The 56,015-nt window shown below is 72.1% G+C and carries 47 protein-coding genes and 1 pseudogene (1 of these 48 only partly in view); 29 read left to right on the top strand and 19 right to left on the bottom strand.

The window, feature by feature from the left end; translation table 11 throughout:
• The first annotated feature begins 293 nt into the window (after window positions 1–293).
• Together AB0F88_RS35795 and AB0F88_RS35790 are read left to right on the top strand one after the other, a co-directional pair.
• A complete protein-coding gene (locus tag AB0F88_RS35795; protein WP_362694771.1) occupies window positions 294–1,523 on the top strand; it encodes a M20 family metallopeptidase in 1,230 nt (409 codons plus the stop codon).
• A gap of 37 nt (window positions 1,524–1,560) precedes the next feature.
• Window positions 1,561–2,352, top strand: coding sequence for a GNAT family N-acetyltransferase (locus AB0F88_RS35790; RefSeq protein ID WP_362694768.1), 792 nt, complete (start codon window positions 1,561–1,563; stop codon window positions 2,350–2,352).
• Between the two features lie 877 nt (window positions 2,353–3,229).
• Here the strand turns inward: AB0F88_RS35790 and AB0F88_RS35785 are convergent.
• Window positions 3,230–3,412: pseudogene (locus AB0F88_RS35785) on the bottom strand (LysR family transcriptional regulator); the annotation flags it as partial.
• 311 nt (window positions 3,413–3,723) lie between these two features.
• Between AB0F88_RS35785 and AB0F88_RS35780 the strand changes: the two are divergent.
• The 3 genes from AB0F88_RS35780 to AB0F88_RS35770 all read left to right on the top strand — a co-directional run bounded on the left by AB0F88_RS35780 (window position 3,724) and on the right by AB0F88_RS35770 (window position 7,087).
• A complete protein-coding gene (locus AB0F88_RS35780; protein WP_362694765.1) occupies window positions 3,724–4,446 on the top strand; it encodes a HAMP domain-containing sensor histidine kinase in 723 nt (240 codons plus the stop codon).
• 94 nt (window positions 4,447–4,540) lie between these two features.
• Window positions 4,541–5,824, top strand: coding sequence for a YbfB/YjiJ family MFS transporter (locus AB0F88_RS35775; RefSeq protein ID WP_362694762.1), 1,284 nt, complete (start codon window positions 4,541–4,543; stop codon window positions 5,822–5,824).
• Between the two features lie 174 nt (window positions 5,825–5,998).
• A complete protein-coding gene (locus AB0F88_RS35770; protein WP_362694759.1) occupies window positions 5,999–7,087 on the top strand; it encodes a cellulose binding domain-containing protein in 1,089 nt (362 codons plus the stop codon).
• Between the two features lie 36 nt (window positions 7,088–7,123).
• Here the strand turns inward: AB0F88_RS35770 and AB0F88_RS35765 are convergent, their stop codons facing one another.
• A complete protein-coding gene (locus tag AB0F88_RS35765; RefSeq protein WP_362694756.1) occupies window positions 7,124–7,690 on the bottom strand; it encodes a ferritin-like domain-containing protein in 567 nt (188 codons plus the stop codon).
• A gap of 137 nt (window positions 7,691–7,827) precedes the next feature.
• Here AB0F88_RS35765 and AB0F88_RS35760 point away from each other — a divergent pair, with 137 nt between their 5' ends.
• Window positions 7,828–8,874 carry a YihY/virulence factor BrkB family protein gene (locus AB0F88_RS35760; RefSeq protein ID WP_362694753.1) on the top strand — a complete coding sequence of 349 codons (1,047 nt, stop codon included), beginning with the start codon at window positions 7,828–7,830 and terminating at the stop codon, window positions 8,872–8,874.
• A 445-nt stretch (window positions 8,875–9,319) separates the two neighbouring features.
• Window positions 9,320–11,419: a tetratricopeptide repeat protein gene (locus AB0F88_RS35755; protein ID WP_362694750.1), complete on the top strand. Its 2,100-nt coding sequence runs from the start codon at window positions 9,320–9,322 to the stop codon at window positions 11,417–11,419.
• A 103-nt stretch (window positions 11,420–11,522) separates the two neighbouring features.
• On the opposite strand, the gene AB0F88_RS35750 is transcribed toward AB0F88_RS35755, so the two are convergent.
• The 6 genes from AB0F88_RS35750 to AB0F88_RS35725 form a co-directional block, all read right to left on the bottom strand.
• Window positions 11,523–12,329, bottom strand: coding sequence for a hypothetical protein (locus tag AB0F88_RS35750; protein WP_362694747.1), 807 nt, complete (start codon window positions 12,327–12,329; stop codon window positions 11,523–11,525).
• Window positions 12,330–12,552: 223 nt separating this feature from the next.
• A complete protein-coding gene (locus AB0F88_RS35745; protein ID WP_362694744.1) occupies window positions 12,553–13,434 on the bottom strand; it encodes a Gfo/Idh/MocA family oxidoreductase in 882 nt (293 codons plus the stop codon).
• Window positions 13,431–14,657: an ROK family transcriptional regulator gene (locus AB0F88_RS35740; RefSeq protein ID WP_362694741.1), complete on the bottom strand. Its 1,227-nt coding sequence runs from the start codon at window positions 14,655–14,657 to the stop codon at window positions 13,431–13,433. Before AB0F88_RS35740 ends, AB0F88_RS35745 begins: the two co-directional genes overlap by 4 nt.
• 21 nt (window positions 14,658–14,678) lie before the next feature.
• Window positions 14,679–15,545, bottom strand: coding sequence for a carbohydrate ABC transporter permease (locus AB0F88_RS35735; protein WP_362694738.1), 867 nt, complete (start codon window positions 15,543–15,545; stop codon window positions 14,679–14,681).
• Window positions 15,542–16,555: a sugar ABC transporter permease gene (locus AB0F88_RS35730; RefSeq protein WP_362694735.1), complete on the bottom strand. Its 1,014-nt coding sequence runs from the start codon at window positions 16,553–16,555 to the stop codon at window positions 15,542–15,544. The genes AB0F88_RS35735 and AB0F88_RS35730 overlap by 4 nt, the downstream gene beginning before the upstream one ends.
• A gap of 37 nt (window positions 16,556–16,592) precedes the next feature.
• Complete coding sequence (locus tag AB0F88_RS35725; protein ID WP_362694732.1) at window positions 16,593–18,002, bottom strand: extracellular solute-binding protein; 1,410 nt, start codon at window positions 18,000–18,002, stop codon at window positions 16,593–16,595.
• Between the two features lie 147 nt (window positions 18,003–18,149).
• Between AB0F88_RS35725 and AB0F88_RS35720 the strand changes: the two genes are divergently transcribed.
• The 6 genes from AB0F88_RS35720 (at window position 18,150) to AB0F88_RS35695 (ending at window position 25,750) form a co-directional block, all read left to right on the top strand.
• Entirely contained in the window at window positions 18,150–19,196 is a 1,047-nt protein-coding gene (locus tag AB0F88_RS35720; RefSeq protein ID WP_362694729.1) for a zinc-binding alcohol dehydrogenase, read from the top strand.
• A gap of 14 nt (window positions 19,197–19,210) precedes the next feature.
• Window positions 19,211–20,029: a sugar phosphate isomerase/epimerase family protein gene (locus AB0F88_RS35715; RefSeq protein WP_362694726.1), complete on the top strand. Its 819-nt coding sequence runs from the start codon at window positions 19,211–19,213 to the stop codon at window positions 20,027–20,029.
• Complete coding sequence (locus AB0F88_RS35710) at window positions 20,026–21,438, top strand: hypothetical protein (RefSeq protein WP_362694724.1); 1,413 nt, start codon at window positions 20,026–20,028, stop codon at window positions 21,436–21,438. The genes AB0F88_RS35715 and AB0F88_RS35710 overlap by 4 nt, the downstream gene beginning before the upstream one ends.
• Window positions 21,435–23,444, top strand: a complete 2,010-nt coding sequence (locus AB0F88_RS35705) for a glycogen debranching N-terminal domain-containing protein (RefSeq protein WP_362694721.1) — start codon at window positions 21,435–21,437, stop codon at window positions 23,442–23,444. Before AB0F88_RS35710 ends, AB0F88_RS35705 begins: the two co-directional genes overlap by 4 nt.
• Window positions 23,445–23,720: 276 nt before the next feature.
• Window positions 23,721–24,734 (top strand): LacI family DNA-binding transcriptional regulator, encoded by a 1,014-nt coding sequence (locus AB0F88_RS35700; protein ID WP_362694718.1) that lies wholly within the window; start codon window positions 23,721–23,723, stop codon window positions 24,732–24,734.
• A 317-nt stretch (window positions 24,735–25,051) separates the two neighbouring features.
• Window positions 25,052–25,750, top strand: a complete 699-nt coding sequence (locus tag AB0F88_RS35695) for a neutral zinc metallopeptidase (RefSeq protein WP_362694715.1) — start codon at window positions 25,052–25,054, stop codon at window positions 25,748–25,750.
• A gap of 325 nt (window positions 25,751–26,075) precedes the next feature.
• On the opposite strand, the gene AB0F88_RS35690 is transcribed toward AB0F88_RS35695, so the two are convergent.
• From AB0F88_RS35690 to AB0F88_RS35660, 7 genes are all read right to left on the bottom strand, one after another.
• A complete protein-coding gene (locus tag AB0F88_RS35690) occupies window positions 26,076–27,134 on the bottom strand; it encodes a tetratricopeptide repeat protein (RefSeq protein ID WP_362694712.1) in 1,059 nt (352 codons plus the stop codon).
• A gap of 246 nt (window positions 27,135–27,380) precedes the next feature.
• Complete coding sequence (locus AB0F88_RS35685; RefSeq protein ID WP_362694709.1) at window positions 27,381–28,796, bottom strand: hypothetical protein; 1,416 nt, start codon at window positions 28,794–28,796, stop codon at window positions 27,381–27,383.
• A gap of 322 nt (window positions 28,797–29,118) precedes the next feature.
• Window positions 29,119–29,259: a hypothetical protein gene (locus AB0F88_RS35680; RefSeq protein ID WP_329082214.1), complete on the bottom strand. Its 141-nt coding sequence runs from the start codon at window positions 29,257–29,259 to the stop codon at window positions 29,119–29,121.
• A 199-nt stretch (window positions 29,260–29,458) separates the two neighbouring features.
• On the bottom strand, window positions 29,459–32,218 hold the full coding sequence (locus AB0F88_RS35675) for an AAA family ATPase (protein WP_362694705.1): 2,760 nt from the start codon (window positions 32,216–32,218) through the stop codon (window positions 29,459–29,461).
• Window positions 32,219–33,368: 1,150 nt separating this feature from the next.
• The gene (locus AB0F88_RS35670; protein WP_362694702.1) at window positions 33,369–34,190 is read right to left on the bottom strand and encodes an alpha/beta hydrolase; all 822 of its coding nucleotides are present in this window, start codon (window positions 34,188–34,190) and stop codon (window positions 33,369–33,371) included.
• A 19-nt stretch (window positions 34,191–34,209) separates the two neighbouring features.
• Window positions 34,210–34,779 (bottom strand): DJ-1/PfpI family protein, encoded by a 570-nt coding sequence (locus tag AB0F88_RS35665; protein ID WP_155340583.1) that lies wholly within the window; start codon window positions 34,777–34,779, stop codon window positions 34,210–34,212.
• 92 nt (window positions 34,780–34,871) lie between these two features.
• Entirely contained in the window at window positions 34,872–35,615 is a 744-nt protein-coding gene (locus AB0F88_RS35660) for a GntR family transcriptional regulator (RefSeq protein WP_362694698.1), read from the bottom strand.
• A 395-nt stretch (window positions 35,616–36,010) separates the two neighbouring features.
• Between AB0F88_RS35660 and AB0F88_RS35655 the strand changes: the two genes are divergently transcribed.
• From AB0F88_RS35655 to AB0F88_RS35605, 11 genes are all read left to right on the top strand, one after another.
• Complete coding sequence (locus AB0F88_RS35655) at window positions 36,011–37,435, top strand: extracellular solute-binding protein (RefSeq protein WP_362694695.1); 1,425 nt, start codon at window positions 36,011–36,013, stop codon at window positions 37,433–37,435.
• Window positions 37,436–37,515: 80 nt separating this feature from the next.
• The gene (locus AB0F88_RS35650) at window positions 37,516–38,382 is read left to right on the top strand and encodes a sugar ABC transporter permease (RefSeq protein ID WP_362694692.1); all 867 of its coding nucleotides are present in this window, start codon (window positions 37,516–37,518) and stop codon (window positions 38,380–38,382) included.
• Window positions 38,382–39,293 (top strand): carbohydrate ABC transporter permease, encoded by a 912-nt coding sequence (locus AB0F88_RS35645; RefSeq protein WP_362694689.1) that lies wholly within the window; start codon window positions 38,382–38,384, stop codon window positions 39,291–39,293. The genes AB0F88_RS35650 and AB0F88_RS35645 overlap by 1 nt, the downstream gene beginning before the upstream one ends.
• Window positions 39,293–40,360: an ATP-binding cassette domain-containing protein gene (locus tag AB0F88_RS35640; RefSeq protein WP_362694686.1), complete on the top strand. Its 1,068-nt coding sequence runs from the start codon at window positions 39,293–39,295 to the stop codon at window positions 40,358–40,360. The genes AB0F88_RS35645 and AB0F88_RS35640 overlap by 1 nt, the downstream gene beginning before the upstream one ends.
• The gene (locus AB0F88_RS35635) at window positions 40,360–41,436 is read left to right on the top strand and encodes an ABC transporter ATP-binding protein (RefSeq protein WP_362694683.1); all 1,077 of its coding nucleotides are present in this window, start codon (window positions 40,360–40,362) and stop codon (window positions 41,434–41,436) included. The genes AB0F88_RS35640 and AB0F88_RS35635 overlap by 1 nt, the downstream gene beginning before the upstream one ends.
• A gap of 35 nt (window positions 41,437–41,471) precedes the next feature.
• Window positions 41,472–41,657, top strand: a complete 186-nt coding sequence (locus AB0F88_RS35630) for a hypothetical protein (RefSeq protein WP_362694680.1) — start codon at window positions 41,472–41,474, stop codon at window positions 41,655–41,657.
• Window positions 41,658–41,733: 76 nt separating this feature from the next.
• Window positions 41,734–43,194, top strand: a complete 1,461-nt coding sequence (locus AB0F88_RS35625; protein WP_362694677.1) for an NAD-dependent succinate-semialdehyde dehydrogenase — start codon at window positions 41,734–41,736, stop codon at window positions 43,192–43,194.
• A gap of 211 nt (window positions 43,195–43,405) precedes the next feature.
• Window positions 43,406–44,641 carry an iron-containing alcohol dehydrogenase gene (locus AB0F88_RS35620; RefSeq protein WP_362694674.1) on the top strand — a complete coding sequence of 412 codons (1,236 nt, stop codon included), beginning with the start codon at window positions 43,406–43,408 and terminating at the stop codon, window positions 44,639–44,641.
• 304 nt (window positions 44,642–44,945) lie between these two features.
• The gene (locus AB0F88_RS35615; RefSeq protein WP_362694671.1) at window positions 44,946–45,962 is read left to right on the top strand and encodes a carboxymuconolactone decarboxylase family protein; all 1,017 of its coding nucleotides are present in this window, start codon (window positions 44,946–44,948) and stop codon (window positions 45,960–45,962) included.
• A gap of 110 nt (window positions 45,963–46,072) precedes the next feature.
• Window positions 46,073–46,633 (top strand): sigma-70 family RNA polymerase sigma factor, encoded by a 561-nt coding sequence (locus AB0F88_RS35610; protein ID WP_362694668.1) that lies wholly within the window; start codon window positions 46,073–46,075, stop codon window positions 46,631–46,633.
• The gene (locus tag AB0F88_RS35605; RefSeq protein ID WP_362694665.1) at window positions 46,630–47,586 is read left to right on the top strand and encodes a hypothetical protein; all 957 of its coding nucleotides are present in this window, start codon (window positions 46,630–46,632) and stop codon (window positions 47,584–47,586) included. The genes AB0F88_RS35610 and AB0F88_RS35605 overlap by 4 nt, the downstream gene beginning before the upstream one ends.
• A gap of 170 nt (window positions 47,587–47,756) precedes the next feature.
• Here AB0F88_RS35605 and AB0F88_RS35600 read toward each other — a convergent pair whose 3' ends face one another.
• From AB0F88_RS35600 to AB0F88_RS35590, 3 genes are all read right to left on the bottom strand, one after another.
• On the bottom strand, window positions 47,757–48,983 hold the full coding sequence (locus AB0F88_RS35600) for an acetyl-CoA acetyltransferase (protein ID WP_362694662.1): 1,227 nt from the start codon (window positions 48,981–48,983) through the stop codon (window positions 47,757–47,759).
• A gap of 218 nt (window positions 48,984–49,201) precedes the next feature.
• The gene (locus AB0F88_RS35595) at window positions 49,202–50,554 is read right to left on the bottom strand and encodes a histidinol-phosphate transaminase (RefSeq protein ID WP_362694659.1); all 1,353 of its coding nucleotides are present in this window, start codon (window positions 50,552–50,554) and stop codon (window positions 49,202–49,204) included.
• A gap of 76 nt (window positions 50,555–50,630) precedes the next feature.
• Window positions 50,631–51,533: an AraC family transcriptional regulator gene (locus AB0F88_RS35590; RefSeq protein ID WP_362694656.1), complete on the bottom strand. Its 903-nt coding sequence runs from the start codon at window positions 51,531–51,533 to the stop codon at window positions 50,631–50,633.
• A gap of 157 nt (window positions 51,534–51,690) precedes the next feature.
• On the opposite strand from AB0F88_RS35590, the gene AB0F88_RS35585 reads away from it, so the two are divergent.
• The 3 genes from AB0F88_RS35585 (at window position 51,691) to AB0F88_RS35575 (ending at window position 53,927) form a co-directional block, all read left to right on the top strand.
• Window positions 51,691–51,996, top strand: coding sequence for an antibiotic biosynthesis monooxygenase (locus AB0F88_RS35585; RefSeq protein ID WP_362694653.1), 306 nt, complete (start codon window positions 51,691–51,693; stop codon window positions 51,994–51,996).
• A 64-nt stretch (window positions 51,997–52,060) separates the two neighbouring features.
• Window positions 52,061–53,023, top strand: coding sequence for an alpha/beta hydrolase (locus tag AB0F88_RS35580; RefSeq protein ID WP_362694650.1), 963 nt, complete (start codon window positions 52,061–52,063; stop codon window positions 53,021–53,023).
• 145 nt (window positions 53,024–53,168) lie between these two features.
• Window positions 53,169–53,927 carry an SDR family oxidoreductase gene (locus AB0F88_RS35575; RefSeq protein ID WP_362694647.1) on the top strand — a complete coding sequence of 253 codons (759 nt, stop codon included), beginning with the start codon at window positions 53,169–53,171 and terminating at the stop codon, window positions 53,925–53,927.
• 47 nt (window positions 53,928–53,974) lie between these two features.
• On the opposite strand, the gene AB0F88_RS35570 is transcribed toward AB0F88_RS35575, so the two are convergent.
• Complete coding sequence (locus AB0F88_RS35570) at window positions 53,975–54,145, bottom strand: hypothetical protein (RefSeq protein WP_362694644.1); 171 nt, start codon at window positions 54,143–54,145, stop codon at window positions 53,975–53,977.
• 349 nt (window positions 54,146–54,494) lie between these two features.
• On the opposite strand from AB0F88_RS35570, the gene AB0F88_RS35565 reads away from it, so the two are divergent.
• A complete protein-coding gene (locus tag AB0F88_RS35565) occupies window positions 54,495–55,295 on the top strand; it encodes a cellulose binding domain-containing protein (RefSeq protein WP_362694641.1) in 801 nt (266 codons plus the stop codon).
• Window positions 55,296–55,537: 242 nt separating this feature from the next.
• Window positions 55,538–56,015, top strand: the 5' portion of a protein-coding gene (locus AB0F88_RS35560) for a TetR/AcrR family transcriptional regulator (protein ID WP_362695031.1). It continues 107 nt past the right edge of the window; only the first 478 of its 585 coding nucleotides appear in the window; it begins with the start codon at window positions 55,538–55,540; its stop codon lies off the right edge, out of view.

The following is a 56,015-nucleotide window of genomic DNA, read 5'->3' as shown; positions in this document are numbered from 1 at the left end:
GGATGGGAGGCGGAGTGGACGATCTCGGCCGGGCGGGCGCGGGACGGGATGGGAGGCGGAGTGGACGATCTCGGCCGGGCGGGCGCGGGACGGGATGGGAGGCGGAGTGGACGATCTCGGCCGGGCGGGCGCGGGACGGGATGGAGGGCACGGGACGGGAGGCGTCCTTGGCCGGATGCGCGAAGAACCTGACCGATCTTCGGGAAACCAGGCGGATCCCGGCGTCCCGGCCTGTCATACGGTCGCGGTAACAACGGATCGGCGGAGAGGCGACCACGGTGAACCTGGATGTCATGCTTGAGGACCTGCGAGAGCTCGTCGTGTGCGAGTCGTTCTCCGCCGACCACCGGGCGGTGGCCCGCAGCGCGCGGGTGGTCGCCGACCAGGGGCACCGCGGGCTCGGCGCCAGGGCCGAGACGATCGTGATCGGCGGGGTCACCCACCTGCGGTGGACCTTCGGCACTCCCAGGGTGCTGCTGCTCGGCCACCACGACACCGTCTGGCCGATCGGCTCGCTCCCGGCCCGCCCCTGGTCGGTCACCGACGGGATCGCCCGGGGCCCCGGGGTGTTCGACATGAAGGCCGGGCTGGTCCAGATGTTCCACGCGCTGGCCGCGCTGCCGTCACCGGACGGGGTGTGCGTGCTGGTCACCGGGGACGAGGAGGTCGGCTCCCCGACCTCTCGCGCGCTGGTCGAGGAGTCGGCGCGCGGCTGCGCGGCCGCGTTCGTCCTGGAGGCGAGCGCCGAGGGCGGCGCACTCAAGATCGCGCGCAAGGGCACGTCGATGTACGAGGTCGTGGTGCGCGGCCGTGGCGCGCACGCGGGGCTCGACCCCGGCAGGGGCGCGAACGCCGGGGTCGAGCTGGCCCACCAGATCCTCGCCGTCACCGGCATCGCCGAGCGGGTGAACGACGGCCGGGCCGACGGCGACCGCACGGGCGACGGCCAGACGGGCGACGACCTGACGGGCGGCGGCCAGACGGACGGCCGGAGCCACGGCCACCGGACCGGCGACCGGGCGGACGACCGGACGGGGGACGGCGACCGGGAAACGCGGGGGTCCCTCGGACCGGCCACCGTCACGCCGACCGTGCTGTCGGCCGGGACCACGGCCAACACCGTGCCCGCGTTGGCCCGCCTGTCGGTGGACGTCCGCGTGCCCACCCTCGCCGCGCAGAGGCGGGTGGACGAGCTGATGCGGGCGCTCTCCCCCCGGATCGCCGGGACCCGGCTGGAGATCACCGGAGGCCCGAACCGCCCTCCCATGGAGCACGCCTCGTCGGCCGGGCTGTTCGCCCTCGCCCAGAAGGTCGCCGCCGATCTGGGGCTCGCCCCCCTCACCGGTGTCGGCGTGGGCGGGGCCTCCGACGGCAACTTCACCGCCGGGGCGGGCTGCCCCACCCTCGACGGGCTCGGCGCGGTGGGCGGCGGCGCCCACGCCGACGACGAGCACGTCGTCGTGGCCGAGATGCCCGGCCGCGCGGCACTGCTGGCGGGCCTGATCGGGGCGGTGCTCGCGTGAGCGGCGTGGCGTCACCGGCGAACCGGGGGACGCCCGGGTGAACGGCGTGGTGTTGCGCGAGTTGCGCTCCATCGAGGAGTTCGAGGACGTCTTCCGCCTGTTCGACGGCATCTGGCGCCCCGCCCCCGGCGGCGCGCCCGTCACGGTGGAGCTGATGCGGGCGCTGTCGCACGCGGGCAACTACGTGGCCGGAGCGTACGAGGGCGGCAGGCTGGTGGGCGCGTCGGTCGGGTTCCTGGGCGCTCCGGCCGGACAGGTGCTGCACTCGCATGTCACCGGCGTCCTGGCCGGGCGCGGGATCGGGTTCGCGCTGAAGCTGCACCAGCGGGCGTGGGCCCTGGAGCGCGGCCTGGAGCGGATCACCTGGACCTACGATCCGCTGGTGCGGCGCAACGCGCATTTCAACCTGGCCAAGCTGGGGGCCCGCCCTGAGGAGTACCTGCCGTCCTTCTACGGCGCGATGGGCGACGCGATCAACGCCGGGGACGAGTCCGACCGGGTGCTGGCCGTCTGGCGGCTGACCGAGCCGCACGTCCTGGCCGCCGTCCGGGGGGAACCGCACCGCCCGGTGATCCCGCCGGACGCGGTGAGCGCGCTGATCGAGGGAGACGACGGCGGCCCGGTGCGGGGACCGTCCGAGGCGGCCGGGGCGGGAACGGTGCTGGTCGCCGTGCCCCGGGACGTCGAGGCGCTGCGCCGCGCCGATCCACGGGCCGCCGGGGCGTGGCGGCCGGCCGTACGCGAGGTGCTGGGCGGCCTCCTGCGGGACGGCGCCCGCGTCACCGGCTTCCACGACAGGTCCCGCTACGTCGTGGAACGGCCTGCGTGACGTGCCCTCGGAACCGGGCCGCGAGCGCGGGGGCGCCGTGAGCGCACGCCCGGGCCGCGGACCGTCGTGAAGATCACCGGTGTCGGGTCGCGGCGGGTGCCTCTTTCTCCGCCGGGGACGGCCGGGGCCCCGGACCCGCCGGCCCCGCGGCGCGGAACGGGTCGCCGGCCGGCAGCCACGCCGCGTCGTCGTCCAGGCCGGGGCCGCCGACGTCGCGGGTCAGTGTTTCGACGGTGGCCCGCACGGCCTCGCGGGTCTCGTCGCGCCGGGAGACGAGGGCCCACGTCCAGTACGGTGCCGGGTCGACCACCGTGCGCCGGTGGAGGTCCGGCGGCACCGATGCGTTCAGGCCCTTCACCGAGTTGATGACGGGGCGGCGAAGCCGGCGTACGTGATCGAAGAAGGCCCGGCCGGCGATGCCCCCGTCGTCGACGTGCACGACGCGGGCGCCGGTGTCGCGGCCGAACGCCTCGGCGTAGCGGTTCCACGAGCCCCAGGTGGCGGTGTCGCTGTCCACCAGCACCACGGTGTCCCCGGCCTTGACGGCGGACGTCTCGGCGCCGGCGGAGACCGCGAAGAGCCGGTCCGCGCCGATCGGCCGGGCCTCGAGGCCGCGGCCGTCCAGGCCGTCGGTCTGCACCCAGCAGACGGCCAGGTCGATGCTGCCGTCGGCGACCCGGCCGGCCTGGATGTGCGACGGCATGACCCACGCGTCGACGTGCAGTTGCGCGACGCCGGACGCGCGGGCGGCCAGGTCGGGCGGCAGCCAGCTGACGTAACCGAGCTGGACCGGCTCGGTGGCGGACAGACCGGTCGCGGAACGGCGCAGCTCGTCGGCCTGTTCGAGCACCGCCCGGGCCTGGGCGAGCAGGGCCTGCCCGGAGGGGGTCATCGCGACCGAGCGGCGGTCCCGGTCGAACAGGCGCACGCCCAGATCCCGCTCCAGCCCCTTGATCTGCTGGGAGAGCGACGGGCCGGCGATGCGCAACCTGGCCGCGGCGCGGCCGAAGTGCAACTCCTCGGCCACCGCGACGAAGTAGCGCAGCTGGCGCAGCTCCATCCACGCATCATAACCCTGTGAGAGGTTTTACCTAACAGCAGGGAGCGAATCGGTCGTGGCGGGATGGCACCGGGTGGCCCACGATGGGTGCACGAAATACGGGGAAAGTCGCGATGTCAGCACGTCTGACCGGCATACCGGCCGCGCCGCCGGAGGCCGGTACGCCACTGCCGCCGGCTGAGCCGCCGCTCGACGCGCCGAGGCTCGGCGTACGGCGATCCGGCTTCCGCGAACCCTCCGAGGTGTCCGGGTCCCGCCCTGTTCGAACGAGCCGGTGATGCCAACGGCCGAAACCTGCCGAAAGAGTGAACATGAACGCAACCCAGGCGGCCCTGACCACCGAAAGGGATCGGATTCACCGCCGGTTCGCCGCCGCCGCCGCCCACGAGCTCCGCACTCCCCTCACCGGCCTCAGGGCCGAGCTCGAGGAGGCCCGGTTGCACCCCGGCCAGACCGATCTGCCCCGGCTCCTCGACGCGGCGCTTCGCGGCGTCGAGCGGCTCGAAGCGATCACCGATGACCTCCTGCTGCTCACGCGGGTCGCGGAGGCGACATACGGACGGCAGCAGCCCGTCGACCTTTCCGCCGTGGCCCGCGCCCACGTGGCCGAGACGGCCAAGACGGCCAAGACGGCCGAGGGCCCGGACATCCGGTTGCGGGCCGCGGCCCCGGTCGTCGTCGACGCGGTGCCCGCGCTCCTGGACAGGCTGGTGGCCAACCTGCTCGACAACGCCCGCCGGTGCGCCCGGCACTCGATACAGCTCCAGGTACGCCGGCACGAGAGCACGGCCGAGCTCGTCGTCGCCGACGACGGGCCCGGGATCCCCGTCTCGGACCGCGAACGCGTCTTCGAGTGCTTCTCCCGGCTCGACAGCGCCCGCTGCCGGCAACGCGGCGGTACCGGCCTCGGCCTGGCCATCGCTCGCGACATCGCCCACGCCCACAGCGGCACCCTGGACGTCGAGGACGCCGACGCCGGAGCGCGCTTCGTGCTCCGCCTCCCCCTCGCCCGGCACGCCGCCGGCCGGCCATGACCGTTCTCACGAGCCCTCATCCGCCTTCCCGCACCCCGGGAGAGGATTCCCGCCCCCCGGAAGGTTCCCGCCCCCCGGAAGGAAGGAGAGGCGCATGAACGCACCGGAGGTCACCGTGATCACCGGGACTCCCCGCCGGCCGGCCGAAAGGCGTACGCCGAGCCTCCCGCGAGAGCGCGGCACGGATGCCGGCGAGACGGTACGGGCGGACCGGCCCTGGCGGATCGTCGGGCAGGGCGCGGCGGCCCTCGCCGCGGGCATGGGCGTCGGCCGTTTCGCCTACACCCCGATCCTGCCCCTGATGCACGCCCAGGCCGGGCTGCCGGCGCGGCTGGGCGCGGAACTGGCCACCGCGAACTACATCGGATACCTTCTCGGGGCGATCGCCGCGATCGTCGCTCCCTCGCTCTTCGTCTCCCGCCGGGCGCTGCGGCTGTCGCTGACGATCCTGGTCGTCACGCCGGCCCTCATGCCGATCACCCACCTCGGCACCGTCTGGGCGCTGCTCCGGATCGTCGCCGGGGTCGCCAGCGCGCTGATCTTCGTCATCGCCGCCGACGCCGTGCTCACCGGACTGCGCGGCCACGCGCACCACCTCGCCGGATGGGCCTTCGGCGGCATCGGGGCGGGGATCGCCCTGTCGGGGATCCTGGTGGCGATCCTGCGGACCACCGGCACCTGGCAGCAGGCCTGGTGGACCACGGCCGCGCTGACGGGCGTGTTCGCCGCCCTGGCCTGGCGGCTCGAGGCCGGGCCCGCCTTGCCTCGCAGGTCGCCTGCCCCGCCCCGCTCCCGGGACGCGCCCGGACCGCGCTGGTTCGTCGCGTTGCTCGCCTCCTACACCTTCGAAGGGACCGGGTACATCATCGCCGGCACGTTCCTCGTCGCCGCGATCGACCAGACCGCGCCCGGCTGGGTCGGCAGCGGCGCCTGGATCCTGGCCGGGATCGCCGCACTGCCCTCGACGGCCCTGTGGGCATGGCTCAGCCGCATCTGGTCCCGGCCGGCGCTGCTCCTCGTCGCGCTCGTGGTGCAGGCCGTCGGCATCGCGCTGCCGGCCCTGACCGGCGGGATCGTGGCCGCGCTGGTGGCGGCGACCCTCTTCGGCGCCACGTTCCTCGGCGTCGCCACCCTCACCCTGGCCGCCGGCGCCCATCTGCGGGTCCCGCGCGCGGTCGCGATCCTCACCACCGGCTACAGCGTCGGGCAGATCCTCGGCCCCGTGATCGTGACCCCGCTTCTGCGTCACGGCTACCATTCGGCGCTGCTCGTCGGCGCCGCCCTCGTCGCGCTGGCCGCCGCCGCGGCCGGGGCGTTGCGCCACCGCTTCCCGCACCACCTCGGCCCGCTGCCCCGCCGCGTCGGCGCCGCTCGGTGACGCCCGGCGGACGGCCGGCGGACGGCCGGCGGCAACCGCGAGATCGGGGGCGGGTTGAAAGTTACACCCCCGCCGGGGGCGGTCGCGCAGGTCAGGCCCTCCCGGGTGGGCGGGTGGCTTCCGGCCTCCGCCCGGGGCGCCTAGCATCGGCCCCCACCGAGGCGGGAGCGCAAGATGCGAAGGACGGCACGCGGAGGCGGCACGATTCCGACGGTTCTGGCGGCCGCCGTGACCGCGGTCGCGACCCTGGGGCTCCTCCTGGCGGGCACCGCGGCCCCCGCTCGGGCGGCGGCCACCAGGGTCATGGCGCTCGGCGACTCCATCACCGGCTCCCCCGGGTGCTGGCGGGCCCTGCTCTGGAACCGCCTCGTGAACGCCGGCCACACCGGGATCGACTTCGTCGGCACCCTGCCGCCGCAGGGCTGCGGCGTCGCGCACGACGGGGACAACGAGGGGCACGGCGGGGCGCTGGTCACCAACGTCGCCGACCAGAACCAGCTCCCCGGCTGGCTCGCGGCGGCCAGGCCCGACATCGTGCTGATGCACTTCGGCACCAACGACGCCTGGAGCAACCGCCCGACCGCCACCATCCTGTCCGCGTACGGCAAGCTGGTGGACCAGATGCGGGCGAGCAACCCCGACACGAAGGTCCTCGTCGCCCAGATCATCCCCATGAATCCGAGCACGTGCGGTGAGTGCGCGCAGCGGGTCTCCGCGCTCAACGCGGCGATCCCCGGCTGGGCGGCGGGCAAGACCACCGCGCGGTCCCCGGTGGTCGTGGTCGACCAGTGGACGGGCTTCAGCACCGCCTACGACACCTATGACGGGGTGCATCCCAACGCGTCGGGCGACCAGAAGATCGCCGACCGGTGGTTCCCCGCGCTGGCCGCGCTGCTCGGTGCCGAACCCGATCCGACCCCGACGCCGACTCCCACGCCGACCCCGACTCCCACCCCCACGCCCGGCGTCGGCTGCACGGCGACCTACCGTATGAACAACCAATGGCCGGGCGGCTTCCAGGCCGACGTGATCGTCAAGAACGACGGCCCGGCGGCCATCACCGGCTGGAGGGTGAACTGGACGTTCACCGGGCGGCAGATCAGCCAATGGTGGAACGCGATGGTGACCCAGTCGGGAACCGCCGTCTCGGCGCGGAACGCCGCCTGGAACGGGTCCCTGGCTCCCGGCGCGAGCACCGTCTTCGGCTTCATGTCCTCCGGGACGGGCTCCCCGGTTCCCGAGGTGTCCTGCACGACCGGCTGACCGGCCGGGCCGCGCCGCGCGGCCCGCGCCCGCCGCTCAGCCCTGCCCCTGGGAGTCCCCGCCGGCCAGGGCGCCGGGAAGTCTCTCCAGCAGGCCCTTGAGATCGTCGGCGTGCTCCTCCTCCTGGGCCAGCAGGTCCTCGAAGACGCGCCTGGTGGTCACGTCGCCGTTGCCCAGCCAGTTGATGATCTCGGTGTAGGAGGCGATCGCGATCCGCTCGGCGACCAGGTCCTCCTTGACCATCTCGATCAGGTCGAGGCTGTCGTCGTACTCGGCGTGCGAGCGCGCGGCCAGCGTCTCGGGGTTGAAGTCCGGCTCGCCGCCGAGCTGGACGATGCGCTGGGCGAGACGGTCGGCGTGCTCCTGCTCCTCGGCGGCGTGCTCCAGGAACTCCGCGGCCACCAGCCCGGCGTGGAGGCCCGAGGCGGTGTAGTAGTGCCGCTTGTAGCGGAGCACGCAGACCAGCTCGGTCGCCAGGGCCTCGTTGCACACCTGGATCACCCGGGGCAGATCCGCGCCGTAGGCCGACGTGATGGGACCCTTGTCGATCTCCTGGCGCGCCCGCGCCCGAAGCTCCTTGATATCTGTGAGGAATTCAGCCATGAGCCTGCACTACCCAGAATCGGCCTCTTATCCAGTGTCGTCGGCCACAGTCGGAGGCGTTTTGTTCGTGGCGTCGTTCACGGGGTAGCGGGTCCGGCGATATGGGAACAGCGACGAAGGTCCCGCAGACGCGGACCATGAACGGCGAAGAGCTCTCCGCCGACCACGCGTGGACGACCCTGCGCAAATACGGCCGCTGGCACCTGGTCCGCGACTCCGTCGCCAGGTTCAGGTACGGCGAGGGCATGACCAACGCCAGGGCTCTGGCCTTCCAGATCTGCCTGTCGATCATCCCCGGCGCCATCGCGCTGGTCGGGCTGAGCTCGGTGATCAACCAGGAGCATCTCGGCGAGGTGCTGGAGCTGGTCCTGAGCAGGCTCGCGCCGGGGGCGGGGGTGGAGGCGGTCAAGGACGTGCTCGCCGACAGCCACCGGCAGGCGGGCCGTACCGGGGGCGCCCTCGCGCTCTGGTTCGGCCTCGTCACCGCCCTGTTCTCGCTGACCAGCGCCATGGCCCAGGTGGAGCGGGGGGCGAACCGCATCTACGGCGTCGAGCGGGACCGGCCGTTCCATCGCAAGTACGGCAGGGCCCTGGTGATGGCCCTGACGGCCGGAGCCTTCATGACCGCCGGTTTCGTGGTGATGGTCGGCGGCGGCGCCATCAGCAGGGCCCTGGCGCAGGTCTACGACTGGAACGGCGGGACCACGGAGGCGTTCAACCTGGTGCGCTGGCCGCTCGGTTTCCTCCTCGCGCTGCTGTCGACCTCGGTGCTGTTCCGCGCCGCGCCGCGCAGGAGGCAGCCCGGTCACACCTGGCTGGCGTTCGGCGCCCTGGTCTCGCTCACCCTGTGGACGGTCTTCACCCTCCTGCTGGCCTTCTACACCGAGAGCAGCGGCACCTTCGGCGCCACGTACGGACCGCTCACGGCCGTCATGGCCCTGTTGCTGTGGTCGTTCCTCAGCTCGATCGCCCTCTTCCTGGGACTGGCGTTCGCCGCGCAGATGGAGGCCGTCCGCGCCGGGCGGGCCGGCCCCGTCCACCCCGACCCGGGCCCCACGGCGGCCGAGGAACGAGAACCCGTGGTCGGCGCGGTGGGCAGGGCGACCATCGCGGTCGCCAGGACACTCGTGGAAACCGTGCGCACGCGCGGGCAGGGCTCCGGAAACGGGCGGCCCCGCCCGTAGACGACGTGCTCCTCGGCGCGACGATCACCGGTCCCGCCTCGGGCCCCGGTCGACAACGGAACGGCGGTACCGAAGGCGGCGACACCGGGACCGGACGCGTCACGCGCCGTCAGGAACGGATCGCTTCCGGCGAGCCCGGCCCGGTCCCACACACCGTGCGGCGTGATCGCGACGAGCAGGGCGACCGCGTTCACGTCGGACGTGTCCGACGCGGCGAAGGTGGTGATGACGCGGCCGAAGTAGAGGATGTTCTCCGTGCAGGAGAATCCGGCGCCGGCGAGTCCCGCGTAAGGGGCTGACCGTCGCCGAGGCGTTGCTCGATCTCTACAACCCGGCACAGCTCGACGACATCGGGACATCTGTTGCGATAGTCAACTCATCAACCCAAGGTCCGCCGAACCATAGTGAGATATATTCATGTGCGGTGATCTGAGGGGGTGGAAGGGTGTCGGCACAGGAGCGCAGGCTCGCGGCCATCGCGGCGGCGTCGGCCGATGCCTTCCGCGGCGGCGACTACCACCAGGTGAGAGCCGAGGACGTCGCGGAGCGGGTGCGGCTGCCGCGGGGCGCCGAGGGCGGCAGGGGCCGCAGCGCCGTCTGGCTGTACAACGAGGTCAGGAGCCGGCGCGTGCTGGTGGCCCTGGCCGTCAAGCACGCCTTCGACGAGTTCACCTCCGGCGACGGCGCGCCGGAGCCACCGCGCTCCCTGCTCGACGCGCAGCGCCTGGTCACGGCGGCGCTGCGCAGGGTGGCGCGCTTCCACCAGGTGGAGCGTTTCATGCTCGCCCAGGTGCGCCTGGGCATCGGCGACATCTCCACCTCGGAGAAGCGCCCGTCGGCCGGGCAGGTCCAGCCGGTGTGGGAGGTGGCGGAGGTCTACGGCGCCACGGCCGCCGCGGGGTGGGAGGGCCGTGTCACCGCGTACGCGCGGTATCTGGCGCCCAGGCTCGAGCTCGCCGCGCTGACGGTCGGCGTCCCGCCCGCGGGGTGGGCCGCGGCGAGCGCCGAGCGCCTGTCGGAGCTGGCCTTCCGGTCGATGGCCGACGATCCCGAGGGCCCGGCGGACCGCCAGGCGGCCGCACTGTGCGCGCACTGGCTCGCCCGTGACCTCTTCCCGCTGGCCGGGGAGTGGGCCGAGCGGCTGCACGCCGCCGAACATACCGCCGAGTTCACCGAGCGGGCGGGCTCCGGCGGCCGTGCCAGGGCTCGCGCCCTGGAGGTGGTCCTGCAGGTCCTGCTCGACAGCAGCCCGCTGCTGGCCCGGGCGGCGGAGGTCGGCGGGGAGCTGGCGGACCTGCTGACGGCCGACCCTCACGACCCGCGGGCCCTGTGCGACGTGACCAGCAGGCAGGGTCTGGCCCTGCTGCGCCTGGGCGACCTGGCGGGCGCGAGGTCCTGCTTCGAGCGGTCGCTGCAGGCGGCGGCCGAGCTCTCCGGCTCCGCGGACGTGACGCCGCTCAGCACCCGGGCGCGGCACAACCTCGCCGAGGTGCTGGTGGAGGCCGGCCGTCCCGCCGAGGGCCTGCGCGAGCTGCGGAAGGTGAACGAGCAGCGGGCCGAGGGCGTCCCCGCCACCGGGGTCGCCCCGGCGTGGCGGCGGTTCACGCTCACCCGGCAGGCGATGGCCAGGGCCGCCTCCCGCGCGGGCCGGACCGTCACCGGCGTGACCGTGGCGGAGGCGACGCTGGCCGACCGCGAGCAGCGCCTCGGGCCCGACAACGTCAACACCGCCTCGGCCAGGGTGACCCTCGCCGAGGCGCTGCTCGCGGCGGGCCAGCCCGCGCAGGCGCGCCACCACCTGACCGAGGCGCTCCGGCTGCGGACGCAGCACCTGCCGCCCGAGGGCTACTGGCTCCAGTACGACGCGGTGCGCCTGGCGGAGATCGAGCTGGCCTCGGGATTCCCCGCCCAGGCGGTGCGGCTGCTCACCGGGGTCACCGTCACCACGGAGTGGTTCGCGCGGCAGGTGTCGCCCCGGCTGGGCGGCGAGGCGGCGCTGGTCCGCGCCATGGCGCTCACCGCCTCGGGCGAGCCCGCCCAGGCGCTCGCCGCCCTGCGGGCGCTCCCTCCCGAGCGGCCGGTGCGGCGCGCCCAGGCCACCGCGCAGCTGGCCCTCGGCGACGCGGCCGGCGCGGCGCGGGTGCTCGCGTCCCTCGCGAAGGACGAGCGCGGCATGGACGACGACTTCCCCGGCCAGGCGGAGCGGCTGCTGCTGACCGCCCGTGCCGCGTACGCCCTCGGGCACGAGGACGAGTCGGAGACCGCGAGCGCGGCGCTCGTCGCGATGGGCGAGGACACGCTGGACGCCTCGCACCCGCTGGTCCTGGCCGGGCGGCTGGACCTCGCGCTGCGCAGGATGGGCTCGGGCGAGGTGGAGGAGGTGGCGCCCCTCCTCGCGCCGCTGCTCGACCGCCGCCCGCTGGCCCACGGCCGACCTCCCCTGAGCGAGGGGCACCCGCTGCTGGCCGCGGCGCGGTCCGTGGCCGCGCGGGTGGGCGAGCCGCCGTCGAGCACCCCGGAGGACCGCCTCTGGGAGGACGGCTGACCGCCTCGCCACGGCGGGCCGCCCATCCCGCGACCCGCCCCCGTTCCGAGGGCGCCCCGGACGTGTCGTCCCGGTGTCGTCCCAGTGTCGTCCCGGTGTCGCCTCAGGAGGCGTCCGAGGCCCCGCCGAGGTGGGTGAGCGTACTGGCCAGGTCACGCGCCGCCTTCGGCCTGAGCGGGTCGTCGTCGGGAGTGGCCTGCAGGAACAGGCCGAGGTGACCCGCCGCCCGTTCCAGGTCGGCGGCGCTGCCGCTGGCGAGTCCCCTGCTCCGCAGGAGCCCGCCCAGGGCGAACGTCGCCTGGTACGTGGCCGGGTCGCCCTCCGGCAGGTGAGGGAGCACGTTCTCGAGCAGGGCGACGGCCTCGCCGAGATCCGCGTGCCGCGTACCCGGGTGGGTGACGCGCGTGGCCAGTACCGTGCCCAGCCGGTAGCGCAGGTAGAGGGCCGACTCCCCGTCGTCGCACTCGCGCAGGGCCGCCCTGAGCCTGTCGACCGCCAGGTCCAGGTCGTAGGGCACGCCCCGGTCGGCGTGACGGCTCAGCAGCAGCTCGGCGAGGGCCTCGTGGTCGGCGGCGCTGAACCAGGCGTTCTCCTCGCGCAGGTCGTCCGCCTCGGAGAGCATGGTGATGGCGGCGTCGCGATCGGCGGGATCGCCGAATTCCTCCCACCGGACCTCGTGCACCCGTCCCACCAGGGCGAAGGACCACTGGTCGCAGTCGTGGGCGAGGAGCCAGCCCGCGTGTTCTGCCGCCTCGTCGAGATCCTTCCGGGTCGCGGCGCCCGGGGGTTCCTCGTCCGTGTACCGGCACAGGATCGCCTGGGTGAGAGCCTGGCGCCACCCGGCTTCGCGACAGGTGCCGGCCACCTCCGCCCGCAGGGCACGCAACCGCATGACCTCATCCCCAGCCATGCCGGATCTCCCTTCCGCGCCTGCATGAAAGCCTGTATGAAACTATATAAATAGAATCCTCTCATTCTTGTGGTCGGTAAAGAACCTGCTGGGGAAAGGAAACCGCCTGACCGCCGCCGGCCGCCGCTCCGGTGGCCGTGCCCGGCGGCGGCCGACGTGTGAGGGCCGGCGTGGTGACGGCCGGCGGAGCCGTGGGCGGCGCGGCGGAGCCGGCGCGACAGGGTCAGGACAGGGTCAGCGTCGCGGCCTCGATCAGCTCCTGCAGGCGCAGGCCCCGGGCCGCGTCCAGCTCGCCCGGGCGGCCCGACCGCACGGCGGCGGCGAACTCGGCGCGCAGGACGGGCCAGCACTCCTCGTGGTCGATCCCGGAGGTGTCGAAGACGAGCTCCCCCGCCGGTCCGAGCAGCTCGATCCGGGTGCGCGCCTTGGGCAGCAGGACGCTGCCCGACAGGGACGCCTGGCTGACGGCGCCGTTCTCGTGCTCGCAGGTCAGCTCCACCCAGCGGCGCGGGTCGCCGGTCGCCCGGATGGCGGTGATGGGACCGACGGCGGCGTCCAGCAGGTCCAGCAGGTGCGGGCCGAGGTCGAGCAGGGCTCCCTGTTCCAGCCGCCAGCCGGTGGCGAACTCCCCGCCGAGGAAGGCGCCGTGCAGGTAGCACGAGCGGGCACCGGTCGTCTCCAGCAGCGCGGCGCGGCGCAGGAAGTCGCGGGTGGTGGGATGGTAGCGCTTGGTCAGCACCATCTGCGAGACGACGCCCGCCTCGGCGACGGCCTCCGCCACCGCGCGCGCCGACGCGAGGTCGGGCCCCAGCGGCTTCTCCAGCAGCACGGCCTTGCCCGCCTTGGCCGCGCGCACGGCGAGTTCCGCCTGGACGGCGGGGGGCACGGCGAACGCGACGGCCTCGCACCGGTCGAACAGTTCCTCCGGCGTGCCGGCGACGATCGCCCCGTACGACTCGGCGATCTCCCGGGCGGCGGGGGCGCGGCGCGCCCAGACGGCGGAGAGGCGGGTCTCCGGGCCCGCGGCCAGCATCCGGGCGTGCATGGTGCGGGCCCAGGGGCCGGCGCCGATCAGGCCGACCTCGACGGGTGTGGTGGTGTTCACGATTCGACTCCGGCAGGTGAGCGGTGGTGCGGACGGGCCGGCGCCGTCAGGCGGGCGTCGGCCTGGTCGGGGGCGTACAGGTGCTCCACCACCATCGCGGTGGCCCCGGCGAGCGCGGCGCGGTCGCCGAGCCGGGAGGTGACGACCTGCAGGTTGCGGGTGGCCCGGGGCAGGGCACGCTGGTAGAGCAGCTCGCGTACCCCGGTGACGAAGTGGGTCTCCGCCAGGTCTCCGGCGATCATCAGCACGCCGGGGTTGAGCAGGGTGACGACGGTGACGAGCACCTCGCCGCAGCGGCGTCCGGCCTCGCGGGCCAGGCGCCCGGCGTCGGGGGAACCGGCGTCGAGGTGGGCGCGGACGTCGGCGCCGGACTGGGCGGGCACGCCGAGGGCGGCGAGCTGCCCGGCCAGGGCGCGGCCGCTGGCGACGGCGGCCAGGCAGCCGTACGAGCCGCACATGCAGCGGGCCTCCGACCGGTCGTGCAGGCGGATGTGGCCGAGGTCGCCGGCGCCGCCGTCGATGCCGCGGAAGACCTTGCCGTCGACGACGACGCCGGCGCCGATGCCGGTGGAGACCTTGACCAGGACGAACGCGGAACAGTCGGCGAACGCGTGGCGCTGCTCGCCCAGCCCCATCAGGTTGGCGTCGTTGTCGACCAGGACCGGGACGGCGGCGTCCACCCCGGCGTGCAGGGCGAGCGAGCTCTGCGTCCGCCCGGGAACCGGGTAGCCGTCCCAGCCCGGCATGATCGGCGGTCGTACGACCCGTCCCGACGAGGAGTCGACGGGCCCGGGGAGCGACAGGCCCACCCCGCAGACCGCCTCTGGAGCGGTCCCGGCCGCGGTCAGCAGGCCGGCGAACCACAGGCCGAGCCGGTCCAGGACGACCTCCGGGCCGTCCTCGATCGGCAGGGCCTCGGTGTGCTCGGCCAGGACGCCGCCCGCCAGGTCCATCACCGCTGCGCGGGCGTGGGTGACGTCCAGGTCGGCGGCGAGGACCACGGCGTGGCCGGTGTCGAACTCCAGCAGGTTGGAGGGACGCCCCCCGGTCGACTGCCCGCCGGGGACGGCGCGCAGCCAACCGGCGTCGAAGAGCTGGTCGAGCCGCTGGCCGACGGTGGAGCGGGACAGGCCGGTGACGCGCTGGAGCTCACCCCGGGTGCGCGCCTGCCCGGTGCGGATCAGTTCCAGGAGGTGGCCTGCGGTGCTCCAGGGCGTTGCCATCCGGTGTGTCTCTCCTCGGCTCTAGCTCTTGTCCGCACCGCTGGTGAGGCCCTCGGTAAGGAGTCTCTCAGCGGCGTAGAAAAGAACTACCACGGGAATCGTGAGGACCACCGACCCCGCCATGAGAACCGTCTTGGGGACCTCGATGCCGTTGGCGAGTTGCTGCAGGCCCAGCGAGACCGTCCACTGGTCGGGGGCTGCGGCGAGGAAGAGCAGCGCGAAGAGGAACTCGTTCCAGGCGATCATGAAGACGTACAGGCCGGTCGCCATGAGCGAGGGCGCGGCCAGGGGCAGCACGATCTTGCGCAGGATCTGCGCCCGCGAGCAGCCGTCGAGCGCCGCGGCCTCCTCGACGCTCTTGGGGATGGTGACGAAGTAGTTCTTCAGCATGTAGATGGAGACGGGCACGGTCTGCGCGATGTAGACGATGACGAGCCCGGTCAGGCTGCCCTGCAGGCCGATCTTGGCGAACATCACGAACAGCGGGACCGCCAGCAGGGTGGACGGGAAGAGATAGACGGCGAGGAACACCGCGCTGACCTGGCGGCCGCCGAGGAACCGCAGGCGGCTGACCGCGTAGGCGCCGGGCACCGAGGCCAGCAGGGTGAGCGCCACGGTGGCGAGGGCGACGAGCGCGGAGTTGCCGAGCATCCGCAGGAAGCCCTGGCCGCCCTCGTCGACCGACTGCAGGACGTTGCGGTAGGTGTCGAACGTGAGCTCCGAGAGGGTCACCCACAACCGGCCGGGGTCGAGCAGCAGCTGGTCGATGGGCTTCACCGACAGCAGCAGCATGTAGTAGAAGGGGAAGAGCGTGACGACCGCGAGAAGGGCGATCACGATCCACCGCAGGACGGCGAAGGTCCTCTCCTCGACCTGTGCGCGGCTCATGACGCCTCCTCCTGGACCCTCTTGGCGAAGAACTTGAAGTAGATGCCGAGCAGCACGGCGAGGACGATCGCGAGGACCAGCGCCTGCGCGGCCGCCGCACCCACGTCGTAGCGGGCGGTGAGGAAGTCGTAGACCCGTACGGCGACGACGTCGGTGCCCGAGCCGCCCCCGGTGAGCAGGTAGACGTCGTCGAACTTGTTGAACGTCATGATGAACCGCAGCACCGACAGCAGCGCGATCACCGGCATCAGCTGGGGCAGCAGGATGTGGCGGAAGCGCTGGGTGAGCGTGGCGCCGTCCACCGTGGCGGCCTCCTCTATCCCGGCGGGCACCGCCTGGAGGCGGGCGAGCAGGAACAGGAAGGCGAACGGGAAGTACCGCCAGATCTCGAAGGCGATGACGGTGAGCAGGGCGAGCGGCAGCTCCACGTCCCAGCCGAGGATGGAGATCTCGTGGGAGCGGGTGGACAGGAAGGCGATCGGCTTGTCCCAGCCGAACAGGTGGGTGCCCAGCTCGTTGACGATGCCGAACTGCGGGCTGAGCGCGATCTCCCAGACGAACGTGACGGCCACCACGGGCGCGACGTAGGGCAGCAGCATCGATCCGCGCAGCAGGGCACGGCCGCGGAAGGGGCGGCGCAGGGCGAGGGCGGCGACCAGCCCGAGGGCGATCGACCCGGCGGTGCTGCCCGCGGTGTAGACCAGGGTGGTCCACAGCGAGGTCCAGAAGCCGGGCGAGGTGAAGACCTCGGCGAAGTTCTCCCAGGTCCAGTTGGACAGCAGGCCCATGCCCTGGATGTCGACCAGCCGCGCCCGCTGGAAGGCGAGCAGCACGGTCCAGGCGATGGGCAGGATGACGACGACCATGACCACGAGCACGGTGGGCGTCACGAAGGCCAGCCCGGTCCTGTTCTCGCGCTGGGCCAGGGTGAGGGGCCTGTCGCGCCGGACCTCGGGGTCGGGGCTCGTCTCGGGGGGTCGGCGCCGCTCGGCGCCCTGTGTGGTGCTCATCGTGGGTTCCTCGGGGGACGGGGGCCGCGGGGGGCGCTCACTGGAGGGACTTCTGCAGGGCCGTGACTTCATCGTCGGCCTCCCTGGCGGCCTCTTCCGGGGAGATCTGGCCGGAGGTCATGGCGCCGACCGCCTTCGGGATGGGGAGCTCGCCGAGCGTCGCGCCGACCAGCGCGCCCTGACCCTCGGTGAGGCCCCAGCGCCGCATGTCACTCACGCCGGAGGCGAGCCGGTCGAGGAACTCGGCGGAGAAGACGGACTTCATCGGCTTCTTCGTGTCGACGCCGACGTCGCTGGCGCGCCAGGCCTCGAGGTACCTGTCGGGGTCCTCGGCCGTGCCGCCGCGGACCGGGATCTTGCCCTCGGGGGCCATCCCGAACCAGCCCTCGTACCCGGTGCCCATCATGTACGTGACGAACTTCTCCGAGGCCGCGGTCTCGGCGGTCCGGGTGACCGCCCAGGAGGCGATCTCCCCGAACTGGGCGGGCTCGGCGGCGCCCGGGCCCTTCAGGGCCGTGACGATCCCGCTGTTGTCCGACAGGAAGGCGGGGTCCTGGGCGCACTGCGCGCAACTGGGCAGCGCGTCGGCGCGCAGGCCGGCCAGCTCGTCCAGCAGGAAGGTGGACCAGACGATCATCGCGGAGCGGCCGGCGAAGTAGGTGGCGCGGGTGGAGTCCACGCTCTGCGTGCCCGGGGCCCCGTAGTCGGCGGCGAGCTGGTGGTAGGTGGCGAAGGCCTGCCGGCACTGGGGGCTGTCGAGGCCGACGTCGCCGCCGGGGCCGACGAGGCCGCAGCCGTTGGCGAGCGCGAGGTCCTCGAAGCTCTGCTGGGTGAAGACGTCGCTCGGGTCGGTGGCGAGTGACATGCCGCTGACCTCACCGGCGTTCAGGGCCTTCGCGGCCCGCAGCATGGTGTCGTAGGAGTCGGGGGCGGGCAGCCCCGCCTTGGCGAACAGGTCCTTGCGGTAGACGAGGATCTGCATCCAGGCGTCGCTGGGAACGCTGAGGCGGGTGGCCCCGCCGTCGCCGTCGCCGGTCAGCGTGAGCGCGTTGCGGTTGAAGGTTCCCGTGCCGAGCCCCTCGACGATCCGGCCCGCGGCCGCGGTGTCGAGCAGGCCGTTGGTGTACATCTGCCAGACCGAGGCGAGCGGGACGCCGCCGAGGACGTCGGGGAGGGTGCCCGCGGCGGCCGCGGACATGATCAGCTGTGGCAGCTGGCCCTCGTCGACCCCGACCAGGTCGACCTGGACGCCGCTCTCCTTCTCGAAGGCCGCGACGATCTTCTTGGTCGCCTCCATGCGAGGGGTGAGGTTCTCCAGGCTCCAGACCGTGATCCTGTTGTCCGGGGCGCTCTCACCTCCCGCGGCGCAACCGGACACCAGCCCGATTCCCAGCGCGACGGCCACAGCGGCCGTCAGTGCCCTCGACCTTCGAGACCGCCTGCGCATAAATCTTCCTCACTGCCGCCGTGTTTCGTACGTGTTGCATCAGAGCACCACTTTTGCTTATTGACAAGACCTAAGTTTGGGCTATCTTCGACACAAGCTAACCGTATTTGTCCAACAGGTACACAAAAACGATCTTCCGGAGCTCCTGTGGAACGTGTCGTCCAGTTCACCGGCCCCCGTCAGGTGGAGATCGCCACCGGCGAGTCACTCCCCCTGCCTCCCGGCCACCTGCGCGTCCGGACCCTGTACTCCGGCATCTCCGCGGGCACCGAACTCACCGCCTACCGGGGGACCAACCCCTACCTGACCCGCACCTGGGACCCCGAGGCCAGGATCTTCCGCGACGCGGGGCCCGGCATCTCGTACCCGGTGGCCGGCTGGGGCTACTCCGAGGTCGGCGAGGTCGTCGAGGTCTCCCCCGAGCTCGCGGGCACGCCCGGGCTGCCCGCACCCGGCGACGTGGTGTGGGGCATCTGGGGACACCGCGGCGAGGGCCTCGTCCCCGCCGAGCGGATGGTCGGCCACGCGCTCCCCGAGGGGCTCGCCCCGCTCGCGGGCGCCTTCGCCAGGGTCGGGGCCATCGCGTACAACGCCGTCCTCGCCGCCGACATCCACCTCGGCGAGGACGTCGCCGTCTTCGGCCAGGGCGTGATCGGCCTGCTCACCACCCGGCTGGCGGAGCTGAGCGGCGCCCGCGTCACCGCCGTCGACGCGCTCGACTCCCGGCTCGCCAAGGCCGCGGAGTACGGTGCCGCACGCACCCTGAACGCGCGCGCCGACGCCGTCGCGGAGCGGATCCGCGAGGCCACCGGCGGGCTCGGCGCCGACGTCGCCATCGAGATCAGCGGCGCCCACCCCGCCCTGCACGAGGCCATCCGCTCGGTCGCCGTGGGCGGGCGCGTCGTCGCCTCGGGCTTCTACCAGGGCGACGGCGTGGGCCTGCGGCTCGGCGACGAGTTCCACCACAACCGCGTGCAGCTCGTCTCCTCCCAGATCGGCGGGGTCCCGCCGCAGCTCGCCGGGCGCTGGAGCGTGGACCGGCTCCAGCGGACCTTCCTGCGGCTCGTCGCCGACGGCCACGTCGACGTGAAGTCCCTGGTGAGCCATGTCGTCCCGGTCGCCGACGCGGCCGAGGCATACGTCCTCCTGGATGAGCGTCCCGCCGACGCGCTCCAGGTCGTCCTGGAGTTCTGAGAGGCTGACGAACGATGCTCAAAATCGCCTGCCAGGAGCAGTTGCTCCCCGGTGAGACGCTCCAGGAGAAGTGGGAGTTCGCGCAGGACGCCGGCTACGACGCCATCGAGCTGCGCGGCAAGGGGGCCTTCCACTTCCGCGACCGGCTGCCCGAGCTGCGCAAGGCCCTCGCCGACGGCGTGGTCATGCCGACCGTGTGCGTGGACATGCTCCACTTCCTCGGCGCCTTCGACGACGACCTGCGCCGCGACGCGATCGAGCAGATGAAGTCGCAGCTGTCGGTCATCGGCGAGCTCGGCGGGCTCGGTGCCCAGACCCCCGCCTCCTACGGCATGTTCTCGCGCCGGCTGCCGCCGTTCGAGCCGCCGCGCAGCGAGGAGCGGGACCGCGAGGTGCTGCTCGAGGGTCTCACCGAGCTGGGCGAGCACGCCCGCTCCGAGGGCGTCACGCTCTTCCTCGAGCCGCTCAACCGCTACGAGGACCACATGGTCAACCGGCTGGAGCAGGCCGCCGACCTGATCCGCGCCGTCGGCCTGGACTCGGTCCGCATCGGCATCGACAGCTACCACATGAACATCGAGGAGACCGACCCCGCGGCCGCCGTCCTCGCCGCCGCGCCGCTGATCGGCCACGCGCAGGTCAGCGACTCCAACCGCATGCAGCCCGGAGCCGGCCACCTCGACTGGCCCGCCTGGCTGGGCGCCCTGGACGCCATCGGCTACGACGGCTACCTGGCCGTCGAGTGCAGGCTCACCGGGGACCCGGTCCAGGCCGTGCGCTCGATCCCGCCCTTCCTGCGGCGTGCCTCCTTCCCGCACCGGCCGGCCGGATGACCGCCGTCCTCGAAGCGGCCGCCGCCTCCGGCACCGGCCGCCGGGCCCACCTGCGCCGGGCCGCCACGCACGTCCTGCTCGGCAACTGGACCGGGGCGGCGACCGTCCCCTCGCGTGCCCTGTACCCGCACCAGTGGAGCTGGGACTCGGCCTTCGTCGCCGTCGGGCTGCGCCACATCGCCCCGCGCCGGGCCCAGCGCGAGCTGGAGACGCTGCTGGGCGCGCAGTGGGGCGACGGCCGGATCCCGCACATCATCTTCAACCCGTCGGTACCGCTCGGGGCCTACTTCCCCAGCCCCGACTTCTGGCGCTCCTCGGGCACGGACCGGAGGGCGGGCGCGCCCTCCACCGTCGAGACCTCCGGGATCGTCCAGCCGCCCGTGCACGCCCTGGCCGCCTGGCTGGTGCACCTCGCCGACCCGGCCGAGTCGCGGCGCCGCGGTTTCCTGCCGCGCGTCTACCCCCGGCTCGCCGCCTGGCACCGCTACCTGGCCATCTCCAGGGACCTGGGCGGCGGCGGGCTGGCCGCGGTGGTGCACCCGTGGGAGCCGGGGCTGGACAACAGCCCGAGCTGGGACGCGGCCCTGGCCAGGGTCGAGCCCGCGCCGCGGGACTCCTTCCGCCGGGCCGACCTCGACCACGGCTCCCCCGCCGACCGGCCCACCGACCTGGACTACGCGCGGTACGTGCGCCTGGCCGCGACCTACCGCGACCACGGCTACGACGACGCGCGCACCCCGCACGCCTTCGCCGTCGAGGACCCCTCCTTCAACGCCCTGCTCATCGCCTCCGAGCACGCGCTCGCCGCGATCGCCCGGGTGGTCGGCGCGGACGAGGGGACGCACCGGCGGCGGGCCGAGGCGACGACCGGCGCCCTGCTCGACCGGCTGTGGGACCCGGCCGGCGGAGTCTTCCTCCCCCGCGACCTGGTGACGGACGAGCCCGTCGCCGGATACGGCGTGTCGGGGCTCGTCCCGCTGATCGTCCCCGGCCTGCCGGAGGACGTCGCGTCGGCCCTGGTGCGGACCGCCCGCGGACCGCGCTTCCGCCTGGGAGAGGTCCGGCTCGTGCCCAGCTACGACCTCACGGCGGAGGAGTTCGACGGCAACCGCTACTGGCGCGGTCCCAGCTGGTTCAACATGGCCTGGCTGGTCCACCGCGGCCTGGTGCGGCACGGCGACGTGAGGGCGGCGGGGCGGCTGCGCGCGCAGGTCCTGGACGCGGCCCACAGCACGGGGTTCGCCGAGTATCTGGAGCCGTACACCGGGGAGGGGCGTGGCGTCCGGCGCTTCAGCTGGACCGCCGCCCTGGCCCTGGACCTGCTCCACGCCTCCGAGGACGGCAGGGCCGGCGGGTCCGGCGACACGCCCGAGGACGCCCCGCCCGGCGGGGCGGGCTCCGCCCGATGAGCGCCGGCCGCCTGCTGGTCAACAGCGGCACCTTCGCCGCCGTGACCGCCCACGGGGACGTCCACGGCACCCGGGGGACCGCGACGGACGGGCTGTTCGTCAGGGACGCCCGGCACCTGAGCCGGTGGCTGCTGACCGCGGGCGGCGCGGCGCCGAACGCGCCGGCCCCGCTGACCCTGCCGACCCCGCTGACCCTGCTGACCTCCTCCGGCGACGGCTGCGTGCTCACCCCGGCCGGCACCCGCGACAACCCTCCCGCCTACACCGTCTTCCGGCGGCAGGCGGTGGCCGAGGGCGCCCTCACCGAACACGTCCGGCTGGTGAGCAACAGCGGCGAACCCTCCGCCGTGGAGCTCGAACTTCACGTGGACGCCGACTTCGCCGACCAGTTCGAGCTGCGCGCCGACCACCGCGTGTACGACAAGCCCGGCGCGCGCCGCACCGCGCACGACACGCCGGACGGGGTCGCCTTCCACTACCGGCGCGGTGAGAGCTGGTCCTCGCGGACCACCGTCACCGCCTCGCCGCCGCCGCATCGGACCCGCCCCGCCGACGGCGAGGGCGAGGGTACCGCCCGCGTCCTGACCTGGCGGTTCGAGCTGCCCGCCCACGGCGCGGCGGATCTGCGGCTCACCGTCCTGGCCGTCCCGCACGGTACGGGGGAACCGTCCCCACCCGGTTCCCCCGGCACCGTGCGGGAACGGCTGGAGGCCGACACCGGCGCGTTCGCCGGCGCGCGGCCCCGCCCCCGCGACCTCACCTCCTGGGAGGAACTGGCCCGGGCCTGCGAGCAAGGGCTGGCCGACCTGGCGCGGCTGCGCGTCCCCACCTCCGGCCCCGGCGGCGAGGCACTGCGGGTGCCCGCGGCCGGCGTCCCCTGGTTCCTCGGCCTGTTCGGCCGCGACTCCCTGCTGACCTCGCTCTTCGCCCTGCCGTACCGGCCCGCGCTGGCCGCCGACACCCTGCTCGCCCTCGCCGCCGTCCAGGGGACGCGGGAGGACCCCTCCCGCCTGGAGCAGCCGGGCAGGATCGTGCACGAGGTGCGGCACGGCGAGCTCGCGCACTTCCGGCAGGTCCCCTACGGCCGCTACTACGGGAGCGTCGACGCCACCCCGCTCTTCCTGGTGCTGCTGGAGTCCCACGCCTCGGCCACCGGCGACCCGGCGCTGGCCCGGCGCCTCGAACCGCAGGCGCGCGCGGCGGTGGAGTGGATGTTCCGCGACGGCGGCCTCGGCGGGAACGGGTACCTCCGCTACACCTCCGACGCGGCGGGCGGCGGCCTGGTCAACCAGAACTGGAAGGACTCCGCCGACGCCATCCGCTTCTCCGACGGCGCGCGGGCCGAGGGCGCCCTGGCGGTCTGCGAGGTCCAGGGGTACGCCTACGACGCCCTGGTCCGCACGGCCCGGCTCGCCCGCGCGGTGTGGGGGGACCCGCGCTGGGCCGGCTTCCTGGAGGAGGCCGCCGCCGACCTGCGGGACCGGTTCCGCCGCGACTTCTGGATGCCCGAGCACGCCTTCCCCGCGCTCGCCCTGGACGGCGGGGACCGGCGGGTCGACACGCTCGCCTCGGACGCCGGGCACCTGCTGTGGTCCGGCATCCTGTCCCCGGAGGAGGAGCGGGCGGTGGGCCGGCGGCTGCTGCGGCCGGACTTCTTCTCCGGCTTCGGCATCCGCACGCTCGCCGCGGGCCAGGTCCCCTACCACCCGCTCTCCTACCACCTGGGCAGCATCTGGCCGCACGACAACGCCCTCATCGTGCTCGGCCTGGCGCGCCGCGGGCTCGCCGAGGAGGCCCGGACCGTCGCCCACGGCCTGGTACGGGCGGCGGCCGCGCACGGCTGGCGGCTGCCGGAGGTCATGGCCGGGTACGGGCGCGACGAGCATCCGGACCCGGTGCCCTACCCGCACTCGTCCTCCCCCCAGGCGTGGGCGGCCGCGACACCGCTCGCCCTCCTCACCGCCCTGCGGGAGTCCGGCGGCGCCGCCGGCCTGACCCGGCGTTGACGCGGCGCCCGCCCCGGGCCGTACGGGTTCACGCGGCGCCGGGACGCGAACGGCGTCCCGGCGGGCACTCCCGCATGGTCCCCCCTACGCGTGGCGCTCACAACCGCGACGCGAGCCGGTGAACATTTCTGTCGATCGTAAAAATTTTCCAGCCATGACGCGGAGAAAACGCTCAAGCGCGGCCGGTGCACCACGCGAGAGCTCCACGGTGAGGGCGGGAGGCGTATTCCCAGGCCACCGGCCACACCCCGAAAGGTTTCGGATATGCTGCCGGTCATGCCAGGTAAGCCCCGGGTGACGATCGCCCGTATCGCCGAGGAGGCGGGTGTCTCCGCCCCCACGGTCTCCAAGGTGATCAACGGCAGGGCCGAGGTGTCGCCGGAGACCCGCAAGCGGGTCGAGCGGCTCCTGCGCGAGCACGGTTACATCCGGCGCGCGACCGGCACCGACGGTCCGGCGGGCCTGATCGACCTGATCTTCGCCGAGCTGGAGAGCCCGTGGGCGATGGAGCTCATCCGCGGGGCGGAGAAGGCCGCCGCGGAGGCCGCGGCCAGCATCGTGATCTCCGTCCTGCACACCCACGCGGGTCCCGGCCGCGACTGGCTCGACCGGCTGGCCGCCCGCCGCACCGACGGTGTGATCATCGTCGGCTCCCGGCTCTCCGCACAGCGGTACGACCGGCTCAACTCCCGCTCGATCCCCTTCGTGGTCGTCGACCCCGAGGGCGAGCCGGCCCCCGGCGTGGCCTCGGTGGGCGCGACCAACTGGCAGGGCGGCCTGACCGCCACCCGGCACCTCCTGGAGCTCGGCCACCGCAGGATCGGCATGATCGGCGGCCCGTCCGACGTGCTGTGCAGCCGCGCCCGCATCGACGGCTACCGGGCCGCGCTGGAGACGGCGGGGGTCAAGGTGGACCCCGCGCTGATCCTGCACGGCGACTTCCTCGTCGGCTCCGGCCACGACCACGGCCACACCCTGCTCTCGCTGCCCGACCGGCCCACCGCCATCTTCGCCGGCAGCGACCTGCAGGCCTTCGGCGTCTTCGAGGCGGCCAGGCAGCGCGGGCTGCGCGTCCCCGACGACCTGAGCGTCGTCGGCTTCGACGACCTGCCCCTGTCCAGGTCCGCCTGGCCGCCGCTCACCACGGTCCGCCAGCCCCTGGAGGAGATGGCCTTCCTCGCCGCCCGGATGGCCCTGGGCATCTCCCGCGGCGAGTCACCCGAGCCCCGCCGGGTCGAGCTCTCCACCGACCTCGTCATCCGCGAGAGCTCCGCTCCCCCGGCGGCCTAGCGCGACCCCTCACCGGGTTTCCCGGAGTACCCGATCCCGGGCCGCCGTCCCCGCCGGGGGTCGATCGTCCCCGTCCGGGAATCGTGGGCGTCGCCGGCGCCGGAGAACCCTCCGGTGGCCGCTCCCGCTTCGCGCCGATTTACGACGCGCCTCTAATCCCCCGAATCCAACGACGAATTAACGCGATATTCCATACGATCTCGCGATAGCGCTTCTCTCGTATTACCTTTCCCCATATGGTGACCGTGCTCTGCGAAAAAGCCCTGCGATAGACCATTGCATCCGGTATGTGGCCGCCAGCGACAGGGGAGAAGCCCATGGCCGCTTCACGACGGAGAACCACTCGTCTCGCACTCGTCGCGCTGCTCATCGGCGTGCTGATCGCGGTCCCCACAGGCACCGCGGCCGCCACGACGAGCGGGAACTCCCCGGTGAGACCCGCCGCCGCGAGGAGCCTCGACGACATCAACGAGGACATTCGCAGTGCCCAATACACCGTCAACCGGTTCTGGGCGACGCACTGGTCGGAGTTCTTCCCCGGCAGGTATTCACCCCCGCGCGTTCTCGGCGCGTACGACGGCGCGTGGGGCAACGCGCCGACGTGTCAGGGATATCCCCTTCCCGATGACAATGCCCTGTACTGCTGGCCGCCCTACGACTTCATCGCGTGGGACGTCGACCTCATGCGAATGGGATACCAGCAGGGGGACGCCTGGGTATATCTGATCATCGCGCACGAATGGAGCCATGCCGTCCAGGCCCGCATCCCCGAGAGGCTGCTGTCCCGGCAGCTCGAACTCCAGGCCGACTGCCTCGCCGGGGCGGCGCTCTTCGGAGCCGCCGAGGACGGCATCCTGTACTTCGAGACCGGCGACACCCAGGAGATCTCGGCGGCCCTGCGGGCGCATGCCGACGACACCCCCTGGACCGACGTCAGCGACCACGGCACCGCCGCGCAACGCCTGGGCGCCTTCAACCGGGGCGCGCGCCTGGGCGTGGGCGGATGCTTCGCGTGACGAGGGCGCTCCCGGCGCGCGACCGCACCCCCGGTCCTGCTCGCGACCACGCTCACGAGCGCGCCCGCGACCGCCAGAGCACCCGGCCCACCGCCGGGTAGGACCCCGGCCTGGGTGATGGAGGGGTCACCCGGGCCGGGGTCACGAACCCCGATCGGCGGCCGAGGCCGCGCGCCTGCTCATGGCCCGCGTGCGGGTCTCCCCTCCCGCACGCGGGCCCCGGCCCGCGCGAGTCCCCTCCTCCCGCGCGGGACGCGGATCTCGTCCTCACCTCCACGCTCCGTACGGGAACCGGAGTCGACGTACCCGTACGGGAGGCGGAAGCTCAGACGCGGCTGCTTCCGGCACGTTCCATCAGGGCGGCCAGGCAGTCCGCCCGTTCGGTGTCACCGGCGTGCAGGGAGGCCGTTCTGGCGATCTCCAGTGGCTCCATGGCCGCCGGGAGGCGCCCGGCGTCCATGAGGAGGTCCGCCCACTCCCCCGCCACGGCGGCCAGGTAGTCGTGGTCGGCGGCCCGGGCGTTCTCCGAGCGGGCCAGCCGGTGGCGGATCGTGACCGACTCGGCGTAGGCGGCGATGGCCTCCTCGCGGCGTCCCAGCGCGGCCAGCTGCCAGCCGAGGCCGTGCAGCGCGGTGGCGAAGGCCCCCGAGTAGGCGGGCGGGTTCTCCGTGGCGAGCCGCCGCCGGATCGAGACGGCTCTCGCGCTGTGGAGCACGGCGTCCTCCAGCCGCCCCAGCGACGCCGTCCGCTGAGCCAGCGTGTGCAGCGCCATCGCGAGGCTCGGCTCGTGTGCCGCCGGGCTCCGGACGGCGAGCCGCTCGTAGATGCCGACCGCCTCGCGGGCGGCGTCCAAAGCGGCCTCCGGCATGCCGATCCGGCCCAGGTCGCAGGCGAGGCCGTTCAGCGAGCCCGCCAGGTGGGGCAGGTACTCGTCGGAACGCGTCTCCACCAGCTCGCGCCTGACGGCCACCGCCTCGCGCCCCACGTCGACCGCGTCGTGCCTGCGGCCCAGCCGGACGTACCGCATCGCCGCGCCGGCCAGGCACAGGGCCAGATCGGGGAGGTAGGTGTCTCGGTCGTCCCCGGCCAGCCGCCGGGTGATCTCCAGTGCCTCCTCGCTCGCGGCGAGCGCCTCCTCGTGGCGTCCGGCGGCCGCGAGCTCGCTGGAGCGACGGCTCAGCGACAGGGCCAGGCGGCGCTCGCGGTCCGCGGCCCCGCCGGGAACACCGGGAACACCGGGAACGCCGGAATCGCCGAGGACACCGGAATCGCCGGAGGATCCGGCGACGCGGCCGGAATCCAGATCCCGGCCCGGCCCTCCCGCCGGTTTCCCGCGCGGCTCCCGGGAGGGCCGAGCGGCTCCCCCACCCTCCCCCGCCCTCACCGGGGCTCCACCCCGGCGCCCCGGCCCGCGGGCCGGAAAGGGGTGGCGTTCATCCGTTCTCCTCGGGCGTGGGAACTCTGCTTGAGCGGTGTCAACGGGATCCCCCTCCCCTTCTCTCACCGAACTCTCGACGAACTCTCACCGGCACTCTCCGACCTGATCCCGTCGCGGACGATGACCAGGCCGTCCGATGTTTTGGAACGCTCCCGTTCGCGGGGTGACGAGACCCGGAGGGGCCTCGCACGGTCAGACGAAGCTGCGCGCCGACGCCCACCTCGTCCCGGTGGTGAACCCCCTGTCCCGGAGGCCGAGCACGCCGCCCGCGTCCTTCCCCCTGGAAGCCGGTTCGGCGCCCTGCGGGCCGTCCGGCAGCACCTGCCAGACGGGATCGCGCTGGATGACCGGCCGGTCCCGTTCGGGTTCCCCCTCGGGGAGCGGTGTCCAGAGCGTGCGGACACCGTGCTCGTTGACGAGCCTCAGGTGGGTACGGCACCCGGGGCAGCGAATTCCCCCGGCGCCGAGGTCCTCGCGCCGCGCGGTGAAGTAGCCGTAATGGTCCACCCCCCGCTCGTCCCACGACAGGTCCATGTGCCGGCCCCAGTCGACTTTCGCGGCGGCCCTGCCCCGGGGTGCGCAGACCGGGCAGGGCACCCGCATCTCGTCCCAGAACCGTGAGCCCGCCAGTTCGGGATCGCGCCGGCCGACCTGCTTCACCGTCTCGACGACGGCCTCTCCCCCGCCCTCCGGAGGCCTGCGGACCCGCGGGGCGGTGGTGATCGGGTCGGAGTTGTTGATGAGCCTGGCGAAGCGGTCGGCGTGGGCGTCGCCCAGCAGGGGGACGCCCAGGACGGCACGGGCGGTGAGGTGCTCCAGCCGCCGGATGCCGCCCGAGGGCCGGGCGGCGTACGCGGAGGTGATCATGGGCGGTGTGGAACCGCGCGGCAGCAGCCACAGCGTGGCCAGCAGCTCGCTCACCGTCCAGAACGACGAGAAGTAGTCCGGCGAGGGGTGGACGATGGCCCTCCCGGTCGCGATGATCTCGTACATCAGCCGCGCCACGCCCTCCCACATCTGCTGCCGGGTGACCACCTCGGCCGGGTAGGAGTACTCGCGGGGCGGCACCATCCGCACGGTGACCGAGTGCGCCTTCTCGAAGCCCGCGCGCCACTCCGCCGCCTCCTGCCGGTGGTCGCCGTGGAAGCTGAGGAAGTAGTCGGCCGGGTCGTCGAACATCCAGTAGTGCTCCCGGGGCGCGGGCAGGCGCGGCGCGGGCGTGCGGACCGTGCCCAGCACGCGGCGCAGGCGCCGCTCCAGCCACTCGCCCAGTTCCGGGTTGCCCAGGGTCTCGCCGTGCACGGGGGCGTGGCCGGCGCGGGTCAGCACGTTGCGGGGCAGCGGGGTGCGGCTGAGGATGATGCTGCCGGGATCGAGTTTGGCGCGCATGTTGAAGGCCGCGTAGACGTCCTCGGGCCCCTCGACCGAGCAGTCCCACACGACGAAGGTCGACGCCCGCTGCGCCGCGAGCGCGGTGGTCTGGCCGGCACCGGGAAGGGCGACCGCCAGGCGGACCCCCAGCCTCGCGCAGATCGGCCGTATCCAGTTGTCCAGCAGGTCGTGGCCGCTCTCGGTCGGCGGCACGAAGACCGTCATGGTGGCGTTCACGTGGCGGCCCCGGCCGATCCCGCGCGGCCGTTCCGCCCGGCCCGCACGACCGGCGCTCCCCGCATGTCCGGCACGCCCCGCCTACCCGGCGTGGCTCTTGCGGCCTCTGCGGCCTCCGCGGCCTTCACGGCCTTCACGGCCTTCACGGCCCGCTGGACCGTCACGACCGGCGGCCGGTGGTACGCCCGGCCCGTCGCCGGCCGACGACGGTGTTCCCTCCCGAGGTGGGACGTGGTGTCCATCTGATGCTCTCCCCCCTGGCGTGACACTCCGTGGACGACTGCCGCCGGCGCCGATGGGCACGCGGCGCCCTCTCGCGCGATCATCCGTCCAGGTGGGTTTCCAGGAGGGTGACCAGCTCGATGACACCGTGGAAGGGGACGGGCGGCGCGGAGTCATCGGATTCGACCGTCCCGGCGATGTGACCGGTGGCGGTCCTCTGGACGTCGATGGTCAACCGCATTCCGGCCTCCTGTCGGCGGCGCCGCTCTCCCGGCGCTCTGGCAGTCGCTCACGGTAGTGGCCGGAGATCGGGAAAGCGTCCAGGTACCACCCCTACGGATGGCACGACAAACCTCGACATGCACCTTTCCCGTACGCCGGCGTGGCCGCGGCGCCGTTCCGCTCGAGCCGGATGCCGGCCGTTCGCCTTGTTCGTCGGGTTATTCGTCGGGGTCTGACAGGACCGCGCGGAGCTCGACCCGGTTGGTGACGTTCAGCTTCGCGTAGATGCGGTTCAGCTGCGTCTCCACGGTGCTGATCGCCACCGAGCGCTTCTGCGCGATCTGACGGGTGGTCATGCCCTCGCAGACCATCGCCACGACCTCGCGCTCGGCCCCGGTGAGACTGCTGAAGGCGGCGTTGGGGCCGTCCACGGAAAGCCTGAGCTCCCCGGCCGTCTTCAGCGCGAGGGCGGCGTAGGCCGCGGCGCCGGTACGGTTGAAGGCGACCAGCGCCCGCCTCAGCAGCCGTTCCGCCTCGGCGTGGCGGCCCCGGGCGTGCTGGGAGCGCGTCATCACCAGGTCGATCCTGCCGGCCTCGATCGGCAGGCCCACCTCGCGGGCCAGGGAGAGGGCCTCCTCGCACTCCCGTACGGCGCCCGCGTGGTCGCCCCGGACGGCGGCGATCTGGCCCCGCACCCTGGCGATGGACATCAGGGCCGAGCGGCGCCCGCTCGACGCGGCCCTGTCGCTGAAGAGGCCCAGCGCGGCCTCCGCCTCGTCGGCCCGGCCGAGCTGGGAGAGGGCGTCGGCGCCGATCGGGCCGAACAGGTGGGTGCCCGGCTCCAGGGAGTCGTAGTGAAGCTCGATGGCCTCGGCCGCGCTGAGCAGCCGCTGGACGTCGCCCTGGGCCTGGGCGATCGCCGCGCGCGCGCCCGCCGCGTAGGCGAGGCTCGCCCTGCTCTCGACGATCGGCGCCCACTCCGCGGCCTGGCGGGCGTGCTCGCGCGCCCGGTCCCACTCACCCCGGGCCGCGCGGGGGAAGCACGCCAGGGAGTGCAGGATCGCGTAGTCCCAGACCCGATCGTTCTCCTCGGCGTCGCCGACGGCGAGCCGGGTGAACTGGACGGCGTCGTCGAGCCTGCCCCGCCGGTACTCGACCTCGCCCAGGAAGCCGAGCGCCTGGCCGACCCGCAGCGCCTCGCCACGCGTGGCCCGCGCGACGCTCTCGCGCAGGTCGGCGGACGCGCCCTCCAGGTCGTCGGTCCACAGCCGGATCATCCCGCGGGCCACCAGCCCGTCCAGCCCGGCCACCGAACCCGGAAGGTCGGCGTCCGCCAGGGACGCCAGCGCCTCCTCCGCCCGTCCGGCCAGGGTCCAGCCCACGGACTGGGCGAACCAGGCGAACGCGCGCACCCACGGCTCGTGGCTGCCCGCCGCGACGGCCGCCGTACCGTACTCGACCATCTCGGGATAGGAGAGCTCGACCACCCCGATGATCGCGAGCTGGGCCGCGATGCGCGCCCGCAGGTCCGCGGGCGCGTGCGGGCTCTCCGCGCTGTCGCGCCCGGCGGCGCCCAGCGCCTGGACCAGCAGCAGCTTGGCCTCCGCGACGCGCCCGGAGATCAGGGCCTGGTAACCGGCCACGTAGTCGCGCCAGGGACCTCGCGGCGTCGCGAGGATCTCGCTCTCGTAGCGCCGGGCGACGGTGGCGTCACCGGAGACCAGCAGGGTCTCCACGGCCGTCAGCAGGCGGGCCGCCCTGTCCGGTCCCGGCGGGGTCAGCTCCGCGGCGTGGCGGGCGTACACCGCCGCCAGGGGGAGCCTGCCGCGCGACAGCAGGGACCGGGCCTCCTCCTGCGCCAGCGCGGCGAGCTCACCGTCCGTGCCGCCGCCGGACGCCGCGATCCCGTGCCACAGCGCGCCGGGACCGCCGAGCAGGGCGGCGCTGCGGTGCAGGGCACGGCGGCGCTCGACGCCGGAGTCGTAGTAGATGCGGTCCCAGACGAGCAGGGTGGTGAACGCGAACTCCTGCCCCGCCGTTCCGGGGATCTCCTTGACCAGCCCGGCGTCGGCGGCCTCCGCGAGGGGTGTCGTGGCGTCGGCGACGCCGGAGAGCGCGCGCAGGTCGGCCAGGCCGAAGCGGCGGCCGAGCACCGCCGCCGCGCCGACGACCTCGCGGGTACGGCGGCCGCACGACGCCAGCCGCGCCACGACGGCCTGCGTCATGCCGCGGGGGGCGGGCAGCGGGCCGTTGCCGAAGTTGATCGAGTGCATCTCCACCTGGTCCAGCAGGAGGACCGAGTGCAGCGCGTTGCCGTCGGTGTGCTCGTGCAGCCTCCTGGCGCCGGAGGGGGTGAGCCCGTCGTGGCCGGTGGCGACGGCGAGCCTCACGAGATCGTCGGCGGGGAGCCCCTCGACCTGGAGCAGGCGCCCCTGCGCCGAGTCGAAGATCCGTTCCCATCCCTCGTGGAGCTCCAGGCGGGGAGCGTCCGGCGCGGCTCCCGTCGCGTACCCGGGGGCCTGGTGCACGACCAGGAGCATGACCTGGGCATTGCGCAGGCGCCGGGCCGCCAGGCGGAGCGCGGCCATCGACTGCCGGTCGCCGCAGTGCGCGTCGTCGACGACCACGATCAGCGCGTCCGCGGCGGCGAACTCCGCCGCGAGGGCCTGCCCGACGAAGGCCGCCTCGGACTGGCCCGACAGCGTCCTGGCGAGTGTCGGGGTCGGCAGCTGCTCGGCGATCTGTTCCAGCACCCCCCAGGGATGGGCGAGCGCCTCCTCGTCACCGAAGGCGCGGACGGTCCGCACGCCGGGCACGGTACGCAGGAAGCGCTCGACCAGCTCGGTCTTGCCGATCCCCGACGTCCCCCGGACCCCCACGATCCGCGCGTCACGGCGTCTGGCCTCGTCCCACGCCTCTCCGAGGAAGTCGAGTTCCCGCTTCCGGCCGATGAACAGCGGAGAGGTTCTGCCGTGCAACGCAGCGCTCCCTTTTTCGCGATCCCCATGTTCTTGACGGCGATTATGGGTCAGGAATCAGCCTATCGGCATGGATTTCATCTGAAGATTCTTCACGAAACGGATCCGAAGATATTTCACATCAGCCGGGCGCCCTCTGGATTCCCTCGTTCTCGGAACGCCGCGGACGCGGACCGCGACCGTCCGGACACGCCGAGAACCCGTCCGGGAGGCTCGCGACGCCCGCTTCCAGCCCCTTCCACCTGGAGTTCTCCGGAGTCCAGGCGGATTTTCCCCGGAATGAGACCGCTCCACTCACGCCAGGGCGGACGGCGGTTCACGAATGCGGCCGGCGGCGAAGAGGGCGTTGCCATTGATTGCCGCTCGTGCGGCCGGATTTCGCGCAATTGACGATTTCTGCGCTCGGTAAGTATGCGGTGACACGAAGTGTGCAATACCTCGCACATTACGCGAGAAAGTACACGACGGATACCGAGTGCGATTTCCCAACCACGGTCCGAGGCGTTCGCCCAGCGCTCCGGCCGGGAACGGCGAGCACCTCCCCGCCCGCCCTCCTGGCCGCGTCGCGGGGAAAACCCGGCGACGACGAACACCTGAGAAGGGTCTCCGGCGGCCCGCGGCCCGCCCGGGGAGGAGGCGGGTCACGCCCTCGCCGGTCACGGCGGCTCCCGGAGAGCCGCCTCCGGCCCGCCGGGTCCGGCCCCCCACGAGCCGGACCCGGACGAACGACGACCGGGCGGGCCCGGCCCTGACACCTCGGAGCCCGGCGTCCCGGAGTTCGGCGTCGCGGAACCGGGTGTCCCCGAGTCCTGCGGAGCGGGGGCCGCCATGTCGCGAAGTCCGTACCGGGAACCGTCCCGCGCCGCGGGGTGGCCCGGTCGTAGTATTCCAGCCATTCGGTGATCATCCCGTCCGCCACGCTCAGCGCGCCGGTGGGGATGATCAGGTCGGGGCGGATGTCCTCGACGGACTCACCGCCCGCACGCCGGCGCGGCACGGTGTGCGGCATGTCGTCGGTGACGACCGGCGCGGCCGGCCACCGTGGTCTCCCTCGCGGGCAGCGGCGTCGAGCCCTTCGAGGGTGGCTTCGCGGATCACGCCTGCTTCACGCTGACCTGCTTGAGCACGGGCCGCGGACCTGTCGCGGCGATCAGTGACCTCGTTCCCGGCCGAGGAAGCACGACAGGAGCCGCCTGAAGTCGTGCGGGTGCTCGAGCGCCGGCACGTGCCCGCATCGGCCGAGCACGTGCAGACGGACATCGGCCAGGTGTTCGAGCAGGGGCAGGGCCGCCGTCCCGAGCGGGGTGACCCGGTCCTCGGCGCCGTGGACGAGCAGCACGGGCGCGCGGATCCCTGCCAGCGTCTGCGCCGAGAGGGTGAGGTCGTCGGCCCAGCGTGCCCTGGGTGCGGGGAACAGCGACGCGAACGCGGCCGCCCCCTCTCGCATCGCGGCCGCACGGGCGGCGACGGCCGGCTCGGTCACGAGCGCCTGGTCGAGGACGAGGCGGCTCAACATGTCCCGCGCCCCGGACGGGCCGGCGGGGGCGGCCCAGATGGCGTCGAGCTCGGCGGACAGCGGCGCCCCGGGGGCGCCCATCGTCGAGACCGCCACGACACGGGTGACCCGCTGGGGACGCGCGGCCGCCAGCGCCAGCGCCACGGCGCCGCCCATGGAGTGGCCCACCACGGCGTAGTGCTCGACACCGAGGGCGTCCATCAGGCCCGCGGCCTGCTCCGTCCACAGCCGGAGCCCGCCCCTGGAGCCCGCCGGGATCGGGGTGCGGCCGAACCCCGCCTGGTCGGGGGCCACCACGTGCCAGGACGGGCCCAGCGCCTGTGCCGTCGTCGCCCAGGCGCCGGATCCGGTCGTACCGGGTCCGGAGCCGTGCAGCATCAGCACCGCGGGCCCGGTGCCGCTCTCCAGGACGTGGACGGGGGAGCCGCCGACGGTGACGGTCCGAAGTGCCGTCACCGAGACAGGTCCGGTGTGCTCATGCCGATGCGGAGTTGACGGACTTCGAGAAGAGCTCCATCATCGCCCTGCCGAACTGCGGCATGTCAGGCCACCCCCGGCAGGAGACGAGGTTGCCGTCCACGACGTCGGGAGCGTCGATGACCGTCGCGCCCGCGTTCTCCATGTCACCGGTGATGGGAGGGAAGCACGCCGTCTTCCGCCCCTTCAGCAGCCCGTACACGGCCGGCACCTGCGCACCGTGGCACACCAGCGCGATCGGGAGGTCGCGCGCGAAGAAGTGCTCGGTGATGCGCCTGACGTCGGCGTCGACCCGGATCCACTCGGGGGCGCGTCCACCGGGGATGATGAGGGCGTCGTAGCGCTCGACGTCGACCTCGGCCCAGGGCACGTCGACCGGCAGCTTGCGGCCGTTCTTCTCCACGTAGGCGTCGGAGTTGGGGTCGAACTCGTGGATGACCAGCTGAACGTCACGCATCGTCCGTGACGAGACGTCGACGTCCCAGCCGCCCTCCTGCACGCGATAGTAGGGATACATGGTGTCGAGCTCCTCGGCGGCGTCGCCGGTCAGGAGCAGTGCTCTGGGCACCTGCTTCTCCTCGCATCTGGGGCGGGTGAAGTGGATCCAATCCGATCCAATCCGATCCGATTGGGTTAGCATTCCTCGGCCCGGCCCGCCCGTCAAGCCTCTATCGCCATTCCGTCCGCGCCCTTGGCCTCGTCGAACAATCGCCGGAACCGCTCGCCGGACAGCAGGATGTGCCGACGCATGGCGTAGGCGGCGGCGTCGGGGTCACGCGCGGCGATCGCGGCCAGGATCTCTTCGTGCTCGGCCATGGCCAGGTGAGTGACCTGGGTGTCGTGGAGAAGCCGGAACAGGTGCACATGCGTGTGCAGGCGAGCGAGCGCTTCGCGGATGACCTGGTTCCCCGCGCTCAGGGCGACGAGATCGTGAAAAGCGGCGTCGCGTAGCCCGAAGGCGCCATAGGCCATGGGCCCGTCGCCCCCCTCCAGCTCCGCCATCTCCTCCAGCATCCGTCGCATACCGGCCACCTGCTTCGAGGTTGCGCGTTCGGCGGATCTGCGCGCCGCCGCCGGCTCGAGGAGCAGGCGGATCTCAAGCATGTCCTCGAATCGGTCACGGGTGATCTGGGGGGGAATGCGATAGCCGGCATGGGGCACACGCACGACCAGGCCCTCGGCCTCCATGCGGTTCAGAGCGTCTCGGATCGGCGTCTGCGAGACCCCCAGCTCTCGCGCCAGGACGTCGATCGTGACGCGGGAGCCAGGCTCGATCCGTAGCGACATCAGCTGTCCGAGCAGCGTGTCGTACACCTCGTCGGCAAGCCGGCCGCGAGATCTTCCCTGCGGCGTTCCGCCCGTCGTGGCCCCACGGCGCCGCGCGATCATCGCTTCGTCGTCCATCGTGACGTGAGGTCCTTTCCTGCGCCTTCGGGAACCTGTTGAGATCGGTCGCAACGCTACGGGATATTGACGCCCCCACTCGGATCGTATAGGAAAGGTGGCGGATGCCGGCCATCCTTCACCCATCGGGGAACCGCCCGCCATCGCTCCGCTTCGATCAGTTGGAGCTCCCATGAGCATGCTCGACGTCCTACCTGGTTCGCCACCGGGCCCCACAAGGACCGAAGGACCTCTCGACTGCCTGAAGCCCCATCACGTCACGGCGTACTCGTGACGCCGGTCCGCGGGTCAGCCCCTGCGACAGCCGGCGACACGCCTGAACAACCCGGCAACTGCTCGGCGAAGCACGCAGCAAGGCTCCAGAGGTCCCCACCCCCCAGAAAGCAGGCAAGAAGATGCGGTATCCACAGCGAGTAGGACGCCTGCCCGTTCCCGGTCGAAAGGTGCGGCTGGCGACGGCGGCCGTGTTGGTGGCCACGACCATGGCGGCTTGCGGCCAGGACGACGACGCGAAGGCGAGCGCCCCCAAGGCGCCGGCGACCATCCCGGAGCTCACCAAGGACCCGCTGACCCTCAGCTTCATCTGGTTCGACTGGCCCCCCGCCCACGCGCTGGAGGACTTCGCGAACGCGGAGTACACCAAAGAGCGGTCGAACGTGACCATCAAGGTCAACACCGTGCCGAACGCGAACTGGCACGACGCGATGTTCACCCAGTTCGCAGCGCACAAGACCGACTTCGACATCCCGATCCTGGACTCGCAGCACATCGGCGAGGCCGTGACGAACGGCAACATCCTCGACCTCACCGACTTCGTCAAGAAGAACATCGACGTCAAGGCCTACAACCCGTACCTCCTGGCGGCCTACGGCCAGTACCCCCAGGCCGAGACCGGCAAGCGCGACGAGAACGCCAGCCTGTACGGACTGCCGCTGCTCGGCGACACCTGGACGATGATCTACCGCAAGGACCTGATCGGCGACAAGCCGCCGCAGACGTGGGACGAGATGATCTCGGTCGCCGAGAAGTGCCAGGCGGACAACCCCGGCGTCAGCGGGCTGGCCTTCCACCAGGCCAACGGCTCCGACGCCGCGGCCGTGACCTACAACACGGTCAACGGCGTCTACGGCGGCAACCTCTGGAACTCCAAGACGCGCAAGATCGACGGCGTCATCAACGACACCGCGGGCCAGGAGGCGATGGACGTCCTGGTCAACAAGATGAAGCCGCTGACCGCCAAGGGCTCCGGCAACTGGTTCATCGACGAGGTGAACGCGGCGGTCGCCCAGGGCAAGGCATGCATCGCCTTCAACTGGATCGCCGCGAGCGGCGGCCTGCTCGACCCGAAGCAGTCGACGCTCGGCACCACGCGGGAGCAGATTCTCGACAAGCTGGGTTTCGCCACCCTGCCGAGCCAGAAGACGAACCTGGTGCCTCTCGGCGGCATGGGGATGCACGTGTCGGCCTACTCCCCCGCGGCGAACCAGGCAGAAGCCCTGAACTTCATGAAGTGGTTCGAGCAGGCCGACATCCAGAAGAAGTGGGCCGCGGCCGGTGGCGTGCCGGCGCGTACGGACGCCCTGGAGTCGTCCGAGTTCCTCGATGCCGGGCCGTTCAACCAGGTGTACGCCGACTCGGTCTCGCGGATGCGGGACATGTGGAATGTGCCCGAGTACGCGCGCCTCGTCGACATTGAGAACACCAACGTGAACGCGGCTCTCAACGGCGCGAAGACGCCGAAGGACGCGCTCAACGACATCGCCAAGGAGCAGCAGGGCGTACTCGACTCCGGCAACCGCAAGGGCGGCGGCGGACTGTGAGTGGTTCCGTCCCTCTGACGACCGACCACCCCGGGCAGGCGGCGTCCGCGACGCCGCCTGCACCGGGCTGGTCCCGCCGGTTGAGCGACCGCGGGCTCGCCGTGGCCTTCATCTCCCCGGCGCTGCTGCTGTTGCTCGCCATGTCGGTGTTCCCGTTGCTGTGGGCGTTGTACCTGTCCTTCACCGACTACTCGGCCACCCGTGGGGGGTCGGCCAATTTCGTCTGGTTCGAGAACTACACCGCCATCCTGACGTCGGCGCAGGTCCACCTGAGGGCCTTCACGACGTTGATCTACGTGGTCGGCGCGGTCGCCCTGCAGACCGTGCTCGGATTCACCATCGCCTACCTGATCTCACGGCGCACGCACGGGCGAGGACTGCTGACCACTCTGTTCCTGGTTCCGATGATGCTGTCGCAGGTCGTGGTCGGGCTGTTCTGGAAATTCATGCTCGACGCGCAGTTCGGCGTGATCAACAGCATGCTCGGCTCGCTCGGCCTGGGGCAGGTGGAGTGGCTCACCCGGCAGCGGACGGCACTGATCTCCCTGATCGTGGTCGACACCTGGCAATGGACGCCGTTCATCATGCTCATCGCACTCGCGGGCCTTACCGCGGTCCCCAAGTACCTGTACGAGGCCGCCTCGATCGACCGGGCGTCCGAGTGGTTCCGGTTCCGCACCATCACTCTTCCGCTGGTGTGGCCGCTGCTCCTCATCGCCGTGTTGTTCAGGGCCATCGAGGCCTTCCGGCTGTTCGACCTCGTCTACATCCTCACCAGCGGGGGTCCGGGGGTCTCCACCGAGACGTTGTCGTTCCACGTCTACAAGGTCGCGTTCCTGGGCTTCAACACCGGAACCGCCTCGGCGTACGGGATCCTCATGGTCATCATCGTCATCGTCCTCACGCAGCTCTACCTGCGCTACTTGAACAAGCTCAAGGAGGACTGATGGCCCTCTCCGTCGACGAGGCCGTGTCCCCAGGTCCTGTCCGGGATCGCACGCCCGCCGCGCGCCGCTTCGGCTTTCGGGGCAGCTCCGTGCTGGAGATCGCGCTACTGACCGTGCTGGCCGTCGTGATGCTCTTCCCGGTGCTGTGGATGATCGAGACGTCCATCAAGGAGAACCGGGACGTCTACGCCATCCCGGCCAAGTTCTTCGACTTCACGGTCACTCTGGACCATTTCAAGGACGTGTTCGTCGCCTCCGGCGGCGGTCGTTCGACCTTGTCCGTCGCGTTCCTCAACTCCGTCGTGGTCGCCGGGGTCTCCACGGCGCTGGCCACCGTGCTGGGGGTCCCTGCGGCCTGGGCCTACTCGCGCTTCTCCGTGAAGGCCAAGAAGGACCAGCTGTTCTTCATCCTGTCCACCCGCTTCATGCCGCCCGTGGTGGTCGTGATCCCGATCTTCCTCATGTACCGCCAGCTCGGGCTCATCGACACCAAGCTCGGCCTGATCCTCATCTACGCCGCGTTCAACGTCCCGTTCACGATCTGGATGATGAAGGGGTTCGTCGACGAGGTGCCCGCGGAGTACGAGGATGCCGCCATGCTCGACGGCTACACCCGCCTGCAGGCGTTCTGGAAATTCACCCTTCCCCTGCTCGTGCCCGGTATCGCCGCGACGGCGGTCTTCGCCCTCATCTTCTCGTGGAACGAGTTCGTGTTCGCCATCTTCCTTACCTCCAGTGACACCGTGCGGACGGCCCCGCCCGCCATCGCCGGCCTCATCGGTGGCACCACCGTGGACTGGGGTCTCGTGGCCGCCGCCTCCGTGGTGTTCGCCCTGCCGGTGCTCGTCTTCGCCTACCTGGTGCGCAAGCACCTCATCGCCGGTGTGACGCTCGGGGCGGTGCGACGCTGATGGCGGGCATCGAGGTGACCGCCCTGCACAAGCGCTACCCGGACGGGACGGTCGCGGTCGAGCACGTGGACCTGTCCATCGGCGACGGCGAGCTGTTCGTGATGCTCGGCCCTTCGGGGTGCGGCAAGACGACCACGCTGCGGGCCATCGCCGGCCTGGAGAGGCAGACGACGGGCGACATCCGCATCGGCGACACGCTGGTCAACGACCTGCCGCCCGCCGAGCGCGACATCGCCATGGTGTTCCAGTTCTACGCTCTCTACCCGCATCTGAGAACCCGCGACAACCTGGCGTTCCCCCTGCGGGCCGAGGGACTGCCCAAGCCGGAGGTGCAGGAGCGGGTCGAGGAGGCCGCCCGGCTGATGCGGCTCGGTCCGCTCCTGGACCGGCGACCGCACCGGCTGTCCGGCGGGGAGCAGCAGCGCGTCGCGCTCGCTCGCGCCCTGGTGCGACGACCGCGCGCATTCCTCATGGACGAACCTCTCACCAATCTGGACGCGGAGCTGAGGGCGGACATGCGCACGGAGATCAAGCACCTGCAGGGGGAACTGGGGACGACGATGGTCTACGTCACCCACGACCAGGTCGAGGCGATGTCGCTCGGTCACAGGATCGCCATCCTCAACAAGGGCCGCGTCGAGCAGATCGGCACGCCGCTGGAGGTCTACGACCGCCCGGCGAGTCTTTTCTGCGCCGCGTTCATCGGCTCCCCGCCGATGAACCTGATCGAGGTGGAGGTGGCCGACGGGAAGCTGCGCAGTAAGAGCGGACTGGTCCTCACGCCACCGCCGAACCTGCCGCGCGACCGTTCCCTGGTCGCAGGCGTCCGGCCGGAGGCGCTGGAAGTCACAGAACCGGGGGCGGAACGTTCGGTCCCGGCCCGCGTGGTCTCGGCGGAGTGGCTGGGCGACGAAATCATCTACGTGGTCGACCACGGCGACCAGCGCGACGTACGGGTTCGGATGCCACCGACTGTCCGTTTCGCCGCTGACGCACCGGTCGGGCTGCGGCACACCGGTGGGCCCCCGCCGGTCTACGACGTGAGCACGGAAGAGCTGGTGGCCTGATGGGAACCGTGGCAGTCCACGGGCTGTGCAAGTCCTTCGGTAAAGTCCAGGCCCTGGACGGGGTGACGCTGGACGTGCCGGACGGCTCGTTCTTCGTCGTGCTCGGGCCCTCCGGGGCAGGCAAGACGACGACCCTGCGAGCGATCGCCGGCCTCGAGAAGCTTGACGCCGGGTCGGTGCATCTGGACGGGAGGGACGCGACCGCTGACACCCCGGCCGCACGCGACCTGGCCATGGTCTTCCAGAGCTACGCCCTCTACCCGCGACACACGGTGTACGAGAACATCGCTTCGCCGCTGCGGGCACGCCGCTGTTCCTCGAGCGAGATCGCCGCCGCCGTCGAGCGGATGTCGAGCCTGCTGCACATCGAACGTCTGCTGCAGCGTCGTCCCGCGCAGTTGTCGGGCGGTGAGATGCAGCGTGTCGCCCTGGCCCGGGCGCTGGTCCGTCGCCCGCGCGCGTTCCTCATGGACGAGCCGCTGACGAACCTCGACCTCAAGCTCCGCGTCGAGATGCGCACCGAGCTCACCCGCATCCACCGGAGCCTCGGGGCGACCTTCGTCTACGTGACCAACGACCAGGTCGAGGCCCTGTCCATGGCCGACCAGGTCGCGGTCCTCAAGGAGGGGAAGGTGCAACAGGTCGGAACGCCGAGCGAGGTGTACGAGCGTCCGGCCAACCAGTGGGTCGCGGGATTCGTCGGGAGCCCGCCGATCAGCCTGCTCGCCTGCCACGCCGAGGGAGATCGTCTGGTCGGGGCGGAAGGCTGGACGCTGCCGCGGCCCCGCTGGACCACCGCTGAGGACGGTCGTCCGCTGCTGCTGGGCCTGCGCGCGGAGGACCTGTCCGTCGAGCGGCGTGGGGACGCGTCGTTGTCGGGTGAGCTCTACGGCCTTGAGCCGCTCGGTGACCGAACGGTGGTCGACGTCCAAGTGGGGACGGAGATCCTCAAGGTCAAGGCACGACCCACCGTCACCGGTACGCCGGGCGAGCGGCTGCTCGTCACGGTCGACCTGGACCGTGCGCACCTGTTCGATGCGAGCACCGGGCTGGCGCTGTCCGAGGCCGGGAGGTAACCGCGCAGGGCGGCGACGTCACCATGCGCCCGCACGTGGCGATCGAGCCTCGGCGGACCGTCACCGGTGAGCACCGGCGGGCACGGCCTGACGACGCCGAAGCGGCCATGGCCCGAGAAGGCGATCGGTGGCGTGTGGCCGTCAGCCCCGCGGCCAGGACCCCAGGACTGACGGCCACGTTCGACCCGCTCGGCGGCCTCGGCCCCGACGAGGCCGTGTGACCCGTTCGTCAAAGCGCGTGGCGCGATCGCCGAGGTCACGCCGGACATCACCAAGAACATCACAGGAGGCGACGCGATGAGTGACCCGATGAACGTCCTGGCCCCCGAGCACCGGCGGCTCCGGATCGGCGACGCCTGGCGCGACGCCGCCGACGGAGCCACCTTTGTCGTCGAGGATCCGGCCACCGGCGAGACCATCGCCGAGGTGGCGGACGCCGGCGTCGTCGACGGGCTCGCCGCTCTGGACGTGGCGAGCAGGGCAATGGCGGAGTGGGCGGCGACCCCGCCGCGAAAACGGTCGGAGTTGTTGACCGCGACGTACCGGGCACTGACCGAGCGATCCGAGGAGGTCGCCCGGCTGATAACGCTCGAGATGGGCAAGCCGCTCGCCGAGGCTCGGGGAGAGGTGGCCTACGGCGCCGAGTTCTTCCGTTGGTTCGCCGAGGAGGCGGTGCGCGTCGAGGGGCGCTACAACACCGCTCCCGCCGGCGGATATCGCATCCTCACCGTGCCGAAGCCGGTCGGACCGTGCGTCTTCGTGACGCCCTGGAACTTTCCGTTGGCCATGGGTGCCCGCAAGATCGCTCCTGCGCTGGCGGCGGGCTGCACGACGATCACCAAGCCGGCGGCCCAGACGCCGCTCACCATGCTGTTCCTGGCCCGCATCATGGAGGAGGTCGGCGTTCCCCCGGGCGTCGTCAACGTCGTGACGACCAAGCGTGCCGGCGAGGTGGTCTCAGCGCTGCTGGCCGACCGTCGGACCCGCAAGCTTTCGTTCACCGGGTCGACCGAGGTCGGGCGCGTGCTGCTACGACAGGCGGCGGACAACGTGCTGCGCACCTCCATGGAACTGGGCGGCAACGCGGCCTTGATCGTGTGTGCCGACGCGGACCTGGACGTCGCGCTCGACGGTGCCATGGTGGCCAAGATGCGCAACATCGGGGAGTCCTGCATCGCGGCCAACCGAATCTACGTCGAGGAGCCGGTGCGCGAGGAGTTCACGGCGCGCTTCGCCAAGCGGATGGGCGCGCTCTCGGTGGGCCACGGTCTCGACGACGGCGTGGACGTCGGGGCGTTGATCGACGAGGCCTCGGTCGCCAAGATCGACGAGCTCGTCGCCGACGCGGTCGATCGCGGCGCCCGTGTCCTGGTGGGCGGCGAGCGTCCGAAGGGGCCGGGCCACTTCTACCCGCCTACGGTCCTCGTCGACGTGCCCGAAGACGCGCGGATGCTGGAGGCGGAGATCTTCGGCCCGGTGGCGCCGATCATCTCGTTCACGTCCGACGACGAGGTGATGGCGAAGGCCAACGACACCGAGCACGGCCTGGTCGGATACGTCTTCACCCGTGACCTCCAGCGGGCGCTCCGGTTCACCGAGGGGCTGGAGACGGGAATGATCGGCATCAACCGTGGTCTGATCTCGGACCCGTCGGCTCCGTTCGGAGGCGTGAAGCAGTCCGGGATCGGCAAGGAGGGGTCGCACGAGGGCATCCTTGAGTACCTCGACGTCACCTACGCGTCGATCGACCTACCGTGACCGGCCCGCTGCTCCGGGTACCCGCCGAGGATCACCGCGCCCTGTGCGCACATGACCTGACCGGCCTCCACCCGTGGGGCGGGACCCGGGCCATGGCCGGCACGAATCCGCCGCCACCCGGCAGCCAACCTTGCCGACGCCGTCCCGGTCTCGCAGGTGACCTGGACGTCCGCCCAGCAAATCACCGCCGACGTTCCAGAGAGGCACCGACATGCTTGAGACCGTCCGCGGACCACGCCAGCTGATAGTGGGCGAAGGGGTCGCGCAGAACATCCCGCGAGTGGTGGCCGAGTGTGGCTCGCGAGTCCTCATCGTGACCGACCGGGTTCTTCTGGGGCAGCCGGGCGTGGCCGAGATCGTGGCCGCCGTGCGGGAGAAGGTCGCGGCCGTCGGGGTGTTCGCCGACGCGACTCCGGACGTGCCACTCGCCGATGTCGCCCTGGCCGTCTCGGTCGCCGCGGAGGTGGACGCCGACGTGATCCTCGCCATCGGGGGTGGCACGGTGATCGACCTCGCCAAAATCGTCGGCGTCATCCGATGCCACGGTGGGACGCCGCGCGACTTCTACGGCGAGTCGAAGGTGCCGGGGCCGACGATTCCTCTCGTCGCGGTCCCGACGACGTCAGGCACCGGCTCCGAGCTCACGCCCGTCTCGGTGTTGACCGACCCGGACCGCGAGCTGAAGGTGGGGGTCTCCAGTGTCCACATCGTGCCCGACTTCGCCATCGTCGACCCCGAGCTCACCTACACCTGCCCCGCGACCGTCACCGCCCACTCCGGCATCGACGCGTTCTGTCACGCGGTGGAGAGCTACACCGCGCGACCCCGGGCCCACGGACCGCGCGACCCGGTGGAGCAGGTCTTCCTCGGCCGCAACCCGATCACCGATCACTACGCGCTCCTGGCCGCGGAGCGGATCGCCCGCAGCTTGCCCCGTGTCGTCAGGGACGGAGGCGACAAGGACGCGCGCGCGGACATGTCCTATGGGTCCATGCTGGCCGGGCTCGCATTTTCCCACGCGGGCAACGCGGCTCCGCACGCCCTCCAGTACCCCATCGGCGCAGCCACCCACACGCCGCACGGCCTGGGCGTCGGGCTGCTGCTGCCCTACGCGCTGGACGCGGCCAGGGATGCCATCGGCGACCGGTTGGCCATCCTCGCCAGGGTGTGCGGGCTCGACGTGACCGACGCCTCGGATGCCGAGGCCGCAGAAACGTTCCTCACCTGGCTCGACGGGCTCCTTGCCGACATCGGCATCCCTGCCACCTTGGCGGACATCGGCGTGGCACGCGCCGACCTCCCGCGCTTCGCGGAGATGGCCGGTGGCGTCACCCGCTTGATCCAGAACCATCCAGGCCCGACCGACACCGCCAGCCTGACCGCGATCCTCGAAGCGGCCTGGATCGGGGACCGGACCCGACGCGTCCTGACTACGGAGCAGAGATAGTGACGGGCCTTTCACATGACGACGAGTTCCCTGCCCCACCCTGGGGATCGGGATTGTCGGCTACTCCTTCGGCGCCGCCGCCGGCGCGTTCTGCCGGCTGGATGCGGAGAGTTTGCCGATGCTCCTCGCGGCGTAGCCGAAAGCTCCCCTGCTCCTCGCGGCGTAGCCGAAAGAACCTTCCCTGGTACCACGACCTCGGGCCGTCACAGGGGCGACGATCGCAGCCCGCGCTCGTTCGGGGGACCGTCCCGGTGTGCCCGGGCACGCCCTCCGGCGGCGCGACCGTCAGCGAAAGGACCGTTCGATGCCCTCACTCTTCCGCCACATCACCCCGGTGCCGCCCGAGACCGCCACCGGGCAGGTCGCCGCCGTCTACGACCAGGTCGACGCCGAGTTCAGCAGCATCGGCCCGGCGGTCATGATGATGTCCCCCGCCCCCGAACTGCTCGCCCCCGGCTGGGCTCTGCTGCGCGAGTCGCTGCTGGCCGGATCCGTCCCCCGCCGGCACAAGGAGGCCGTCGCGGTCTCCGTCTCCCAGGTCAACCGGTGCGAGTACGACATAGCCGGACATCTGGCCTTTCTGGAGCTGGCCGGGGGAGGCGACGTCGCGCGGGCGCTCCGTCGCGGTGACGACCCGGCGGACGAGGACGCCGCGGCCGTCGTCCGGTGGGCGAGGTCCACCGGCGCCCCGGGATCACCGGCCCCCGGGGCGCCGCCCGTCCCCGAGGCGCTCGTCCCGGAGTACGTCGGGACCGCGCTGGCGCTGCACTTCGTCAACCGCATGGTCCTGATACTGCTCGCGGAACACCTGCTTCCCGGCGGCATGCGGGAGTCGGACACCGCACGCCCCTTCGAGGGCGCGCCGATCGCCCGCGTCGTCGAGCGGCGCCGCTCCGGCGACGGCCTTCTCCTGCTCAAGGACGGCGAGGCCGGGCCCGCACCCGCCTGGGCGGGGGAAAGTACCGTCGGGCCCGCGTACGCGGCACTGCGGGACTCGGCGGCCAAGGGCGGGTTCCTGCTGTCCGAGGACGCCCGTGCGGCGGTACGCGACACCGTCGGCCGTCACCTCGGCGGCTATCTCCCCGCCGGCGACGGGTGGCCCGCCACCTCACTCGACGCGCTGTCCCCCGGCGACCGGGCCGGGGCGACCCTGGCGATCCTCGCGGCACTGGCGCCGGACCAGATCACCGAGGACGACGTCGCCCGCTGGCGTGCCGACCGGTACAGCGACCACTGCCTGCTGCACCTGCTCGCCTTCGGCGCGATGATCGCCGTCGAGCGCGTCGAGGCGGGCATCGGCCGGGCACCGGCCACCGGCTGAGCGACGTTTCCAGAAATTTCCGGGTCTGGGAGAAATGATGTCGGCGCCTTCGACATGGATGGGTGTCCACGACCCCCACCAGAGGAGGCCTCCTGCCATGGGAACCGCCCGTGCTTGACGACCGAAGAGCCCGGTTCGAGCAGGTCTATCTCGACACGTACGAACGGATCCTCGGCTACGCGACGCGCCGCTGCGACTCCCCGGAGGACGCGGCCGACGTGGTGGCCGAGACGTTCGAGATCGCGTGGCGCCGGGTGGACGACCTGCCGCCCGGCGAGCAGGCGAGGCTGTGGCTGTACGGCGTGGCGCGCAACGTCCTCGCCAACCACCGCCGGGGCCTGATCCGCCGACACGCTCACCAGACGGCGCTGCGCGAGGACGTCGCCGATCTCTACGCCCGCACCGCGCCGCCTGCGGAGGGGATGGAGCTCAGGGCGATCGGACGGGTCTTTCGTGAACTGTCCGAAGACGATCGCGAGGTACTGTCGCTCGTCGTCTGGGAGGGCCTGGACGCCGGGGAGATCGCGTCCGTCCTGGGCCGTTCCCGCAACGCCGTACGCATCCGGCTCCACCGGGCCCGCCGGCGCTTCTCGCGCGGGCTGGCGGAGGCCGGGATCGAATTCACCCCGATGAGCCGGGCCGCACGGGTCCCGACGTGGAGGTCCTCGTGAAGAACACCGATGAGCGGGTGGGCCCGCCGCCCCGCGTCCGCGACGACGAGCTGGCCGGTCAGGCGTCCGCAGCGGGGGCGCGGGCACTGCTGGCGTCGATCGTGTCCGAATCCGGGTCCGAGGTCCCCGCGGCCTCGCCGTCGCACCGCCGGTCGTGGAGACCGCGCCTGGTGACCGGGGCGCTCACCGCCGGGGTGCTCGTCGCCGCACTCGTCGTCGGCCCCGGCCTGCTGCGTGACGGGAGCGCCACGAGCTACGCGAACTCCGCCGTCGACATCATGCTGGACGGCGAGCAGTACGTCGCCCGCATCAAGGACCCGTTCGCCGACCACGCCAGATACACCGAGGCGTTCCGCGCGGTCGGCCTGGACATCACGCTGCGCCCGGTGCCCGTCTCGCCGGGCAGCGTCGGAGAGATCCTGGGAATGATGATCTCGGGTGACGACGGGCCCGACACGGGGACGCCGCCGGATCCCTCCGGTCCCCGGTTCGGCGGTGTCCCCCTCTCGATGGAGACGGCTCCCGGGAGATGCGAGCCGGGCAGGGACGCCGGGTGCGTGATGGTGATGCGGATTCCCGCCGGCTTCACCGGCAAGGTGGACGTCAGGCTGGGGCGCCAGGCGAGACAGGGAGAAGAGTACGCGAACTTCGACCTGGCCATGGCTCCCGGCGAGATGTTCGCCGGGGTCCGGTTGAGGGACGGCCGTCCGGTGGACGAGGTCCTGGCCGAGGCGCGGAAACGCGACCTGGCCGCGGTGTTCAGCCTCGTCCGGATCGACGCGAAGACGGGCGGGCTGTCCTTCGAGCCGCTCCCCGCCGACCGGGTCGGACGTGAGTGGACCGTCTGGAACGCCTGGCAGGTGAAGGCCGGGGTGATCCGGCTGCTCGTCACGCCCGGGCGATTGCCCGAGAACCCGTTCTACAACGGAAGCGCGCCACCGCCCGCCTCCTGACCGCACGGGAACCGGCTCCCGCCCTCACCGGAAGGTGGGAGCCGGACGGTTCAGCCGCTCGCCTGCCGGCCTTTCCGGCGAATCTTGACATGACGCATGTCCGTCACCGCGAGGTGCAGGAGCACGCGCGTCTCCCGCGGGCCGCCGTCGCGGGTGCCCTCCGCCTCGGCCTACTCGGCCCCGACGACGAAACCGACGGTCGTGGTGGTGCTGCCGCCGATGTTGAGCGTGCCGAACCGGCGCGCCCCCTCGACCTGGTAGGCACCGGCCCTGCCGGTGACCTGGCGGGCCGCGTCGAGGAGCATCCGGACCCCGGTGGCGCCGACCGGATGGCCGCCGCCGATGAGACCGCCGCTCGGGTTGACGGGGATGCGCCCGCCGATCTCCAGGTCGCCGTTCTCGATGGCCTTCCAGCTCTCACCGGGTCCGGTGATGCCGAAGTGGTCGATCGCGGCGTACTGCGACATGGTGAAGCAGTCGTGCGTCTCGATGCCGTCGAGGTCGTCGACGCCGCCGACACCCGCGCGGGAGAACGCGTCGAGCACCGCGTTGCGCACGTGCGGCAGCACGTACGGCTCGTCGCGGCTGCGCTCCAGCTTCGTCGCCAGCGGGAGCCCGACGGTCCGGTGCCCCCAGCCGAGCACCCGGGCGAGGCGGCCCTCGCGCGCGAGTCCGGGGTGGCGGGACAGGAAACGCTCCCCGACCAGCACCACCCCGGCGCCGCCGTCGGTGATCTGGCTGCAGTCCGTACGCCGCAGCCTGCCCTCCACCACCGGGTTGGCCTCGTCGTCGGCGGCGAAGCTCGCCTCGGTGAACGTCCACCCGCGCGTCTGCGCGTTGGGATTGGCCCTGGCGTTGCGGAAGTTGAGCTCGGCGACGGCCCGCAGGTGGGCGTCGTCGAGGCCGTAGCGCCGGTCGTACTCGTCGGCGAGGGCGCTGAACATGTGGGGCCACACGAACTTCGCGTCCTGCCCCTCGTGGCCCACCCACGCGGCGGCGCCGAGGTGCCCGGCGGCGAGGTCGCCGGGCACGGTGCGTTCCAGTTCCAGGCCGAGGACCAGGGCGCAGTCGTAGCGCCCGGACTCGATGTCGGCCATCGCGGCCAGCGCGGCGACGCCGCCGGAGGCGCAGGCCGCCTCGTGCCTGGCCGAGGGGACCTCCCACAGCCCGGGCTCGACGGTGGCGGGCATGCCGCCCAGCTGGCCCTGTCCGGTGAAGAGCTGGCCGAAGGCGTTGCCGACGTGGATGACGTCCACGTCGGAGGGGGCGAGACCGGCGTCGTCGAGGGTGCCGCGCACGACCTCCCCGGTGAGCTCGGCGAACCCCTGACCGGCCCGCGACCAGTTGCGGGCGAAGTCACTCTGGTAGCCGCCCAGGATCCATACCGCGTCTGGCACGGGTGCCTCCTCGCTGAGATCCGTCCGCTGTCCGCCTCTTACTACGTCGTACTACGTCGTACTACGACAAGAAGAGTATGCGGTCTGCCACAACGAGAAGGGTATGCGGTCAACGCGTCTCGGACCGTTCTTCCAGGCCCGCGCGGAGAAGCTCCTCGGCCGGCTTCGTCGACTCCTCAGTCCTCGGCGAGTGCCCCGGCGGCCGGGCGCGGGGTGTCTCAGACGGAGGGCGGCACGGCCGACAGCATGTCGAAGCGGCGGTCACCCTCGTACAGGGGCGTCTGCGTCTGCAGGGGCGTCTGCGTCTGCAGGTGCGTCTGCGTCTGCAGGTGCGTCGAGAGGGACGCGGGCAGCGGGTCGTACAGAGGCGTCGGGGTCGGTGCCGGCAGGGGTGGCGGCACCGAGCTCAGCGACCTGCTCCCGCTCTCGTAGAGGACGGCGTACAGCCCGCTGATCAGGCGCCGCACGTCCCGCTCCGGCCGGACCGCCAGGCGCATGAACTGGCTGGTCATGCCGAGTTTGTCGCCGCACTCGCGGACGAAGAGGTTGTGCTCGTCGAGCAGCTGGTCGCGCAGGGCGGCGCCGTCCCTGCCCCCGGGGAGCCGTACCAGCAGGAAGTTGCCCTGGGAGGGGAAGACGGTGAGGCCGGGGACCCGGGTCAGCTGGTAGCGCATCGACTCGCGGTCCAGGGCGAGCAGCCGGAGGCTGTCCAGATACTCGGACATGTGCTGGCGGATCATGAAGACCACGGTCTCGGCGAAGGAGTTCAGGTTCCACCTGGGCAGGGCGCGCCGCACCCTGCCCGCCAGCGCGGGGTTGGCCACCATGTAGCCGAAGCGGATGCCGTGCAGCCCGAAGTTCTTGCCCAGGCTCTTCAGCACGACCACGTTGGGCCGGATGGCGGCCTCGTTCGCGACGCTCGGGTACGGCTCGGCGTCGACGAAGTCGATGAACGACTCGTCCACCACGACCAGGTCGAGGTCGACGAGCCTGTCGAGCAGGGCGATGACCTCGTGGCGCCGCAGGTAGCCCCCGTCGGGGTTGTTCGGGTTGCAGATGACCGCGACCCGGGAGCCGCGGTGCCGGACGAAGTTGACGAAGGCGTCCACGTCCAGCGCGAACCCCTGGTTCTCCGGCAGCGGATACATGTCCACCCGCTTGCCGGTCTCCATCGGCTGGTCGGTCCAGCGGCCGAACGTGGGGATGGGCACGGCCAGGCTCTCCCTGACCAGCAGGTGGTCGATCCAGGTGATCAGCTCCGTCGACCCGTTGCCCATCACGACGGTCTGCGGGTTCAGGCCCAGCACCCCGCAGAGCTCGGCGGTGATCGTGTCGGCGTCGCTGGGGTAGAACTTCAGGATCGTGCCGAGGTTGCGCTCCAGGACGCCGAAGACCTCGGGTGTGGGGAAGTACGGGTTGCAGGGGATGCAGAAGTCGACCAGTTCCTCCCCCTGCTCCGGCTGCTCCGGCGCGGCCCGCATGAGCGAGAAGTACGACGGGCTGTGCGCTGCGGTGTGCGCTCGGCTGCGATCGGTGGGACCGGCCAACTGGGCCTCCTGACGGACGTTCACGCCTCTGACACCCCCAGCTACGCACCTGGATACGGGCTGGTTCAGCGACGATCCGCTCCGGCGCCCCGAACGGCTCCTACACCAGGGCCGGCGCGGTGCCGGGTGTCGTCCCGCGCAGGCGGGCTGCGTCCTCGCTCGGCGGCGCGCCGAACTGGCGGCGATACTCGCGGCTGAACTGGGACGGGCTGTCGTAGCCGACGCGGTAGCCGACCCCGGTGACGTCGTGGGGATGTGCGGCGAGCAGCAGCCGGGCCTCCTGCAGCCGGATCTGCTTCTGGAACTGGATGGGGCTCATCGCGGTGACCGCCTGGAAGTTGCGGTAGAACGCGGAGACGCTCATGCCGGACAGCCGCGCCACGTCCTCCACCCGGAAGGACTGCGTGTAGTGGTCACGGATCCACCGGACCGCCCGGGCCACGTGGGTGAGGTTGCTGTCGGCGAGGCCGAGCTGGCGTACGACGGCGCCCTGCTCGCCGGTGACGAGCCGCCAGAGGATCTCCCGCTTGATCAGCGGTGCGAGCACCGCGACGTCGCGTGGCCGGTCGAGCAGGCGCAGCAGCCGGATCACCGCGTCGACGAGCTCGCCGGGCGCGTCGCTGACGGCCATGCCGGACGGCGTGCCGCCGCCGGGCGGGAGGTCCCCGGGGGCCGCCTGCAGCAACAGCTCGGCGACGGTGGCCGGGTGCAGGATCAGGCCGAAGCCCATCGCCGGCCTCTCTGGGCAGGCCTCGGTGAAGTGGCCGGTGATCGGCATGTCGACCGAGGCGACGAGATACTGCCCGGCACGGTACTCGTACACGCGGTCGCCCAGCGCGATCCGTTTCGCGCCCTGCGCGATGAGCGCCAGCACCGTGCCCGACATCGACGGCGACGGCGGATCCGGCTGCTCGACCTTCGAGACCAGGACGCCGTCGATGTCGGTGGTCATGTCGGGCCGGGCATGGCGAGCGAGCAGGGCCCGCAGCTCGTCAAGGTCCATGCCCCGATTGAAGCACAAACCTGATAATTCTCACAGCGGTAGGATCAGGCAAGAGATCGGGAGCATCGTTCTAACGTTTCCACTGGTAGCGATGCTTACATGGGCTTATCGAAATCCCAGGAGCGCAAGACTGCTCCACGAATGAGGAGATACCCCCATGGCCGTCGACCACGGTTTCCACGCCACCATGACCGCGCAGCCCGGCAAGGGTGACGAGCTGGTCGCGTTCCTGCTCGACGCGCCGTCCCTGTCGAACGAGGACTGCGTCGTCTTCCTGGTCAGCCGCTCGGCCGGCGACCCGGACATCGTCTCCGTCACCGAGGGCTGGACCAGCGAGGAGGCCCACGGCAGGTTCTTCGCGACCGAGGAGGCGCAGGCGCTGGTGGCGAAGCTCCAGCCGCTGCTCGCCGGCGAGTCCCGGTACACCGACGAGGTGCCGGTCGGCGGCAAGGCCGCCTTCTGAAAAACCCGGCCGACCCCACCGACCTCAGCGAACCTCAGCGAACCTCAGCAAAAGGAACCCCACCATGACACCGGCACGCCCCGACCTCGACCCCGAGCTGCGCGCTCTCCTCGCGGAGATGCCGCTCATGTCCGACCTCGACCCCGAGGTGCTCGCCCAGCTGCGCCGGTTCCCGTCGACGCCGATCGACTCCCTTCTCGACGGCCGTGCCGTCGACCGCAGGGAGCTCACCATCCCCGCCCCGGACGGCACGCGGCTCCCGCTGTCGATCCTCAGCCCCGCCGGTACCGATCGCGCCACGGCGGCACCGTGCGTCTACTGGATCCACGGCGGCGGGATGGTCATGGGAGACCGCTTCTCGCAGATCGACATCCCCCTCGACTGGCTCGACCGGCTCGGCGCCGTCGTGATCTCCGTGGACTACCGGCTGGCGCCGGAGGCCGGCGGCACGACGCTGGTCGAGGACTGCTACCACGGTCTGCTCTGGATCGCCGAGCACGCCGACGAGCTGGGCGTCGATCCCACCCGCATCGTCGTCGCGGGAGCCAGCGCCGGAGGCGGCCTCGCCGCCGGAGTCACCCTGATGGCACGCGACCGCGGCACCCCGGCGATCGCCGCCCAGGTGCTGATCTGCCCCATGCTCGACCACCGCAACATCACCACCTCCAGCCGGCAGTTCTCCGGCGGGAAAGGCGTCTGGACCCGCGAGATGAACGAGTTCGGATGGCGATCGGTCCTCGGTGACCTCGCCGGCCAGGACGTGCCCGGCTATGTCTCCCCCGCGGTGGCCGACGACCTCTCGGGCCTGCCGACCACCTACATCGACGCCGGCACGGCCGAGGTCTTCCGCGACGAGGACGTCGACTACGCCACCAGGATCTGGGCGGCGGGCGGTCAGGCGGAACTCCACGTCTGGGCGGGAGGCTTCCACGGATTCGACGCGCTCTACCCGCAGGCGCGCGTCTCGGCCACGGCACGCCGGACGCGCGGCGACTGGCTCGCCCGGGTCCTGAACCCGGCGGCCTGAACCCGGCGGCCTCCAACACACCACGGGGTCCGAACCCGGCGGCCTCCAACACACCACGGGCCCCGCACCCGGCGGCGGCCTCAACACGCGAAAGCCGGCACCGCAGGGCCGGTGCCCCTCCACAAACGAACAGGAGAGTCCAATCATGCAGGTAGCCATCGTCACCGGTGCCAGCTCCGGTATCGGGCAGAGCGCCGCCGTCCAGATCGCCAGGCGCGGAACGGGAGTGATCCTGACCTATCACGGCAACGAGCCCGGAGCCCTGGACACGGTGGCGACGATCGAGAAGAACGGCGGCACGGCCGTCGCGCTGCCGCTGGCCGTCGGCCGCTCGGAGACGTTCCCGGCCTTCCGCGAGTCCGTCGCCGGGGCGCTGCGCGACACCTGGCGGCGCGACACGTTCGACTTCCTGGTCAACAACGCCGGCTTCGGCCAGATGGCGATGTTCGAGGACACGACCGAGGAGATGTTCGACACGCTCATGCGGGTGCTGCTCAAAGGCCCGTACTTCCTGACCCAGACCCTGCTGCCGTTGCTGGCCGACGGCGGCGCGATCGTCAACACCACGAGCAACGCGGCCCTGTTCTCCGGCCTGGAGCCCGGTTACTCCGCCTACGGCACCATGAAGGGCGGCCTGGTCGTGCTGACCCGCTATCTGGCCAAGGAGTTCAGCGAGCGCGGCATCCGCGTCAACTCCGTCTCCCCCGGTTCCACCCGCACCCGCATCGGCGGCGACGCGTTCGAACGCCACCCCGAGGTGATCCCCGCGCTCGCGGCCAGGACCGCCCTCGGACGGCTCGGTGAGCCCGACGACATCGGCATGGTGATCGCTACCCTGCTGACCGACGAATGCCGCTGGATGACCGCGCAGGACATCGAAGTCTCCGGTGGCTACAACCTCTGACCAGGCGATCTCACGATTCCCGGCGGCCGCCCGCGTGGAACGTCTCGTCAGTTCCAGATCCCTCCTTGCCGCACCTCGTCTTGGATGATCCTCTCCTCGTCCTGCTCGTCCTTCACCTCCTGCCTCATCTTCTGCTCCTCCCACTCGTCCTGCGCTTTCTCCGCATCGGTCGGCTTGAAGATGCGGCGGGCCGCTTCCATCAATGCCTGGTAGGACACCGCATCATCACCCGAAAGAGGACGCCGCGGGGAGTACCGGGGTCGGGGAACGCGGGGACGGCCCGCCGGCCGCCGTACGGGTCACCGGCGGCTCGCCGGTCGGGCCGCCGACGCCAGGTGAATCTTTCATCCGGTTCCGCCTGCCGCCCCCACCTGGACGGCGGGTGCGAGGGCGGCGTTTCCCGAGGTCTCGAAGGCCCCTCCCCGGGCCCCACCCGGGTTCCGGGGAGGCGATGGCCGTACGGGCGATGACGGTATCTGTACATCCTCCGAGGACCGTCCGAACCTGGAACCACCGACGCGGACGGGCGGCGGCCGACGGAGTGTCTCAACGAGAGGTTGGTCATTGGTGAGACTCGGTAAGGGCTTTTTTCGGAACAGGGTTCTGGCGTCGGCCGCGGCCACCGCGCTGCTCGCGGCCGGGGCCGTCATGGGCGGCACGGCGACCTCGGCCGACGCGGCGGTCGGTTGTGCTGTGACCTACACCTCGCACACCTGGGGCTCCTCGTCGGGCGGCTTCACCGCCTTCATCGACATCACCAACACCGGAGAGCCGCTCTCGGGCTGGGCGCTGACCTTCACGTTCCCGAGCACCCAGCGGATCACCGGTGGCTTCAGCGCGCAGTGGAGCCAGAGCGGCCAGCGGGTCACCGCCAGAAACCCCGCGTGGGGCGGATCGATCGGCTCCGGAGGGACCTTCGGCATCGGCTTCAACGGAACCTGGACCGGCGGCAACCCGCCGCCGACGGACTTCGCCCTCAACGGCGTACCGTGCACGGTCAAGCTGGTGCCGAGTCCCACCCCTTCACCCAGCCCCTCGCCCTCACCCCCGCGGCTGCGGATCCTCATCTCCCCCTCCGACCTCACGGTGCCCGAGGGCGGCACGGCGAGCGTCCAGGTACGGCTCAGCCAGCGGCCCCCGGGCAACGTCGTCGTGGGCACCGCGCGGGTCGCCGGCGACACGGACCTGTCGGCCGGACCGCCGCTGACCTTCACCCCGGACAACTGGGACGTCCCTCAGCCTCTCACCGTGACAGCGGCCGAGGACGACGACGCGGCGAACGGCTCGGCGACGTTCGACTCCCGCAGCAGCCAGATCACCGGCAGCAGCGCCTTCCTGTGGAAGGCCATCGAGCAGGACGACGACTAGCGCACTTGCCGCCCACAGCGCCGTACCGCATCGACCGCGGTCTGGAGCCCGCTCGGCCGGCAGCGAGAAGGCCGAACCGGTCGCGGCCGGGCAACGCAGCGCCGAACTGGAGACCGAACCGCAGGCCGCCCGCCGCGCGATCGAGCCGGTGAGAGACGGGGTGCCCCCGGAAGCGGGCGTGGGGCACCCCGTCGATCTTCGAGTGGGTAGACGCTGTCTACCCACTTTGGTAGACAGTGTCTATGCGCGAGGAGGACGCCGGGCTGCGTGCCCGCCTGATAGAGGTCGGCGTGGATCTGGTGACCCGCGAGGGGACGCGGGCGCTGTCACTGCGTGAGATCGCCCGTCGGGCCGGAGTCTCGCACGGCGCACCGCGCCGCTATTTCCCCACCCACCTGGAACTGCTCTCCGCCATCGCGCGGGAGGGCTTCGCGGCCCTGGGCACCGAGGTCGCCCGGGCGCTGGGCGACGGCCGGGCGGACCCGCGCGCGCAGTTGACGACGCTGGGCCGGGCATATCTCGGCTTCGCGCTGGCCAACCGCGGCATGTACGAGCTGATGTTCCGCCACGACCTGCTCGAGAGCAACCGTCTGGGCCTGCGGGAAGCCAGCCTGCCGCTGTTCCACGTCGTGGTGGATCTGCTGACCCGGGCAGGCCTGCGGCCGGGCGTGGACCCGCGGATCGCCGCGGGCGCGCTGTGGGCGAACGCGCACGGCATCG

This window comes from Streptosporangium sp. NPDC023963 (assembly GCF_040639135.1).
In the GTDB taxonomy this organism is placed as follows: Bacteria; Actinomycetota; Actinomycetes; order Streptosporangiales; family Streptosporangiaceae; genus Streptosporangium.
The sequence above is the reverse complement of the archived record's forward strand: the minus strand, read 5'-3'. Positions and strand labels throughout refer to the sequence as shown.

Bases quoted from the DNA above. Each gene is read 5' to 3' on its own strand.
- AB0F88_RS35795 (WP_362694771.1), top strand. From the start codon at position 294: ATGCTTGAGGACCTGCGAGAGCTCGTCGTGTGCGAGTCGTTCTCCGCC.
- AB0F88_RS35780 (WP_362694765.1), top strand. From the start codon at position 3,724: ATGAACGCAACCCAGGCGGCCCTGACCACCGAAAGGGATCGGATTCAC.
- AB0F88_RS35775 (WP_362694762.1), top strand. From the start codon at position 4,541: ATGAACGCACCGGAGGTCACCGTGATCACCGGGACTCCCCGCCGGCCG.
- AB0F88_RS35770 (WP_362694759.1), top strand. From the start codon at position 5,999: ATGCGAAGGACGGCACGCGGAGGCGGCACGATTCCGACGGTTCTGGCG.
- AB0F88_RS35765 (WP_362694756.1), bottom strand. From the start codon at position 7,690: ATGGCTGAATTCCTCACAGATATCAAGGAGCTTCGGGCGCGGGCGCGC.
- AB0F88_RS35760 (WP_362694753.1), top strand. From the start codon at position 7,828: ATGAACGGCGAAGAGCTCTCCGCCGACCACGCGTGGACGACCCTGCGC.
- AB0F88_RS35750 (WP_362694747.1), bottom strand. From the start codon at position 12,329: ATGGCTGGGGATGAGGTCATGCGGTTGCGTGCCCTGCGGGCGGAGGTG.
- AB0F88_RS35740 (WP_362694741.1), bottom strand. From the start codon at position 14,657: ATGGCAACGCCCTGGAGCACCGCAGGCCACCTCCTGGAACTGATCCGC.
- AB0F88_RS35735 (WP_362694738.1), bottom strand. From the start codon at position 15,545: ATGAGCCGCGCACAGGTCGAGGAGAGGACCTTCGCCGTCCTGCGGTGG.
- AB0F88_RS35730 (WP_362694735.1), bottom strand. From the start codon at position 16,555: ATGAGCACCACACAGGGCGCCGAGCGGCGCCGACCCCCCGAGACGAGC.
- AB0F88_RS35725 (WP_362694732.1), bottom strand. From the start codon at position 18,002: ATGCGCAGGCGGTCTCGAAGGTCGAGGGCACTGACGGCCGCTGTGGCC.
- AB0F88_RS35715 (WP_362694726.1), top strand. From the start codon at position 19,211: ATGCTCAAAATCGCCTGCCAGGAGCAGTTGCTCCCCGGTGAGACGCTC.
- AB0F88_RS35710 (WP_362694724.1), top strand. From the start codon at position 20,026: ATGACCGCCGTCCTCGAAGCGGCCGCCGCCTCCGGCACCGGCCGCCGG.
- AB0F88_RS35705 (WP_362694721.1), top strand. From the start codon at position 21,435: ATGAGCGCCGGCCGCCTGCTGGTCAACAGCGGCACCTTCGCCGCCGTG.
- AB0F88_RS35700 (WP_362694718.1), top strand. From the start codon at position 23,721: ATGCCAGGTAAGCCCCGGGTGACGATCGCCCGTATCGCCGAGGAGGCG.
- AB0F88_RS35695 (WP_362694715.1), top strand. From the start codon at position 25,052: ATGGCCGCTTCACGACGGAGAACCACTCGTCTCGCACTCGTCGCGCTG.
- AB0F88_RS35680 (WP_329082214.1), bottom strand. From the start codon at position 29,259: ATGCGGTTGACCATCGACGTCCAGAGGACCGCCACCGGTCACATCGCC.
- AB0F88_RS35660 (WP_362694698.1), bottom strand. From the start codon at position 35,615: ATGGACGACGAAGCGATGATCGCGCGGCGCCGTGGGGCCACGACGGGC.
- AB0F88_RS35655 (WP_362694695.1), top strand. From the start codon at position 36,011: ATGCGGTATCCACAGCGAGTAGGACGCCTGCCCGTTCCCGGTCGAAAG.
- AB0F88_RS35645 (WP_362694689.1), top strand. From the start codon at position 38,382: ATGGCCCTCTCCGTCGACGAGGCCGTGTCCCCAGGTCCTGTCCGGGAT.
- AB0F88_RS35640 (WP_362694686.1), top strand. From the start codon at position 39,293: ATGGCGGGCATCGAGGTGACCGCCCTGCACAAGCGCTACCCGGACGGG.
- AB0F88_RS35635 (WP_362694683.1), top strand. From the start codon at position 40,360: ATGGGAACCGTGGCAGTCCACGGGCTGTGCAAGTCCTTCGGTAAAGTC.
- AB0F88_RS35625 (WP_362694677.1), top strand. From the start codon at position 41,734: ATGAGTGACCCGATGAACGTCCTGGCCCCCGAGCACCGGCGGCTCCGG.
- AB0F88_RS35620 (WP_362694674.1), top strand. From the start codon at position 43,406: ATGCTTGAGACCGTCCGCGGACCACGCCAGCTGATAGTGGGCGAAGGG.
- AB0F88_RS35615 (WP_362694671.1), top strand. From the start codon at position 44,946: ATGCCCTCACTCTTCCGCCACATCACCCCGGTGCCGCCCGAGACCGCC.
- AB0F88_RS35590 (WP_362694656.1), bottom strand. From the start codon at position 51,533: ATGGACCTTGACGAGCTGCGGGCCCTGCTCGCTCGCCATGCCCGGCCC.
- AB0F88_RS35585 (WP_362694653.1), top strand. From the start codon at position 51,691: ATGGCCGTCGACCACGGTTTCCACGCCACCATGACCGCGCAGCCCGGC.
- AB0F88_RS35580 (WP_362694650.1), top strand. From the start codon at position 52,061: ATGACACCGGCACGCCCCGACCTCGACCCCGAGCTGCGCGCTCTCCTC.
- AB0F88_RS35575 (WP_362694647.1), top strand. From the start codon at position 53,169: ATGCAGGTAGCCATCGTCACCGGTGCCAGCTCCGGTATCGGGCAGAGC.